Below are 41,122 nucleotides of genomic sequence, written 5' to 3' on the forward strand. Positions count from 1 at the left end.
GTGGGGGGGGCCCCCCCGCCGCGCCTCCCGAGGGTCGAGGCCGATGCGCTCGTAGACCCTCGCGTGGATCAGCCGGGTGGTCGCGTAGTAGGAGACCAGACCCAGTACGAGCCGAGAGTAGGCCCGGTCCACGGGGCCGCGCCGCACCCAGTCGCGGTGGAACTCCTCGCGGGCGTAGCGGATGTGGCGTGCCTCCTCGATCACGTGGATGCGGGAGGTGGCGCGCACGACCGGCTCGATCCTCTCGTCGTCGATCATCTCCCGCTGGAGCTGGTCGAGGATCTCCTCCACGAAGAGCGCACCGGCGAAGATCAGCGGCCCGTGCGCGATCGCCTTGAAGAGGTTGCCCAGCACGTGCGCGACCGGGTCCAGTCGGTACGCGTGGGACCCCAGTCTCTCGATGGCCTTCGCGAACATGACCGTGTGGCGGCACTCGTCGGCGATCTCGGTGTAGGCGTACTGGACGTGGAGGCTCGTGGGGTCGTTGTGGTAGGCGTGCCGGACCAGCATCTGCATGAGGATCGTCTCGAACCAGATGCCCGTGGCCATGGTGCTGGCCATCTCCAGTCGGGAGAGCTCCCGGCGCTCGTCCTCGCTGAGGCGGTCCCACAGGTGGGTGCCGTAGAGGGAGACCCGCTCGGGGCGCATCCCCCACAGGTCCTCCAGGGGAGCCGCCCAGTCGATCTCCACGAGGGGGTCGAAGGAGGCCTTGGCGGAGCCGCGCAGGAGGCGCTTGGCGATGTCCTCGCGGTCGGTGAGTCTCGGTGTCGGCGCGTTTCCCACGGACATGGGTCCCTCCAAGGGGTTCCGTGCCGGAGGCGCGCCGAACGGGCGGTTCGAGTGGTGTGACCCCGTTCACTCCGATCACCTAGAACGTTACAATCTCCGTTGTCATCGTTCAACGGCGCCGGGGAGCGGATTTACTGATGAGTACGGCACTCCAGGGTCTCTAGGCTGGGTTCCATGGCCGAATACCGTATTGACGAACTCGCCCGGCTCGCCGACACGACGGTGCGCAACGTCCGGGTGTACCAGGACCGAGGTCTCCTCGCCCCGCCCCGGCGCCAGGGCCGCGTGGGCATCTACTCCGAGGCGCACCTCGCGCGTCTGCGGCTGATCGGCCAGCTCCTCCGCCGCGGTTACACCTTCGCCAACATCGGTGAGATGTTCCAGGTGTGGGAGCGCGGCGGCGACCTGTCCGAGATCCTCGGCTTCGAGTCCGCCGTCGGTGACGCCTGGAGCGACGAGATCGCCGACTACATCGGCATGGGCGACCTCAAGGACCTGTTCGGCAAGGGGGTGACGCCCAAGACCATAAAGCGCGCCCTCGACCTCGGTGTGCTGGAGCGCGACGGTCTGCGCTTCCGGGTCCCGAGCCCGCGCCTGCTGCACGCCGGCGTCGAGCTGGTCAAGCTGGGGATGAGCGTGGGGGCGGTGCTGGACATCGCGGAGAACCTGCGGGACAGGATCGGTGACGTCTCCGAACACATGGTCCGCCAGGTCTCCGACCACATCCTCGCTGAGCACGCCCCGGGCACCGTGATCCAGAGCGAGGACGTCGCGAAGATCGCCGAGCTCATCCGCCAGGTGCGCCCCCTCGCACAGCAGGCGGTGGACGCGGTCCTGGCCCAGGAGATGGCCCACCACCTCACCAACGTCATGGGCGACCACTTCGCCGTCGCCATGGAGCACCTCCGGAGCGAGGACCAGGCGACCCAGGACACCGACGGTCCCCACGGCCCCTGACCGGCACAGGGCCGACCCACTCCCGCCGGACCCGCTCTCCGGCCCCCTCGGACCCCGGACCCCCGTCGCCCCGACAGCCGAGGCCCCCACCCCCACCCCAGCGTCCTCCCGCACCTCGTGCGCACCGGGCCCCCACCCTCCCGGACCCCACCCTCCCGGACCCCACTATCCCCCTCCACACGGACCACGGGCCCGGACACCGGAGCAGGTGTCCGGGCCCGTTCGTGCACGGGGCCGGTCCGTCAGTCGTTGACCTTCGCGGTTTCGGGGGCCGGGGCGGTCGTGCCGTCGACCACGGTCAGGGGAAGCGAGGTCGTGAAGCGCAGTTCGGCGAAGGCGCCGCTCGGGACCGCCGGCTCCTTCGGGAAGACCGGACGAACGCTCCGGTACCCCTCGCCCGACGCCGGACGGGCGTCCTCCTCGCCCTTGTTCGGCCACATCGACATCGCCCGCTCGGCCTGGGCGGTGATGGTCAGGGACGGGTTCACACCCAGGTTCGCGGTGACCGCGGAACCGTCCACCACGTGCAGGCCGGGGTGCCCGTAGAGCCGGTGGTAGGGGTCGATCACCCCGGTCTCGGGGCTGTCGCCGATCGGACAGCCGCCCAGGAAGTGGGCGGTCATCGGGATGTTGAAGATGTCGCCGACCGTGCCGCCCGGGTGGCCGTCGATCCGGTCGGCCAGCCGGGTGGCCACCTCCTGGCCCGCGGGGATCCAGGTCGGGTTGGGCTCGCCGTGGCCCTGCCGGGAGGTGAGCTTCTTCCTGCCCAGCAACCCCCGCCGGACCGAGGTGGTCAGCGAGTTGTCGAGGGACTGCATGACCAGGCCGATGATGATCCGCTCGGACCAGCGCCGGTTGGAGAAACTGCGCAGGAACACGGTCGGGTGGCGCGCGGCCAGGCCGAGGAAGCGCAGCCAGCGCGGGATGGAGCCGCCGCCCGGAACCTGGATCGCGGTGAGCAGGCCCATCGCGTTGGAGCCCTTGCCGTAGCGGACGGGCTCGATGTGGGTGTTCGCGTCGGGGTGGATCGAGGAGGTGATCGCCACGCCGTGGGTGAGGTCCTCCGGCGGCGGCACCCGCTTGCTCATGGCGCCCACCAGCGCTTCGGAGTTGGTCCGGGTCAGGGTGCCCAGCTTCTCGGACAGCCGGGGGAGGAGTCCGTCGGAGCGCATCCGGTGCAGGAGGGACTGGGTGTTGTAGGTCCCGGCCGCGACCACGACCTGGCGGGCGGTGAAGGTGCGGGCGTTGGAGCGGCGCCGGGGCGCGTCGGTCCGCAGGGTGTCCACCGCGTAGCCGCCGCCCTGGGACTCGGGGCGCTCGCGCAGCCGTTCGACGGTGGTCAGCGGGTGGATCTCGGCGCCGCCGCGCTCCGCGAAGTGGAGGTAGTTCTCGGTGAGGGTGTTCTTGGCGCCGTGGCGGCAGCCGGTCATGCACTCACCGCACTCCGTGCAGGCCCGGCGGTCGGGGCCCGCACCACCGAAGTAGGGGTCGCCGACGGACGCGCCGGGGGCCGCCTTGGCGCCGTCACCGTCCTTCCCGTCGCCGAAGCACACGCCGACCGGGGTGAGGCGGAAGGTGTCACCGACTCCCATCTCGTCGGCGACCGCCTTGAGGTGCACGTCAGACGGGGTGACGGTGGGGTTGGTGCGGACGCCGAGCATGCGGCGGGCCTGGTCGTAGAAGGGCGCCAGCTCCGACTTCCAGTCGGTGATGTGGCGCCACTGCGGGTCCTCGAAGAAGGCGTCCATCGGGTGGTACAGCGTGTTCGCGTAGTTGAGCGAACCGCCGCCGACTCCCGCTCCGGCCAGGATCATCACGTCCCGCAGGAGGTGGATGCGCTGGATTCCGTACAGGCCGGCTCCCGGGGCCCAGAGGAAGTTCCGTACATCCCAGGATGATGACGGCAGGGTCTCGGGTGTGAATCGTCGGCCCGCTTCCAGGACGCCGACGCGGTAACCCTTCTCGGTGAGGCGTAGGGCGCTGACCGATCCTCCGAAACCGGAGCCGATCACCACCACGTCGTAGTCGAAGGGGCCCTGGGTGCGGTGCGGTGCTTCGGCGGGGTCTTCCGTGCGCTGAGGGGACATGTCTCGGGTCTCTCTCCAGGTCGGATGCGGGGCCCGTAGTGCGCCGGATACGAGTCCGCAACGATGAATGCGCCAACTAGAAATGTGACATTCGATATTGTAATGTTCGTCACTACCGCCGAGTAAGGTGTGTTCCATATAACACACGAGGCGTGCTTCGGCGCAAGTATCGCTCCCCTCGCCGCTCCCCCCGGCGGCGGATCACTGGAGGTTCACATGCCCAAGGCCCCCGAAGAGGTGCCCGAGGCGCCACAGCAGCACGAAGGCAGTGGTGGAACGCGCTGGCGCAGGTTCGCCCTCGTTGCGGTGCCGGGGTTCCTGGCGGCCGGCGTCCTCGGCGCGATGACCACCCAGGGCCTCCTCGCCGCCTCCTTCGCGGTCTCCGGGGACAGCTTCAAGATGTCCGCGGACTCGCTCGCCGGAACCGGGTTCAGCCAGTACGGCGACGTCGCCAACTCGGTGGACGGCTCCGCCCGCGCCGTCGGCCTGTCCACCGTGAACAGCGCCGAGCTGGAGAACCTGTGCATGTCCTCCCTGTGGGACCTGCCCATCGGTGAGGCCACCCTCGTCATCAACGCCGGGGCCAGCAACCCGGTCGAGGGCACCAACCTCGTCATCGACATCGAACAGCTCCAGGGCAACGCCGAGTTCAGCGCCATCGAGATCGGCCGGGACGCCAGCACCCTGGACAAGGCGGAGGGCGGCCAGGGGCCCACCGGTGGATTCGGTCTCCAGGCCGACACCATCACCGTCTCGGAGATGGAGATGACCACGTGGGCCGTGAGCTCGGGCTCGCTGCGCCTCACCGGGCTGAACCTGGCGATCAAGCCCGGCAACCACGAGTGCTTCTGAGCCATGGCGTACGCACTGACGCCGATCCGCTCAGCGTGGGGATGGTTCCGTGACTGGCGACGGAGCCGCCCGTTCTGGGGCGGCTTCCTGCTTGTCGCCGCCGGGGTCGAGCTACTGGTCGCACCGGCCGCGCAGAGCCTGGTCCTGCCGATCGACCTGGTCATCTACGCGGGCATCGCCGGGGTCTACGGACCCCTCATCGCGTTCCTGCTGATCTCGCTCGGCGTGCTCAGCTGGCTCCAGCCCGCGCAGCACGTGTTCTTCGGCCTGGTCGGGCTCATGCTCGCGCTCGTGTCGTTCCCGACCTCCAACTTCGGCGGGTTCGTGATCGGCATGCTGCTCGGCATCGTCGGCGGATCCCTGGTGTTCGCGTGGTCGCCCGAGGTGCGACGCCGTCCCCGCCGACGCCGGGGTGCCCGGCCGCCCGCCTCCGAGGAGACCGGGGCCGACACCGGGAAGGCCGAGGAGGCCGGTCCCGAGGACACCGGGACGGGAACCGACACCGACACTGACAACGGGACCGCGGGCACCCGGGACCGCACCGAGGGGCCCGGCGGGGACGACACGCTGACCGAAACCGTCGACCGGGCCGAACCGCGCGATCACCCGCGCTACCTGGCCGCCGTCGCCCTGCCCCTCGCCGCCGCCGTCACGATCGCCTCGGCGCCCGCCCCCACCCTCGGCTGGCCCTGGGACTGGCTTCTCCCCGGCGACGACAAGGAGCAGACCGAGGAACAGCCGTCCGAGGAACCCTCGGACGAGCCCACCGAGCGGCCCGGCGGCACCGACCCCGAGGACGACCCCGCGGAGGACCCGGCCGACGAGGACACCGAGACCGACGAGCCCGAGGACGGCACCGACGAGGAGGAAGAGGAGACCGACCCGGAGGAGGGCGACGCCGAGGACTGCGAGCTGCGCGTCGGCGAGGCGGCCCTCATCGAGGACGAGGAGGACCTCCTCGCGGCGGTCCTGGCCTGCCAGGCCGCCCAGGACGAGGGACAGTACCCGGAGGTCCTGGTCGACTCCGACTACGACTGCTTCCGGGGCTCGGTCCGGGACTCCGGTCTCACCGCCGACAGCCTCGCCATGTACGGCGCCCGCTACCGGGGCGTCGTGGAGTGCCCCACCGAGGACGGGCCCCAGCGCTACATCCGCCTCACCATGAGCAGTGGCGACGTCCGGGGCGGTGAGCTGTGGTTCGACGACCTCGGCACCCGCCGGAGCCTCGGGCTGCCCACCATGAACATGACCGGGGACGTGGAGATGCACGTGACCCGCATGCACGTCCGGCTGCTCGGAATCCCGCTGACCTTCACACCGGACTTCCCGCCGCCGCTCCTGCTCCCGATCATGTACCTCACGGACGTGGACGTGGACAACCCGATCGCCTACACCGACACGATGACCATCCCCGACCTGAACGGCCAGTACGGCGGGTAGCCGTCCCCGGCCGGGACGCGGGGGGCCGGCAGCGCCCTGACGGGGACGCCGCGACCGCGGCGTCCCCGTTCCCGTGCGCCCCGAAGGGGCGGGCACCCGCTCGGGGTGCCCGCCCGCTCAGCGCCTCAGCGGCGACGGCTCAGCCGACCAGCCCCCGGTTCACCAGTTCTCCGAGATCAGACGGCTGGGCTGGCCCACGTGCGACACGTAGAGGGCGTCCCGGGCCCGGGTACAGGCCACGAACAACAGCGTGCGCTCCTGCTGGCGGGCGTGCTCCAGGGCCACCTGGTCGCCGTCGGCCGCCTCCAGCGCGGCCTTGGGCGGAAGCAGGTGGTCACTCACCCCGACCAGCGCGACACAGCGGAACTCCTGGCCCTTCATCCCGTGCATCGTGCCGACCCGGACCGCAGAGGTGTCGGCGGCTCCCTCCAACGGGGTGGTCCGCACGCCACGGGCCTCCAGTTCCTTGGTCACACCGCGCACGACCCACTGGTTGCGCCCGGCCACGGCGATCTCGGACGGGTTCACCCCGGCCTCCAGCCACACCCGCACCCACTCACCCAGGGCGTCGAGCTCCTCGGTGCGGTTCTCGCAGCCGCGCACCACCGGGGCGGGGCCGCGCAGCAGCGAACGGTAACCGGCCAGGGTGTCGGCGTCGTCGTCCATCCCCAGGGCCGACCGTCGGCCCAGGATCGGCATGCTCCAGTCCAGGATCTCCTGGGTCACCCGGTAGCTGACCCGCAGCCGGTGGCCCCGGCCGCGCACGTTGATCCCCAACGAGGCCAGCGACACCCGGTTGTCGGACACCCGCTGGTTCGGGTCGCCCACGATGAACAGGTCGTCGGGGCCCTCCGGGACCGCGGCCCGCAGCATCCGCCACTGCGCGGGGTGCAGGTCCTGGGACTCGTCGACCACCACGTGCCGGTACAGCGGACCGGAGCGGCCGACCAGACGGGCGGCCTCGCCGGCCAGCTGCGGGAAGGACCACAGGCCCTCCACGCGCATCGCGCCCACGTAGCGCCGGACCGTCTCCCACACCTGCCGCCGGTGCTCGGGCGCCAGGTGCTGGACCCGGCCGCTGCGCTCGCAGCGGATGTAGTCGGGGAGCAGCTCGAGGCCCTTGGCCAGGATCACCTGCTCCCACTCGTCCACGAGGAAGCGCCCGGAGAAGGGGAGGCCGTCGGCGAGCGCGACCGCGCGCCAGCGCTGGGCCAGCTCGTCCCGGCTCGCCATGCGCGGGGCCACGCTGGTGTGCGACTGGACGATCGACCGGGCCAGGCTGTCGATGGTGGCCACCCTGACCCGGGAACGTGTGCCCGGATCGGGCAGCAGCTGGTCGAGTCGCTCGGACAGGGACTGGGCCAGGGCTCGGTTGTGGGAGGTGAGCAGGACCGACTCGCGCTGGTCCTCGGGGTGGGCGGCGGCGTCCAGTTCGGCCAGGTACGCGGCTCGGTAGAGGGCCATGACGGTCTTGCCGGTCCCGGGGCCGCCGGTGACCTGCGCCGATCCCCTGAAGTGCGCCTCGGTGACCCGGTGCTGGTCCGGGTGCAGGGTGATCCGCCAATGGGAGAACGGTGAGCCGAGGGCCCCGGCGAGCTCGGGCGGGCCGACGGGAGTGGGGTCGACGCCCTCGGCCCCGACCTCGGTGAGGGTGGCGGTGGCGTGCGGGCGCAGGCTCCGGGCGTAGCGCAGGGCCTCGTCGCGCGGGCGCACGGTGAGCAGCCGGTAGGGGGTGTCGTCGGTGTCGACGCCGGCGCTGGCGTCCTCGGCCGGTTCGGTCCCGGCGTCGGGGTCGGGGACGATGACGCCGGACCAGTCGGGGGCGATGCTGACGACCCGGACCCGGGGGTCGGCGGCGCCCGGGACGGACTCCGTTCCCGGGTGGTCACCGGCCTGGTAGGCGCGCATCACGGCCAGGGTGTCGAGCTGGATCTCGGGCGTGAGGCGGCTGAAGTCGCTGAGAAACGTCGGGGCGATCGCAAGGGCGGACACGTGGTGGATTCCTCCGGTCTTCGACCTGGTGGTGGCTCTGCTGGACGGTCGGAGCGGATGGTGTCGTTCGAGGAAGCCGGCGGGCTTCGCTCTCACCTGAGACATGCTCGCGGCGGAATTTGGGCAAACGCCGCCTGAGGGCGGATTCACGGCCGTTTTCCGGGAAGCTTCCTTTGTCTCGTATGTGCAGGTCAGTTGCGTGTTTACGTAAGGGAGTTCGATGGGTTTCCAGGACCTCTGAGTGGCCGTCGAAGTGGTCTCGACTGACCTGCGGTTCCTCGGTGGTCCGTGATGTCCGAAAGTGGGGTTGTGTATTGGTCCGAAACCCGTGAATCGAGTGCGGGCTTCGCTGTTCCCCCTGGGGAGGGTTGGCGGGATGGGAGTGGTCGGATGCGCGAGAACAGGGTGACCGAAAACCGGAATGGGCCAGAGATGGGAAGGACCCGTCAAACATGAGAGGTCACCGGCTTCGGGCTCACACTCTGGCCGGTACCGGACACTCTCTGTGCGGGGGGCCGTGCGGTGCGAGATCGTGTACGGACCCGGGGCGCACAACGCGTGGTTCAGGACTCTGCCGGGGTCCGTCCTACCCCGGCAGAGTCCTCAACCACCCGGAGGGCGAGGTCGTCGGTCCGCGCAGCGTGTGCGGCCGCCGACCGCTCCGGTGAGCGGGGACCCCAACCACCCTAGAGAAGCGGTACCCCGTCCCCGGTCTCCCCAAAGCCCTGGCAGCGCCGAAAGCCGGACTCCCGCGAAGGGCTCGGGCTTCGCGGCGACCTCCTCGACGACGGGACTCCGTGTTCTCGCCGGTTCCACGCGGCACCTCCCTCCAAGGACGGCCCGGTCGACACTCCGGGACCTCGAACTCCGAGAAGCATCCTGCCGTCCGGGTGTGACATTCGGACTCCCGACGTGTGGCCACCAAGGCCCCCGAGCGCCGCGGTCACCACCGTCCACTGAGGCGCGGAGCCCGGCGCATGCTCTAACGTTGGTGGTGACAAACCGGGCGGAAGGAGCGGGACGAGCACGTGGCCCCCAACGACAAGAACCACCTGCGTATCTCGGACACCGAACGCGACCAGGTCGCCGAGATCCTGCGCGAGGCCGCGGGCGAGGGACGGCTGGGCCTCGACGAGCTGGACGAACGCCTCGACGCCGTCTACGCCGCCAAGACCTACGCCGACATCCAGCCGATCGTGGCGGACCTGCCCGCCGGGGCCGGCGGCTTCGGCGGGCCCCCGCCCCCCGNCCCCGGCGCGCTCGCACCCCAGGTCCCCAGCCCGCCCTCCTCGGGAGGTCAGACGCTGTACCTCACGGGCCAGGGCGACTCCGTCGTGCGCAAGAAGGAGTGGACCGTTCCGCAACGGGTCGAGGTGAACGTGCGGTTCGGCGAGGCCAAACTCGACTTCCGTGAGGCCCGCCTGACCGCCCCCGTCACGGAGATCTGGCTGGACGTCTCCTGGGGCTCCGGGGACCTGATCATCCCCGAGGGCGCCACGGCCGAGGTCAACCTCGAGACCTCGTGGTTCGGCAGCCAGCGTTCGGACGTCGACTCCATCGCCCGCCACGACGCCCCGCACTTCGTCATCACCGGTAAGAACCAGGGCGGCAGCCTCAAGGTGCGTCACAAGAGGTCAGGCGGCTGGACCGACATCTTCGGGTGACCCGGGAACCCGAGACCCGGGCCGCCCGCCCCCGTCGTGCGCCATGATGGTGTGGCCGCGCGGCAGGGGCCGTGCGGAGAGCGGGAGGACACGGGGCTGTGGGCATCTGGATCGCGGCGAGCCTGGCGGGCCTGTGCGCCCTCGCACTGGCACCCTTCGCCTGGACCTACCTGGCGAGCGCGCGCCGACGGCGCACCGTCGACTCCGTGCCGCACCGGCCCGTCGCGGTGGTGCTCGGCGCCGCGGCCTGGTCCGACGGACCCTCCCCGCTGCTCGCCCGCCGCCTGGACCTCGCCGTCCGACTGGTGGAGGCCGGGAAGGTCGACCGCGTCATCGTCTCCGGAGACAACCGCGAGGTCTCCCGCCGCGAGACCGACACCATGACCGACTACCTCGTGGCCCACGGGGTCCCCGCCGACCTGGTGACGGCCGACCCGTTCGGCTACCGCACCTGGGACACCTGCGTGCGGATGCGCGGGCTCTACGGCGTGGACGCCGCGACCATGGTCACGCAGTCCTTCCACCTCCCGCGCACCGTCTCCCTGGCACGCGCCGCCGGGATCGACGCCGTGGGGGTGGGCGACCCCAGCCTCGGGGCGCGCCGCCGGTCCACGCTCATCGGCTACGCGCGGGAGGTCGGCGCCGCCGGGAAGGCCCTGAAGGACGCCCTGCTGCGCCCCGACCCCCTCCGGGGCGAACTCACCGACTCCGACCCCCAGGCCCCCCGCACACCCGGCGAGGAGTTCCCCGGCAGCCGGTGAGAAGCACGACGCCGGGCGCCGATTCGCGCGCGGCCGTCAAGCCGGGATAATCGGCACATGAACGCGACCTCCGGAAACGAACCACACGACAACACGGCGGACACGGACTGGACCGCCCTGGTCCCCGAGGGCGGTGAGCGCGTCCCCGAGCTGCTCGAACAGGTCGCGGCCAGCGACAGCGCCCTGTCCGACCTCCACGACCTCATCCACTTCCCCGCCCCCGGCCACCGGGCCGCCCCCAAGGTCGTGGACCGTCTGGTCGACATCGCGACCGCGGAGGAGACCCCGCCCACCGACCGGTGGCGCCCCCTGAGCCTCCTCCTCGAACTCGTCAGCGCCCACGCCGAGGACCGCTTCCCCCAGCACCGCGACCTCGACCAGTGGCGCGACGAGGTGGCCTGGGCCGTCTCCAACGACGCCGCGAAGGTCCGCGAGCAGTACCGCGCCTGGATGGAGGAGGCTCCGGACGAGCAGCACTTCCACCGGATGCGCAACCGCCTGGCCGTGATGGAGGCCGACGACGGCGCCGAGCTGCTCCAGGCCGAGCTGGACACCTACGACGCCGTCCTGGCCCGCGTCCCCGACCTGGTCACCCTCCTCCAGGGCGGTGCCAACCGCGGCGGCCTCGACCGCGCGGGGGAGTGGGTCAGCTACCTGCTGGGCTTCCTCCCCGCCGACGCCGAGCGGATCTCCTCCGAGATCACGGGCGCCTCCCAGGTGCTCCTCGCCAAGGACCTGCGCTCCGCCCCCAAGGCCCCCACGTCGATGCGCGAGATCATGACGCAGGGTATGGACAGCGGCGAGCCGCTGCCCGCCGAGCTGTTCGCCCTCGGTCAGGTCGCGGATCCGCAGGACGTGGACACCACCATCGGCCTCACCCACCAGATGGCCGGCGGCAACCTGTACAACTCCTTCGCCGCCTCGGTGGCACTGGTGCTGATCCACGGGGAGAACACCCCCAGGGAGGGGCTGCGCCGGGTCGGTCGCGGCGGCGGCACCACCGTGGGCTACGAGGGCCTGTTCAACGAGTCGTGGCCGCACTGCGGACAGCGTTCCCCTCAGGTCCTGGGCTTCCTGGCGCTGGGGCGCGCCGGTGACCGCGCCCGCCGCCTGCGCCTGGACATCCTGTCCGGGCTGCTCAAGAGCGAGGAGGAGTCCCGCGCCCTGGTCACCGGCGCCGGTCTCGAGCTGGTCCTGGGTCCGCGCTCCAAGGGGTACACCGTCGAGGAGCACGCCCAGGCCGACTACGACGAGGAGACCCTGAAGGTCCTGTGGGCCATCGCGGAGCTGCCCGCCTCCGCGTGGGAGGACGAGGAGTTCACGGAGACCCTGCGCGCCTGGGCGCTGCCCGACAACGCCGAGGAGTACTGCGCCCTGGTCGGTGTGGAGCCCGAGCCCGAGGCGGAGGAGCCGCAGGAGGCCGCGCCGCAGCAGCAGCCCCAGGAGGCGCCCACCGGCCTGTTCGGCCGCCTCTTCGGCGGGGGCCGCTGAGCCCGACCCCGCCGAGCCGCGGCCGTCGAACCCGCTCCCGGACGCCGGGAGCGGGTTCGCCTGTCAGGGGGTGGACTCCACTGCGAGGGCGTCGTCCACACCGGTCTCGTAGTCGCCGAGGAAGCGGGGGTCGGGCCGCAGGACCACGGTGCCCAGTGCCGCCACCGCCGCCGCGACCTCGCGGGCCCAGCCGTAGACCGTGGCGACGGCGCGCTGGTCCATGCTGGCCCCGCCCACACCGACCGTGTCGATGCCCGCCGCCCGGCACAGGCGCACGGCGCGAGGCAGGTGGAACTCCTGGGTGACGACCGTGGCCTCCTCCACGCCGAAGACCTCCCTGGCGCGGGCGCAGGAGTCCCAGGTGGAGAAACCGGCGTGGTCGCCCACCACCCGGTCCTCCGGGACGCCGGCCGCCACGAGGTAGTCGCGCATCGTGTCGGTCTCGTTGTAGTGCTCGACCCCGTTGTCGCCGGTCACCAGGACCGCGCGGACGCTCCCGGCCTCGTAGAGTTCCGCCGCCAGGTCCAGCCGCTGGGCCAGCAGGTAGCTCGGCAGGCCGTCGGGACGGACTCCGGCGCCCAGGACGATGGCCACCGGTCGGTCGGGCACGGAGCTCACGGAGTGCCGCTGATCGCCGGTGGAGGCCAGCACCCACACGAACGGGACACACCCCAGCAGCACCAGGGACACGGCCAGCAGGGCCAGGCGGCGCCGGAGCCGCCTCCCGCTGTCGGGCTCGCTGTTCTCGGCGGGGCTGGGTGTCGCGGAGGTCGTCACATCAGGGGAGACGCACGGCGAACGAGCGGAGTTCCGGGACCGTGCCCCCGGAAACCCGCCTGTGCGGGACCGAACGCCCGGGCTAGAGTCGGCGCATGTCCCCACAGCCGCACGAACCCCACGACGAACTCCCTCCGAGACTGCGGGCCATCGCCGACCTCATGCCCGGATCCCTGCGCGAGGGCGCGGGGATGCACGAGTACGACGGCAGGGCCGCGGACCTCTCCCCGGACGGGGTGCGCGCCGCCCTCGCCGGGCTCGGAGGAGAGCCCCTGGGGGACCCGTACGATGAGGCCCACCTGACCGCCTTCGAGAACGGTCTCCGCTACGAACTGGGCGAACTGGAGACACACCGCACCAACCCGCTCCACCACGTGGGCGAGATGGACCTGTCCAGCTACGAACGCGCGTACGCCCCCGAGGCCGAACGCGCCGCCGCGCGGATCGAGCACCTGCGCCTCTGGCCGACCCTCGCCGACAACGCCGTGGCCGCCCTGGACCGGCTCAGCGCTCCCGTCGCCCGGTCCCTGCTCGGACCGGTCCGGGGTCTGGCCGAACTCCCCGACGGCCTCCCCGAGGACGTGCGCCGCGACGCCCTGGCCGCGCACGCCCGCCTGCTCGCCCACGTCGAGTACGCCGCAGAACACGGCCCCGAGAGCGCGTCGCTGGGAGCTGAGGCGCTGAGCCGCCTGATGGGCGTCGGAGAGGCCATGGAGGTCGACCTCGACTCCCTGGCCTCCCGGGCCGACGCCGAACGCGACCGTCTGCGTGCCGGACTCGCCGAGGCCGCCGCGCGGCTGGCCCCCGGCCGCGACCCGATGGAGTTCAGCCGGGAACTCACCGGCCAGCACCCCGACGCCGAGGGCGTCCTGGACGCCGCCCGCACGTGGTCCCGGATCTGCCTCGACTTCACCGAGGAACGCCAGCTGGCCCCCTTCAACGACGGTGAGTGCCGGATCGACGTGCCGCCGCCCGCGCTCCGCTGGTCCACCGCGATGATGGCCTGGTCCGGCCCGTGGGAGGCGGACAACCCGTCCTTCTACTACGTCACCCCGCCCGACCCGGAACTGTCGGAGCAGGAGGCCGCCGAGTGGCTGGAGCAGTTCAGCCACACCACCCTGCCCGCCGTGAGCGTCCACGAGGTCGCGCCCGGCCACTTCTCCCACGGCCGCGCCCTGCGCCGCGCACCGAGCCAGGTCCGCCGGGCCCTGCACTCCATGACCTTCGCCGAGGGCTGGGCCCACTACGCAGAGGAGATGTGTCTGGAGGAGGGGTTCGGCGCGTACGCGGCCGAGCGGCTCGGTGACCCCGGCTGGACCGCCGACCACTACGAGATCGGTGTGTGGCTGGAGGCGCTCATCCGTGTCACCCGGCTCTCCGTGGCCATCGGCATGCACACCGGAACGATGACCGTGGAGCAGGCGGCCGCGCGCTTCTCCGAGGACACCCCGTTGCAGGGACCCGCGGCGCTCTCCGAGGCCAGACGGGCCACCTTCGATCCCACGTACGGCCGCTACACCTGGGGCAAGCTGGAGATCATGGCGCTGCGAGAGCGAGCCAGGGAGCAGTGGGGGAGCGGGTTCTCGCTGCCCCGCTTCCACCGCGCGCTTCTCCAGCTGGGCTCGCCGCCCCTGGGCCTGATCGGCGCCGCACTGGACGACTGAAGCGGGCCCCGGCCCGTGGAACACCGCACCCGGTGCCCACGGGCCCGGTCGACCGTCGTGAAACCGCCCGCGTCGACGCTCGGTCCTTTCCCGCAAGCGCGGAGCGTACGGGCCACCGGGCGCCCGCGCCCTAGGCTCCGGGGGTCTCCTGGCCGGGCAGGCCCAGGTTCGCCAGGGCGGTCCGCACCCGGCCGCGAGCCTTCTCCAGGGACCTCGCGGCCGTGGTGGCGTCCACCTCGGCCAGCAACGACACCAGGGCCACCCGGGTGTCCCCCTCGGCCTCGGAGAGGGCCTCGGCACACGTCTCCTCGGCCAGACCGGTGGCCTCCACCAGGATGGTCACCACGCGTCCGCGCAGCTTGCCGTTGGTGGCGTCCACGCCCACCATCAGGTTCGAGTAGGTCCGCCCGATCCGCACCATCACGGCGGTCGAGAAGGCGTTCAGGAGCAGCTTCTGCGCGGTTCCCGCCTTCATCCGGGTCGAACCGGCGATCACCTCGGCACCGGTGGACACCCCCACGTGCACGTCGGCACCGGACGCCAGGGGGGCGTCCGGGTTCGCGCTGATCAGCACCGTGGCGGCCGACCTCTCACGGGCCGCCTCCAGGGCACCGCCCACGTACGGGGTGCGGCCGCTGGCGGCCAGACCCACCACGAGGGAACCCGGCGTCACGGCGGCGGCGTCGATCCGGCCGGACTCCCAGTCGTCCTCGATCCCCTCCACGGCGCGCACAAGGGCCTCGCCGCCGCCCGCGTGGTGGGCCACCACCCACTCCGGGGGGACACCATAGGTCGGCGGCAGCTCGGCGGCGTCCAGCGCCGCGATCCGCCCCGAGGTGCCCGCCCCGAAGTAGTGGATGCCCGCGCCGCGCTCCAGCGCCGCCACACCCAGCTCCACGGCCCGGGCCAGCTCCGGCAGCACCGCGGCCACCGCGGCGGCGACAGTGGTGTCCTCCGCGTTGATCTGCCGAAGCACGTCCAATGCGGGAAGCAGGTCGATGTCGTAGGTTCCCGAGTTGCGGGCCTCGGTGGGCGCCCGCACGATCACGGCCTCACCGTTGGGTGTCCGCCCGTCTGATCCCCCGGATTTCCCGGGGTCCTGCTCCGTGCCACCGTGCACTGCGCTCTCCTGTTCGGCCCGCACCCTCTGCGGGTCAGTCGTCGTTTCCAGCGGGGGTGTTCCTCGCGGCGGACGCGTCGTTGCGCCGTCGTCTGCGGTCATCACTCAGGCGAAGACCGCGGACCGCCTCGTAGGTGGTCTCCAGCGCCGACCTGCTGTCCGTGTAGCGGATCTGGGCCAACCCGACGAACAGGCAGTCCACCACCGTCAGCTGGGCCAGCCGGGAGGCCGTGGCCCCCGAACGGAACATGGTCTCCCGCGCCGCCGTGGTCAGAACGTGGTCGGCGAAACCGATCGGAGACCGGGGGAAGTTGGTGATCGCGACCGTTCGGGCGCCGCGCCTGCCCGCCTCGGTCAACGCCTGCACGGTGTCGATGGTGGTTCCGCTGTGCGAGATGCCGATCGCGACGTCGCTCGCCTCGAGGAGGGCGGCGCTGGTCAGCATCACGTGCGCGTCCGACCACGCGAACGAGGTCAGCCCGATCCGGTGCAGCTTCTGCTGGAGGTCCGCGCCGACGAACGCGCTCGCACCCACTCCGTAGACGTCGATCCGGCGCGCGTTCGACATGGCGTCGATGACCGCGCGCAGCACCTCCACGTCCATGGCGGCGCCGGTCTCCTCGACGGCGCGCGCGTCGGTGTAGGCGATCTTCTGCACGACGGTGACGAGGGTGTCGTCGGGGTTGATGTCACTGGCCAGCTCGGCGGTGTTGCCGCGCGCGCCCCTGGCCTGCCCGGCCTCGGTGGCCAGCGCCAGGCGCAGCTCGCGGTAGCCGCTGAAGTCGATCGTGCGGCAGAACCGGATGACCGTGGCCTCGGAGGTCGCGCAGTCCTTGGCCAACTGGGTGATGGAGGACGCGGCGGCGCGTTCGGGGTCGTCGACGACTCGCTGGGCCACTCGTTGCTCGGCCGGGGCCAACGAGGGGAGCAACGACCTGATCCGCAGGACCGTCGTGGGGACCGGCGGTGCTGGGACGTCGCCACGGCCGCCAGACGGCTTCGGGATTTGCGCCATGGAGGAAAGTTTCTTTCGGTCGTGGTGCAGAGTCAACGCACTGACGGGAAAAACCGGGAGATTCAAGGATTTCAAGGGACGGCCCGTGCGGCAAGTGCACCCGTTCTGATTGCGGTATCCCAGCTCAGACGGCACCCTTGGAGGCGAGGCGGCACGTTCCCACCCAACACACCCGTGTCCGCCTCACAGGGGGGATGAAGCCGTGCCGCTGTACGACCCGCCAGAGGTACGCGGCGCGGCGACCGTCGATCCCCGGGACCCGCCCGAGCCGGCCTCCCACGGACTCCACGTCAGCCTCCTCGGCCGCTTCGGCGTTCAGATCGACGGCGCTCCGCTGAGACTGCGCGGCGACCGCCGCCGCGCCCTCCTGGCCACCCTGATGCTCAACGCGGGCCGGACCGTGTCCACCGACGAACTCATCGAACGCGTCTGGGACACCCCCGGCCAGGCGGCCAAGGGCGCGCTCCAGGTCCACGTGGCCCGCGCACGCGCCCTCCTCGAACCCCTCCTGGGCACGCCGCTCATCCGGGGCGCGGACGGCGGGTACCGGATCGACCTCGACGAGCACCGTTCGGACCTCCTGCTCTTCCGCGCCCTGGCCCGGCAGGCCGAGCTCGCCGCCGCGCGGGGCGAGGCCGACACGCACGCGGACCTCCTGCGCCGTGCCCTGGCGCTGTGGCGCGGCCCGGTCCTGAGCGACGTCACCGCGCCCCTCCTGCACGCCCGGGACGTGCCCGGACTGAACGAGGAACTCCTGCGCGTGGCCGAGCGGGGGTTCGACGCCGCCCTGGCCAGGGGCGAGCACGAACACGTCGCCGCCCGCATCGGCTCCCTCGTGGCCGACCACCCCGAACGCGAACCCCTCATCCGGGCCCAGATGATCGCCCTCTACCGCTCCGGCCGCCAGAGCGAGGCGCTGCGCGTCTACGACAGGGCTCGGAGCGTGCTGTCCGAGCGTCTGGGGGCCGACCCCGGACGTGAACTCCAGGAGACCTTCCACGGCATCCTGCGCGGAGACCTCGACTCCCGGCTCGGCACCCGCCCGGTGACCGGTGGTCCGGTGGCCGGCGCCGCCACGGGCACCCTCGTGCCGCGCCCGCGCACCCACAACGAGACCCGGCCCTGCGCCGCACGCCGCACCGCCCGGCCCGGCGCTGGTCTCGTGCCCGCCGAACTCCCCTCCGCCCCCCGCACCCTGGTGGGCCGGTCCGGCGCCCTGGCCGAGCTCGACCGCCTCGTCGACCCCTGCTCGCCGGTGCCCGGCAGCGTCCTGGTCCGGGGACCGGCCGGTTCGGGGAGCAGTGCCCTGGCCGTGCGATGGGCGCACTCGGTGGCCGCGCACTTCCCGGACGGGCAGCTGTACGTGAACCTGCGCGCCCCCGACGGCAGTCCGCGCCAGCCGGGGGAGGTCCTGCGCCGCCTGGTCCGTTCGCTGTCCGCCGGGACGGTGGACGCCGGAAGCCCGGACGATCCCGCACCCGAACCCGACGAGGTGGCGGCCCGGGCCCGATCCCTGATGGCGGGGCGCCGGGTGCTGATCCTGTTGGACAACGCCGCCACCGCGCATCAGGTGCGCCCCCTGCTGCCGGGCGGCCAGGGGAGCTGCGCCGTCGTGGCCAGTCGCGGCTGGCTGACCGACCTCCTGGTCCGTGACGGCCTGCGTGCCCTGCCGGTGGACGCCCTGCCGGAAGAGCACGCGGTCACCCTGCTGCGGTCGCTGGTGGGCCCCGACCGTTGCACGCCGCAGGCGCTGCGGCGCGTGGCCGAGCTGGCGGGCTGTCTTCCGCTGTCCCTGCGGATGGCGGTGGCCTGGTTGGACGCCCACCCCGATCAGTCCGCGGCGGAACTGGTGCGCCTGGTGGAGAGGGAGGACCCGGCGCACGGGGTCTCGCCCACGGCCCGGATGGCCGCGGTCCTGCGCGCCGGGCCCCTGGGGGCGGGCGCGGTCGCAGGGAAGTACCGACCGGGTCCGGAACCCCGCGCCTGAGTCTGGGCGATCCGTCTTACGGTCGGCTTTCATCCGGGCGAAGTCTTCGGACACGGATCGACGACGGAGACGGCCGTGGGTGACCTGGGACTTTCGAAAAGTGCGGGTTTCGGTCATCCCAAGAGAGGGTTGTGAGATCGACCGGATCTTGCCCAAGGGGTGCTCAGCGGTCAGATGAGTCGCTAGTGTCAAGGCCATGACGCAGAACAACGATCCCAACCTGGACCCGGCGGGAACCACCCAGCACTTCCGCCGTTTCGTCGACGACAACCCCGAGCCCGAGGAGGCTCCGCGCCGCCCGATCCTGCCGCTGGTACTCGCCGGCGTCGGTGTCGCCCTGACCGTCGGCATCATCGTCGCCCTGTTCGTGGCCTTCCTCTAGTCGGAGCGGCACGAACCGTGCCCGGTGGGTTCGTCCTTCCGGGCCAGGGCCGCGATGTGACGGGGCCGACCAGGGGTCGGTCCGGAACCGGTTCGCGGCCACCCCGTGGTCCTGCTAGAGTTAACTCGTTGCCGCAAGGAGCCGCGAGGCCCGAAGCGGAGACCGGCGTCATTAGCTCAGTTGGTTAGAGCAGCTGACTCTTAATCAGCGGGTCCGGGGTTCGAGTCCCTGATGACGCACAGCGAAGGGCCCTGGTGGGCGGAGTTCGTCTCCTCCAACCAGGGCCCTTTTCCGTGTGCCCGGTGAGGCTGGGGGGGGGGTGATCGCGGGTCTCCTTCGTGTTCTGGGGCACATCGGACCGTTTCCGGCCCCGTGTGCTCCAAAGTTCCGGTAGAGTTAACTCGTTGCCGCAAGGAGCCGCAAGGTTCGGAGCGGAGACCGGCGTCATTAGCTCAGTTGGTTAGAGCAGCTGACTCTTAATCAGCGGGTCCGGGGTTCGAGTCCCTGATGACGCACAGCGAAGGGCCCTGGTGGGCGGAGTTCGTCTCCTCCGACCAGGGCCCTTTTCCGTGTGCCCGGTGAGCCGCTCCCGCCCTGGTCAGGGCGGACTCCGCGGAAACGAACTCCCGAATCGTCAGAACCTGCTCACTTCGGGACGCGTCTGGATAGATACCGCCGATACCCCTCCCGAGTCGGTGAGCAACCAGATACCCCGTGGAGTCGTCATGTTGTCCGAAGCGCGCCGCCCCCTGCTTGGCCGAGTCGCCCTCGCGGCCCTGGCCACCGGTGCCGCCCTGTCGCTGTCCGGCTGTGGCCTGCCGCTCCTGCCGCCCGCCCTCACCGGGGGCAGTGACGAACCCACCGAGTCGTACGACGCCGAGGCGGCGGAGGAAGCCGAGTACGACGAGGAGACCGAGACCGAGGAGCCCGTCGGGGCCGAGGACCAGGACGTCAACGCGCTGGCCGTGGGTGACTGCCTGAACGAGATGGAGGTCGAGTACGACGACTCCGTCAGCACGGCACCGATCGTCGACTGCTCCGAGTCCCACGACCTGGAGGTCTACCACGGCGGCTTTCTGGACAGCGGTCTCGACTACCCGGGCCGTGACGAGGTCATCGAGATGGTCGACGAGAACTGCTACGGGGCCTTCCAGACCTTCGTCGGTACCGCCTACGAGGAGTCGGTCCTGGACATCCAGACCCTCTTCCCGATGGAGGAGGGCTGGGAGCTGGGCAACCGCGAGTACCTCTGCCTCATCGGGCAGATGGACGGTTCCCAGACCACCGGGACCCTCGCGCAGACCAACCTGTAGGCGGAGCCCGACCGGGCCCCACCCGCAACGCGGACGAAGGCCCGCGCCGCCGGCGGCGCGGGCCTTCGTCATGCCGGTCGGGTCAGCGGCGTCGGCGGGGTTCCATTGAGGGGGAGGGGCCCCTCCGTTGCGGCGCCGTGACGCCCGGCCCGGACGTCGTGGGGCCGCGAGATGACCCATGCCCGGGCCCGCCTCCTTTCCGTCGCGGGAGAACACGCGATTCGGCGGGTCCCGATGGGTCCCTTTCGATTCCCCGACCTCCTCCCTCCGCCCGGACTTCCGTGCGTCCCACGCGGCGGGAGGGAAACACCCCGGCCCTGGCGTCCGATGCCCGACATCTGGCAGGTCAGAGATGCCGGAACGCCCTCGCTTGGTCACGTGGAGTACTCGCACGCCACACGTTCGTGTTCGTCGGAATACCAGATTGACATCGCCATCACCTGGTGAAATCTTTCGTTCTCGCCACCTTTGTCCCCCGCGAAATCCCCGCACGTAAGAAAGCCCGGAGCTCCCTCATGTCTTCCTCCTCCCCCGCCCTTCGCAGAGCCGCCCTCGCGGTCGTCGTCGCCGGTGCCGTCGTCAGCCTGTCCGCCTGTGGCGTGCTCAACTCCTTCCTCGGGGAGGGCAACGTGATGGAGATCGGGGTGGGGGACTGCTTCACCGACAGCGAGATGCGGACCGCCATGGGCGGCGGGGAGGTCGACAGTGTCCCCGTCGTCGACTGCTCCGAGCCGCACGACGCCGAGGTCTTCCACGCCGAGGACCTCCCGGACGGTGACTACCCGGGCAACGGGTCCGTGTCGGATTCCGTGGACGAGGTCTGCACCGGCAGCGCCTTCGGGGACTTCGTCGGCGTCGACTTCGAGGAGTCGGAGTTCTACGTCGGCGGGTTCAGCCCGACGGTCGAGAGCTGGGACCTGATCGACGACCGCGAGATCCTCTGCTACGTGATGTCCGACGGTGGTCCCGTCACCGAGAGCCTGGAGGGCGCCAACCGCTGACCCGGAGGCGCCCGCCTCGGCGGACCACCCGGCCGCGGTGTCTCCGTGACACGAAGGGCCCGCGCCGTCAGACGGCGCGGACCCTCGTCATACCGAGCGGACGGCCCCTACCTCGGGGCGGTCGGCAGCAGCCACTCGTTCGGGCGCTCGACGTCCGTCAGGAGAAGCCCCGGGTCTCCGTCGAAGGTCGACACCTCGGGGCTCCCCGGACGGGGGATGCCGCCGCACTCGGTGTCCTCCGGAACCACGCCGTCGATCAGGTAGGAGTCCACGACCGCGTTCACGCAGGGGTGGCCCAGTTCCCCGGTGTACGGGTCGCGCATGAGGTAGAATCCGTGGCCGCCCTCGTCCGTGACGGTGAGCAGGGGGCTCTCCAGGCGCTCGGCCATGACCGGTCCACCCTCGTAGAAGGTGTTGGCGTCGTGGTCGGCGGCGATCACCAGGGTCTCGGGGTAGCCGTCCCGCACGAGTTCGACGGGTTTCTCGGTCGGCGCGTTGCGGGTGAAGGTGCACGCCTGCGGGGCGGTCCACAGGGCACCCGTGCCGTACGGGTGCGCGTCCCGGTACTCACGCGACTGCTGGTGGTACAGGCCGAGCCGGTCGGGCCACTCGGCCTCGCAGACCACGGCGGAGAACAGGTCCATGCTCATGTCGAACACCGGGTCCATCTCCGGCTGCTCGAACTCCTCACCCGGGACCGGTTCGCCGTCGACCAGCAGCCGGAGGAACCAGGAGTTGACGTCCCAGTAGCCCTGGTCGCGCGAAGCGCTGAAGGCCAGGAGGTCGAAGGTGGCGCCGTCGACCAGTTCGACGTTCGGCACGTCGTCACGGGGCTCCTCGTCGAGCCGCGCCGAGGTCTCGTCGAAGAGGGCGACGATCCCCTCGGGGTCGGTGCCGAACCCGTACACGTCGTCGTGCTCGGCGAGCCACTCCGTGTAGCGCTCCATGTTGGCCGTGCCAGCGGGGGCCTGGCCCAGGAAGACGTCGCGCCACACCCCGTCCGGGTGGATGGACGAGTCCAGGACGCTGCGGTCGAGCCGCTCCGGGAACAGGGAGCCGTACACCGGGCCCAGGTAGGTGCCGTAGGAGTAGCCGAGGTAGTTGATCCGCTCCTCACCCGAGGCTGCGCGCAGCACGTCCATGTCGCGGGCGGTGTTGGCGGTGGTCATGTGGGGGAACCGGTCGCCCTCGGCGGCGTCGCAGGCCCGGGCGTACCGGATCTTCTCGCGCGTGTCGGTCGAGATCTCGGCGTCGCTGGCACGGGGGCGGATCATCGGGAACTCGACACCGCAGTCGAGAGGTGAGGAGGCCCCGGTGCCGCGGGGGTCCATGCCGATGAGGTCGTACACACCGTGCGCGGACGTCCCGGACAGGGCGGCCGGCATGTGGCGGGCCGGTCCGCCGGGGCCGCCGGGGTTGATCAGGAGCAGGCCGAGGCGTTCCTCGGGGTCGGTGGCGGCGGCGCGGCTGGCGGCGATGGTGAGCCGGGCGCCGTCGGGGTCGCCGTAGTCGAGGGGGACCTCGAACTCGGTGCACTCCAGGTCGGCCGCCACGAGTTCGGGCTCGGGGCACTCGGCCCAGACGATCTCCTGGCCGAGGAAGGGGGTCAGGGCTGACTCCTCCACCGGATAGCCGGGGGAGGGGACGGTGTCGGCGGCGGCTGGGAGCGCTGCCGCCAGGGACAGGGCGAGGCCGGTGGCGGTGGCCACCGCGGCCGCGCGGATGGTGGTGCGTGCTCGGGGCACGGGGGGTTCCCTCCGAAGTCCTGCCGCCGGTGGGGGAGCGGGCCCGTTCCGGCAGGCGCTGGTGATGACTCCGTGACAGTACGAAGCGCCCAGAGAGCAGCAAAACCATCAAAAGTAGCGTCTTTGGAGGAGTGGCCGAATACGGCCACAAGTCATTCGGATATTTGTGTAGTTATGTCATTGTTTGTTCTTTTTGTGATGCCGATCCTGTCGCGCAAAAGACGCCGTTTGGTCACGAGGGTGGCGTGAGCCACAGCGGTGGCGTTACCGTGATGTTCTATTAGGAAAGTTTCCTAATAGATCCGTGCCTGCCCCCACCACCGCCGTGCCCCCCTGCTCGAAGGAGCCTCGTGGCCACCGAAATCGCGGCCTCCCCACCACCCCCGGACACAGGTGAACCCGCGCCCGCCGCCCCAGGGACGATCCAACGCCTCCTGACCCGGATCTGGCGCAACTACGTCTTCGTGAAGGTACGCAAGGCCCTCGTCGTGGTCTTCGTGGTGGCCAACGTGACGTTCTTCCTCGGCCGGGCCATGCCGGGCGATCCCATCGACGTCATGGCGGGCCGCCTCACCCAGGGCGGCATGTCGATGAACGAGGCCCGGGCCATCGCGATCCACTCGCTGGCCTACGACCCGGACGCGCCCCTCTTCCGGCAGTGGTGGGAGTTCATCGTCGGGCTGTTCACGCTCGACCTCGGCGGGACCATCAACCGCCCCGGCTTCAGCGTCACCGACGCCATCGGCGCCTACCTCCCCTGGACCCTCTTCAGCATCGGCGTCGGCACCCTCATCGCGATCGCCCTCGGCCTCGCCCTGGGCATGATCATGGCCTACCGCCGCAACCAGATCCTGGACCACGTGCTCAGCGTCGTGGCCTCGGTCCTCGGCGCCGTCCCGAACTATCTCATCGCCATGGTGCTGGTCGTCGGCGGCGGCATGTACCTGGGCTGGTTCAACCCCATCGAACTGCGCGGCACCCTCAGTCCCGGTGTCCAGCCGGAGTTCACGCTGAGGTTCGTCGGGGACGCCTTCTTCCACGCCGCCCTGCCGATCGGCACCTACGTGCTGGCCATCATCGGCACGTGGATGCTCGTCATGAAGGCCTCCACCACCGAGGTGCTCGGCGAGGACTACGTGACCGTGGCCCGCGCGCGGGGACTGCGGGACGGACGCATCGCCACCGCCTACGTCGGCCGCAACGCCGTTCTGCCGCTCGTCGCCCAGATCGCGATCTCCTTCGGAACCCTGGTCGGCGGCGCGATCTTCGTCGAACAGGTCCTCGTCTACAAGGGCGTGGGCGGGCTGCTTCTCGACGCGGTCAACTACCGCGACTACCCGCTCCTCCAAGGGCTGCTCATCATCATCACCTCGTGCGTGGTGATCGCCAACCTCGTCTCCGACCTGCTCTACAGCAGGCTCGACCCGCGCATTCGGAACTAGGGCGTGACCGGCGGACACGAGCCCTGCCGCGCGTCGCCCCAGCGGCACCGGCACGGCGTTCTGATCAGTCGAGAGCCCGACCCGGGCGGGCCCCCGCGATGCGACGACCGCGGAGCGGGGCGCAGCAGGCGTAGGCCTTCTTCGGCCAGTGCCAGCACCGCCCACCCGTCACCCGCCACCGCCCCCGACGGAGGCCTTCGGTGCGGGACACCCGTCTGCCCCGCTCGCAACGGGCGGCATCCAACGAACACGCACTAAAGGGACGACCCCATGGCAGTCACCACCGCACCAGAGTCAACGGGCGTCTGGGGCACCATCTGGCAGGGCATCACCCGCAGCACCAGCGGGTTCGTCGGGCTCTGCCTGGTCCTCAGCGTCCTCCTCTTCGCCTTCGTGGGCCCGCTGCTCATCGACCACCACAACCCCACGGACGTCAGCAAGATCTGGGGACCGATGAGCTCCGAGCACTGGCTCGGAACCAACCACGAGGGCAAGGACACCCTCACCCAGCTCATCCTGGGCGGACGCGAACCCATCCTGGTCGGCTTCGTCGCCGCCCTCATCACCGTCGCCATCGCCGTGGTCCTGGGAGCGGTGGCCGGGTACGTCCGAGGCCGCCTGGACCACCTGCTGCTCCAGCTGACCGACATCACGATGACCATCCCCTTCATCGTCCTGATGCTGGTCATCGCCTCCTTCTACCGCACCTCCTCCCCGATGGTGGTCTCCCTCATCATCGGGCTGGTCACCTGGCCCTTCCTGATGAGGTCCATCCGGGCACAGGTCCTCTCACTGAAGGAACGCGAGTTCATCGAGGCGGCCCGGCTCCAGGACCTCGGCACCGCGCGCATCCTCTTCGTCGAGGTGCTGCCCAACATGCTGGGCTACATCTTCATCAACTTCATCATCGCCATCACCAACGCCATCTACGCGGTCGTCGGCATGTACCTGCTGGGCCTGCTGCCCAGCACCGCCGACAACTGGGGACTGATGATCCAGCAGGCCTGGGACAACAACGCCTTCCTCCTGCCCCAGGCGGCGCCCTTCCTCATCGCCCCGATGGTGATGATCATGCTCTTCCAGATCGGGCTCGTGACCATGACCCGCTCCCTGGAACAGGCCCTCAACCCACGACTCCGGGACAGGTGAGCCCCGTGAACGACCTCCCCGCCACCCCGGGCGACCCCGGCCCCCTGTTGTCCGTCCGCGGCGTCGACGTCGGCTACCGGACCGGGCGCAGGACCCAGGTCACCGCCGTCCACGACGTCTCCTTCGACCTCCACCCCGGCCAGTCGATGGCCCTGGTCGGTGAGTCCGGCTGCGGCAAGACCACCCTCGGCCTGGGACTGCTGCGCCTGCTCCCGCGCACCGGCGTCGTCTCCAAGGGCGAGATCCTCTTCCGCCGCAAGGACGGCACCCGGGTGGACGTGCGCACCCTGGAGAAGGAGAAGCTGCGCCGCTTCCGCTGGAACGAGGCGGCCATGGTCTTCCAGGGCGCCATGAACGCCTTCAACCCGGTGCTGAGGATCGAGGAGCACTTCCTCGACACCTTCCGCGCGCACGAACCCGCCGGCCGCCGCCGCTCCCGCAAGGAGATCATCGAGCGCTCCGCCGAACTGCTGGAGATGGTGCGCCTCGACCCGGCCCGCGTCCTCGACAGCTTCCCGCACGAGCTCTCCGGCGGCATGCGCCAGCGCAGCCTCATCGCCCTGGCCCTCGCGCTCAACCCCCAGCTCATCATCCTCGACGAGCCCACCACGGCCCTGGACATCCTCACCCAGCGGTCCATCGTGGAGCGTCTGGCCGAGCTGCGCGAGGAACTGCGGTTCTCGATGGTCTTCATCACCCACGACCTCGGCCTGGCCGCCGAACTCGCCGACCGCGTCGGCACGATGTACGCCGGTCGGCTCATCGAGACCGGGACCACCCGGGACATCTTCTACCGCTCCCGGCACCCCTACACCTCGGCGCTGATCAATTCCGTGCCCCCCGTCGTGGGCGACCTCCACGTCCCCGAGTCCCTGCCCGGCGGCCCGCCCAGCCTGCGCTCCCTACCCCCGGGCTGCGCGTTCGCGCCGCGCTGCGCCCACGCCCTGGACGCCTGCACCGCCACGCGCCCCATGCTCGACGTTCTCCAGTACCGCGACGCGGGCCTGAGCCACACGGCCGCCTGCCTGCGCTCCACCGACGCCGCACTCCACGCCGAGGGGGTCTCCCGTGATTGACCGGACCGTCAACCCCGCCCACGCCGAACCGCGCCCCGACGACACCGCGCCGCGTGCCGCCAGCGCGGTCGGGCACGGCGGAGCCCCCGCCCTCAGCGACCCGGCTCCCGGCACCGTCGTCGACGCCGCCAGCACCACGGAGGCCATCGAGGCCGACGAGCGCCGCGGCCAGCCCCCCGTGCTGACTCTCAAGGGGGCACAACAGGTCTTCCGGACGTCCCGGGGCGAGGTCCCCGCCGTCGCCGGGGTCGACCTCGACGTCCGACCCGGTCAGGTCCTCTGCCTGGTGGGGGAGTCCGGCTGCGGCAAGACCACGACGGCCCGCATGGCCGCCGCCCTGTCCAGCCCCACGGCCGGTTCGGTCCTGTTCCGCGGCAAGGACGTCGCCGCGATGGACCGCAAGGAGCGGGCGGCCTTCCGGCGCTCGGTCCAGTACATCCACCAGGACCCCTACGCCTCCCTGAACCCGGTCCGCACCGTCTACTCCACGGTCTCCGCCGGGCTGCGCCGCCACAAGCTGGTGAAGAACCGCCACGAGGCCCGCAGGGTCGCCGCCGACCTGCTGGAACGCGTCGACCTCACCCCGGCCGAGGACTACCTGGACAAGTACCCCCACCAGATGTCCGGGGGCCAGCGCCAGCGCGTCGCCGTGGCCCGGGCCCTGGCGATGGAACCCGAGGTCATCATCGCCGACGAGTCCACGTCGATGCTGGACGTGTCCATCCGCGTGAGCCTCCTCAACACCCTGGGCAGACTCCGCGACGAACTCGGCGTGAGCTTCCTGTTCATCACCCACGACCTCGCCGTGGCCAAGTACTTCGCCTGGCGGGGCGAGATCGCGGTCATGTACCTCGGCAAGGTCGTGGAACACGGGCCCACCCCGCAGGTGGTGAACGACCCCCGGCACCCCTACACCCAGGCGCTCATCTCCGCGGTCTGCGAACCGGACCCGGACCTGGCGAAGAACAAGGAGCGGGTCCGGCTGCGCAGCTCTGACATCCCCGACCTCACGGACCTGCCACCGGGTTGCGACTTCCACCCGCGCTGCCCGATCTACGCCCAGGGCAGCTGCGACACCGTGCGGCCGCCGCTGGTCCGCAGCCACGACCGGCTGCTGGCCTGCCACGTCGTGACCCGGGGGTGAGGTGAGTTGCTGCTCCTCGTCGGACGCTTCGGCCTGTTCGTCGGAGCCTTCCTCACCCTCGCCTGCACCCTCATGGCCGTGATCACATCCCCCGGCACAGCCGAGTTCGTCATCAGTGTCGTCACCGTCGGTGTCGGCCTGGCCGTACTCGCCCTCGGTCTGCTCGCCGTCCTTCTGGAAAGGAAGCGTCAAGAATGACCTCCACCCCCTCGCGCAACGCGATCCTGAACGATCTGAGCAGGAGGCGGCTCCTCAAGGCCGTCGGTCTCGGCTCGGTCGGGGTGGCGGGCGCCGGTCTGCTGTCCTCCTGCTCCGCCGACAGCGGCGGCAGCTCCGACGCCACACAGTTCACCGGGGTCTTCGACTACGACCTGGACTCCATGACGCGCAACGTCCACCGTGAGGACGGCGCGCTGCTGCTCGGCTCCGTCTACAAGGACCTGTTCCTGTGTCCGGGCGGCGTCTTCAACTGGGCCGAGCACGACTGGGACCACCTCCTGCTGGAGGGCCACGAGTGGGATGGCAACGACCTCCTCCTGACCCTGCGCTCCGGGCTGAAGTGGAGCGACGGCAACGACCTCAACGCGGACGACATGATCCGCAGCTACGCCATGCGCGTCCTGGAGGCTCCGCCGTGGGGCTTCGGCTTCCCCCAGGTCCAGAACCTGGAGAAGCTGGACGACCTCAGCGTCCGCCTCGGTTTCGAGAACCCGTTCCCCAACATCGAGCGCAGCATCATCAAGCACCGCATCGTCTCGAAGGCCACCTACGAGAACTTCGGCGAGCGGGCGGTCGAGATGGTCAACGACGGCGTCCGCCAGGGCGACGACGAGCACTCCGAGTGGAACGCAGAGTTCATCGAGTTCAACCCGGACGAGATCGTGTGCAGCGGCCCGTACATGTTCGACGAGGCGCAGATGTCGGACGCGCGCATCACGCTGGTGCGCAACGAGGACGGATACCAGGGCGCCGAGGTGAAGTTCGACGAGGTCGTCATCCACAAGGGCGACAACCGGCAGTCGGCACTGCTGGTCCAGCAGGGCGAGGTGGACTACTCCACCCTGGCCCCCTCCGCCGCCGACCAGCAGGCCTTCCAGAACGTGGAGGGCTTCCGCTGGATCGAGCACGCGGGCTACGACGGCTGCGGCATCATGTTCAACCACAGGGCCAAGCCCGAGGTCCAGGACGTGCGTGTGCGCAAGGCGCTCGCCTACGTCCTCGACGGCGACCAGATCGGTCAGGTGGCCCGCGGCGAGGGCTACAGCCGCGTCACGCACTACGCGGGTCTGGCCGACATCCAGGCCGAGGAGATCCTCACGGCCGAGGAGCTGGAGGACTTCGAGAACTTCGACCAGGACCTGGACAAGGCCACGGAGCTGTTGGAGGACGCCGGCTGGACCAAGGAGGGCGGCAAGTGGCTCCTCCCGGACGGCGAGGAGGCCAGCTTCGAGGTCATCGGTGTCGCGGGCTGGGGTGACTTCGAGCTGACCGCCACCCAGGTCGAGGAGGCCTGGAACGCCTTCGGTATCAAGACCGAGGCGCGCAACGTCCCCGAGGACAACCCGTGGGGTATCTGGGGCGCCGGCGACTTCGAGGTGGCCGTGCGCCACTGGGGCAACCCGGAGCAGCCCGACTACTGGGGTGCCTTCCAGATGAACTTCCTCACCGAGAACGCCGGAACGGAGGACTCCCCGGGCCAGGGGTTCGACCTCCAGGTCGAGAGCCCCTCCCAGGGAGAGGTGGACATCGCGGAGCTGGTGGACACCGCCCAGCGGGCCGAGAACGAGGAGGAGCAGAAGGAGGCCCTGAAGACGCTGGCCGTCGTCTTCAACGAGCTCCTTCCCCGCATTCCGATCTGGACCTACAAGTACCTCTCTCCGGCGGTCGAGGGGGTTCGCGTCAAGGAGTTCCCGACGGACACTCCCACCTCCCAGAACGAGCAGTACCAGGACAACCACGTCATCCTGGCGCTGATCCAGGGCGATCTGGAGCCGGTCGAGGGCTGAGAGACGGGCCCCCGGCCGTGAGCCGGGGGTGAACCGAGCCGGTCCCGGGCGGGGGCGGGTGCCTTCGGGCCCCGCCCCCGCCGGTGTGCCCGGACGCCGTCGCGTGAATTACGGGCATGCGTGAGTTTGTCCCATGAGGGACCGTTTGTGCGCGTTCGAGGCGAAGCGGGGTGCGGGTGGCCCGGGGCCCTCCGGGGCCTTCGCCATCCGACTCGCGCGCCAGACCAATCGCCGTGGTCTCGACTCGAGAAGGTCGAGGGTGCCGCGATCTCGGCGGCCTCGTGATGGGCCCACCTCGTTCCGAGCTTCCTCTGAACGCGACTGAATCGCGCCCGGGGGGTCGCACGCTCACCCGTGCGGGTGCCGCCCGGTGTTCGACCGTGTGAGTGGGCGGATTCGACCCCTGTGTGACCAAGACCGTACCCTTCGACGAGACCGGAACGGAACCCGGTCGCCGCGGGACGACGGGGAGTCTCCTGGAAACGCGTCGGTGCTGGTCAACGCAGTTCCGGTCAGGTCGGGGCCGACCGTGGGCCGACTGGTGGCGGGCGGCCGTCGCGTATCCTCGCGAGAAGGTGACACCCGGCAAGAATCAGACAAACCAGGACAAATGCACCGATTTCAAAGTGGTCCCAGTGGTCACTTTTCCAGTGTTTCCCCACGTCACCCCGGTGGCGGCCGGGGTCCTTTCGGCGGATCTTCGATTCTTCTGTCAAGCTGGGCGTCCTTTGTTAGTCTGACGAACCGAACGACGGTTCCCGGTGGAAGTACGGGAATTGTGTGGAGCGGGGACACTTGTCCGCCGGATCGGGCGCTCTCCTCCGGCCCCGGTCACGCGCCACGATCCCCTCCCGCCATAACCGTCGAGGCGTCCCCCCGGCGTTAGGGGCGTCTGGTCGTCTCACGGGCCGAGAGGACCCGAGGAACGATTTCCTCCCTGGTCAGGGCGGTGGTGCGGGGCCACCGCCATCCGCCCACCTGATGCGAGGAGACGAGATTGTGGCACAGGCGCAGTCACCGCAGGAACGCGATGACCACTCCCTGGCCAAGATGATGTCGACGGAGGATGGGCGTGGAACCAGGCGTGAAGGAAGGTTCCGCCGGGCCATCTCCCGGATGGTCAAGTCCCAGGAACCCCCGTCACCGGAGACCGAGCAAGGAAATCCCGTGCATCAGCCCGTGCATCCGCACTCGCAGAACCCCGACCGAACGTCGGACGGCGAGGAGACAGCCGCGACGGAGCCCCCCACCGGACCCTTCTCCGCGTCCGCCGAGAACGGTTACCGTCCCACCTCCCGGGTGAGCGTCCCCAACCCCTACACGACCCGGAACCTGGAGATCGACGACGTCGACACCGGCGCCAACCAGGTCGGCCAGTGGCGCGGCGTCGGACTCAACGAGCCCGAACCGCGCAGCCCACACATCCCCGCCACCACGGACACCATGACCGACAGCCCCAGACCATCAGAGCACACAGAGCGGCCCGAGGCCCCTGTGTCACCCACGGCACCGGCGACACCGGAACCGGCGGCAGCCGCACGGCACACGCCGGGTCAGCGCGCCAGCCACGAGCCCCCGAGGGTCGAGGCGCCCAGGGTCGACCCGGGCGCGCATGAGGCCGCCCAGGGCGGCGCCCAGCGTTCCGCGGCGCCGGTCGAGTCACGGTGGCCTGCCACCGACCCCGCCGCGCCGCAGGCGCAGTGGACGCCCCCTCAGGGTGACTCGCCCTACGAGCAGCCGCGCCCCGCGCCCGCCCCCTCCCATGTGCCGGAACCGGGCCGGGACCACCGGGCGACCGGTCAGGGCCCCCACGCCCCGTACGGCTACCAGGGCCAGCCCGAGCACAACGGCTACCGGAACCCCCAGGGCTACCCGGACGCGCGCAACCACCAGCCCCAGGGCTACCCGGAGGCGAACGGATACCAGGAGCCCCGGTACCTCCCCGGCCACCCGGAACAGGGCACCCACGCCCCCGGGTACCAGGGGCACGGCTACGGCCGTCCCGAGGCCGCGCCGCACGGCTACCAGCGGCCGCCGCACGAGGCCCAGGGCCACCCGTACGCCGGGTACCCCAGGGCCGACTACGCCCCGCACCCGCCCGCGCCGCACTACCCGTCCTACCCGCCGCCGCTGCCGTACCAGAGCGCCTACCCCCTGCCCTACCAGCCGCCCGGCTACGTCCTCCCGGGCCAGCCGGTCGTCTACCCGGGCCAGTTCGCGCCCTACGGGCAGATGAGTCCCTACGGCCAGCCGGTCCAGCACGTCATCGTGCTCGCCGCCGGGCAGCAGCCACAGGTGATCACCGCCGACTCCGCCGCCACGTTCTTCGCCGAGCGCGCCGAATCGTCGGACTCGCCGGAGATCGGCCAGGACCGGGCGCTCACCCGCTCCGAGAACGGGACGGACACACCCACCGCCGACGAACCGGCCCAGAAGGAGACCGAGCCCGAGTCCGGGACGGCTCCGACCGAGTCGGCCACTCAGGCGCGGGATGCCCAGGCCGTCACCGAAGCACCCGCCCCGGAGCCGGAGACCGCCGCGTCGGCTGCGGTCACCTCCGAGCGGCAGGACGACCCCCAGAGCGACCTGCTCAACGAGGCGCTCGCGGGTCTGGCCATGCGGGACCTCTCCCTGGTCGATGCGCTCCTGGAGATGGTCGAGGCCCTGGAGACCGGTGCCCAGGACCCGGACCTGCTCGACAAGCTCTTCCAGATCGACAACTTCGCGACCCGTATGCGACGTAACGGTGAGAACTTCCTGGTGCTGACCGGGCACGACGGCGGCGAGTCCGATGCGCACGACGAGATCGTGCCGCTGCTCGACGTCGCCCGCGCCGCGACCTCGGAGATCAAGGACTACCCCAGGGTCAGCCTGGGCAAGATCCCACAGACCTCCATCACCGGTCTGGCAGCCGACGACATCAGCCACCTCCTGGCCGAGCTGCTGGACAACGCCACCGCGAACTCGCCCGAGCACTCCCAGGTGGTGATCAGCGCCCGCGAGCTGGACGACGGCCGCCTCATGATCGTCGTCGAGGACGAGGGCGTGGGCATCCCCGAGGCCCAGCTGAGGGAGCTCAACGGCCGTCTGGACGGCGAGCCCGTCCTGGACGACGAGGTGCCCAAGCACATGGGCCTCTACGTGGCCAGCCGGATCGCGCGGAAGCACAACCTGGAGACCAGGCTGGAGTCGCGCTCCTTCCGGGGGGTCAGCGCCTACACCATCGTTCCCAAGGAACTCCTGCGAGTGGCCACGCCCCGGACGCCCGGGCAGCCCCGCACCGCCACGATTCCCAGCACGAGCGCGCCCGTGACCTCGACCGGCCCGATCCCGCAGCAGTCCTCCGACGACCGTGCGCTCAAGGGCACCAGCGCGCCCAAGGCCCCGCCGAAGCCCGCTCCCGGAGGGAACTCGACGGTCACCTCGGCGGGTCTGCCCCGGCGCAGCGCCACCCCGCACGGTTCGCCGCTGCGGATGATGCCGCACCCCGACGCACTGTCCGAGAACCCGCCGCCCCCGCCGAAGGGCCGGGACGACACGCCGCCCCGACTCACCGGTGAGGCCCGAGCGGAGCAGATTCGTGACGAGCTCGGCGACTTCCTCGACGGGGAACGCGCCGCACTCGACGGCGAGGACCTTGAGGACGACAAGGAATGAACCTCCCAGCGGGGGCCCAGGAGTCCGTCCGGGTCCTCACAGCCCAGACCCCCAGCGAACACGACCTTCGGCCGAGGCAGGTAGAGCACAACCATGACTGAATCCACGAACGACAGCGTTGAGAACTTCTCGTGGCTCATCGACCGGTTCGTCCGGGACGTGCGCGGTGTCGAGCACGCCGTGGTGGTCTCCTCCGACGGCCTGGTCCTGACTCACTCCAGTGACTTCCCCGAGGTGCACGCCGAACAGCTCGCGGCCATCGCGAGCGGGCTGCACAGCCTGGCGGTCGGCGGTGCGAGTCTGTTCCAGAGGGGTGAGTGCGAGCAGCTTCTGGTTCGCTTCAACCACGGCCACCTGTTCATCATGGCCATCAGTGACGGTTCCTGCATGGCGGTGCTGACCGCACCCGGTACCGAGCTGAAGATCGTCGGTTTCCAGATGGCCAAGCTCGTGGACAACGTCGCCCACGTGCTCACTCCGCAGTTGCGTTCGCAGCTGCGCGAGGTCATCCAGAACTGACGACGGTGACCCGTAACGGTTCGGCAGGAATGAGGTTGCCGCGGCTATGAGCTTCCGCAGGCGAAGGAGTAACCGTGTTCGCCCGTTCACCTTCACAGGTGGGCGGACGCGGTCACGGCATCCGCTGATGGTGCAGACCCTGGTCTCGACGTCCGAGCCCGGGCAGGAACCTCCTGGCACCCTCATGCCGGAGTCGATCAGTATCTACAAACTGTGCCGGGAGACGCGGTCTCTCGCTGAGGTGTCGGCCGAGTTGAACATCCCCCTGGGTGTGACCCAGGTTCTGGTCAGTGACCTGGCCGAGCAGGACCTGGTGTACATCCACCCGACCATCACCGGCAGCAGTCCGTCCGAAAACCAGGTTCTGGAGAGGGCTCTTCGTGGTCTCGAACGACTTTTCCAGTGACAACAGGTCGAATCGCAAGAAGATGTCGAGCAAGATCGTCATCGCCGGTGGCTTCGGTGCCGGCAAGACGACCTTGGTGCGCTCGGTGTCGGAGATTCCGCCGGTCACGACTGAAGCGATCATGACCGAGGCCAGCGTCGGACACGACGACACCTCGGTCACACCCGACAAGACGACGACCACCGTCGCGATGGACTTCGGCCGCATCACCATCGACGACGAACTGGTTATGTACATGTTCGGCACGCCGGGGCAGGCCCGGTTCTGGTTCATGTGGGACGATCTGGTCCGCGGTGCCGTGGGCGCCGTCGTCGTGGTCGACTACTTCGAGACCAACAAGCGGATCCCCTACATCGTGGCGCTGAACAAGTTCGAGGGGCACCTGGACTACACCGCCGAGCAGGTCCGTGAGGCTCTGGAGGTCAGTCCGGAGGTGCCCATCATCGACTTCGACGCGCGACACAGGATGTCCGGCGGCGACGTGCTCAAGACCCTGTTGCGGTACGCGCTGGAGCACAACCGAGCGAGTGAGCCCGTCGCCTGACAGGCGGGGGCGTTCGGTCTCCCCCTGACCGATCCTCCCCGCGGCCCCGTAGATTCCCAGGAAAGTTAGCGACACAATGCGCAAGATCCTTATCGTCGGCGCTGGCCACGCCGGCCTGCACCTGGCCCACGGTCTCCTGACCCATGGCTACGACGTCACGGTGATCACGGGGCAGTCCTCCACGGAGATCCGGACGGGGCGGCCGTCAGTCACTCAGTTCACCTTCCCGACCGCCCTGGACTACGAGCGCGAGTACGAACTGGATCTCTGGAGCGCCCTCAGCCCCCAGATCCGGCAACAGCGCATCCACCTGTATCCCGGGGCGGACCGATCGACGCTCTCCCTCAAGGGGCGGACCGGCAAGGCCAACGACTACATGGTGGCCGTGGACCGCAGGGTCAAGATGGCCGACTGGCTGGAGTTCTTCGAGGACCGGGGCGGCAAGGTGGTCATCCACGGTGTCACCGTGACGGATCTCGACTACTTCTCCCGCATGTTCGACCTCATCGTCGTCGCGGTCGGCCACGGGGAACTCGGCCAGCTCTTCGACTACGACGAGAGCCGGTTCACCGGAGCCCGCCCGCGCTCCATCGCGCAGGCCCAGATCTACGACGTCTGGCCGAGTTCCGAGGACGACGACAACGTCGGTTGGGCGTGCTCCGCCCGCGAGGCCGGGAACACCATCTTCATCCCCATGCTGAGCCAGGACGGCCCGTGCCACAACCTGCTCATGGTGGACAAGCGCGGTGGCCCCATGGACGCCTGGCCGGACCGGCCGGGCCCCGAGGAGCAGCTGCGCCGCATGAAGGACCTGCTTCGCCAGTACTCCCCGGAGTACTACGAGCGGGTCAAGGACGCCCAGCTGGTGGAGGGTGGCCGCAGCACCCTGATCGAGGACCTGACCCCGCAGGTGCGCAACCCCGTGGGCACGCTGCCGTCCGGTGGAAAGGTCCTCGGGATGGCGGACGTCGTCGTCACCATGGACCCCTACGTGGGTCAGAGCTGGAACAATTCCACTCGGTGCGCGAAGGCCTACCTGGAGTCCATCATCGAACACGGCGAGCGCCAGTTCGACGAGGATTTCCTGGTGAGGACCTTCGACAGGTTCTGGGAATTCGGTCTGCACAACCAGATGTGGTCCGAGATGAATTCCACGATGTGGGACCAGGGTGACCTGCCCGCCCACTTCTACGAGCTGGTCGAGACGGCCTCGACGCACACGGAGGTCGCCGACCGCTGGATCCAGGGTTGGGACTATCCTCCTGACTTCGCGTCTTGGCTGCTCGACCCGGAGGAGTCCATGAAGTACATAGCCGAGGTCCGAGCGCGCAACGGGGAGTGACCCGTTCCGAGCTCGCCTCGCGGTGCCCGATGTCCACGGACATCGGGCACTTTCTTTTGGTAACAAAATTACGAAGATCTCATTTTTGTCATGTTCTTAATTCGGTCCAATAAATGACCGAAAATAAGTGTTCCGTTGTCATCTGTCCTGAATCGTCGATACGATCCCCTCTGCGTATGGCTCAAAAGCGCATGTGGGGCGTCTGCTCCAGGCGTTCACGAAGCCGTGTGCGGCCTGCCCGTCCCTTCGGTCGGCCATCCGGGTTCCCGAACGCGGAGCCCGATCGGGGAACTCGTGCCGGTGGCCACCGATCCGACCTTCGCGGACACGGCGGTGCGACTCCACCCACGCGAGACCGCGGGTCGACCCCGTAACATGCCCCGGGCCAGGACCCGTTCGGGGTGAGGACGTCGAGTTCGACCGGAGGAACGCGATGACCAGGGATGCTGACGGCGGCGACGTTTCCCGCGCGCCCATAGCCGTGGTGGGGCTGGCCTGTCGCCTCCCCGGAGCCTCGAACCCCGACTCCTTCTGGCGGTTGCTCTGCGAGGGGCGGGAGGCCATCACCCCGCCGCCCGAGCGCCTCGGCTGGACCTCCTCCCAGCGGGACCACCACTGGGGCGGCTACCTGGACCGCGCGGAGGACTTCGACGCCGCGTTCTTCGGGGTCTCCCCGCGCGAGGCCGTGGCCATGGACCCCCAGCAACGGCTCATGCTCGAACTGAGCTGGGAGGCGATCGAGAACGCACGCACCGCCCCCGACAGCCTCCACGGGTCCCGGACCGGCGTGTTCACCGGAGCGATCTCCTCGGACTACGCGCATCTCCTGCGCGACGTGCCCGCCTCGCACCACAGCCTCACCGGCGGCCAGCGCGGCATGATCGCGAACCGCGTCTCCTACACACTCGGCCTGCGCGGGCCGAGCATGACCGTGGACAGCGGGCAGTCCTCGTCCCTGGTGAGCGTGCACGCGGCGATGGAGAGCCTCCGCAACGGTGAGTGCGACCTCGCGCTGGCCGGGGGTGTCAACCTCATCCTCCTGCCCCAGAGCACCGAGTACGTGGAGCAGTTCGGCGGGCTCTCGCCCGACGGACACTGCTACACCTTCGACTCCCGCGCCAACGGCTACGTCCGGGGCGAGGGCGGCGTCGTCATCGCGCTCAAACCCTTCGACCGGGCGCTGGCGGACGGCGACCACGTGCACGCGGTGCTCTCCGGTGGTGCCGTCAACAACTCCGGCTCCACCGCCTTCCTCGCACGACCGGAAGCAGAGGGACAGGCGGAGGTGGTGCGCGCGGCGCACCGCCGGGCCGGGATCGACCCCGCCCACGTGGGCTACGTGGAGCTGCACGGCACGGGCACACCGGCCGGTGACCCGGTCGAGGCCGCCGCTCTCGGCTCCGGCTTCCNNNNGGCGCCCCGCACCCGTGCGGGTGGGCTCGGCCAAGACGAACGTCGGGCACCTGGAGGGGGCGGCCGGAATCGTGGGCCTGCTCAAGGTGGTGCTCAGCCTCTCCCACGGACTCCTGCCCCCCACCCGGAACTTCTCCGCACCCAACCCCGCGATCGACCTGGAGGGCCTGGGGCTGCTGCCGCAGACCGCGCGGGAGCCCTGGCCGACCGACACCCCGTTGGCCGGGGTGTCCTCCTTCGGCATGGGCGGCACCAACTGCCACCTCGTCCTGGCGCCGCCTCCGCCTCGGCGCTCCCCCGACACCCCGCGGCAGTCGCCGGGGGAGGGGGCTCTGGACCCCGTGCCGTGGGTCCTGTCCGCGAGCTCGGAGAGTGCCCTGCGCGCCCAGGCGTCGGTCCTGCACTCCTTCGTGTCGAAGCGTCCCGGTCTACGCCCGGAGGACGTCGGCTACTCCCTCGTCAGCACCCGCACCGTGATGGACCACAGGGCGGTCATCCTGGCCGCTGGCGGCAGCGGCACCCGTGAACTGGAGTCGATCCGTCCCTCCGGCGCTCCGACGGCGGCACGGGACGGACGCGGACCGGTCATGGTCTTCCCGGGGCAGGGCGGACAGTGGGAGGGTATGGCGCGCTCGCTCCTTGACGGCGACGGCCGTCTGGCGAGGATCTTCGGTCGGCGGCTGCGTGAGTGCGAGCGTGCGCTGGACCCCCATGTGGAGTGGTCACTCAGCCGCGTGCTGCGGGGCGAGCCCGGGGCGCCGCGCTACGTCGGCCCCGGGGCGCGCGTGGACGTGGTGCAGCCGGTCCTGTGGGCGGTCATGGTGGCCCTGGCCCGGGTGTGGGAGGCCATGGGGGTGCGCCCCGCCGCGCTGATCGGCCACTCCCAGGGGGAGATCGCGGCGGCCCATGTGGCCGGGGTCCTGACCCTGGACGACGCCGCCAAGGTCGTGGCCCTGCGCAGCCAGGCGCTCGTCACCCTCGGCGGCAGCGGTGCCATGGCCTCGCTCGGCGTCTCGCCGGAGCGGGCCGGGGAACTCCTGGAGGACCTGCCCGACCTCCACCTGGCCGCCGTGAACGGGCCCGAGTCCGTGGTGGTCTCGGGCTCCCCGACGTCCGTCCGTGCCGCCGTGGACCACTGTGTGGACGCGGGTGTGCACGCGGCCCTGGTGGACGTCGACTACGCCTCGCACTCGGAGCACGTCGAGAGGATTCGCGAGACCCTCCTGGAACAGTTGGAGGGGATCTCACCGCGCGAGGCCCGGATACCGGTGCTGTCGACCCTCACCGGCGGGGAGCTCGGCACTGACGGCCCGACCATGGACGGACAGTACTGGTACGAGGGTCTGCGTCACCCGGTCCGCTTCGCCGAGACCGTCTCGGCGGCCGTCGCCGACGGCCACACGACGTTCATCGAGGTCGGTCCGCACCCCGTGCTGGCTCACGGGATCGAGGGTGTGCTCGCCGCGCACGAGTCACCGGGTTCGGTCCTGGCGACCCTGCGCCGTGCCCACGGGGACACGGCCCAACTGCTCACCGCCGCCGCTCAGGCCTTCACCTCGGGCCTGGACGTGGACTGGGGAAGCCTGTTCCGGGGGGCGGGAGCCCACCGGATCGACCTGCCCACCTATCCCTTCCAACGGACCAGGTACTGGCCGGAGTCGGTCCCCGCCGTCGAGCCCCGGGAAGCCGCGGTGACCGCCGTGGGCAGGGGAGAGGCCCCGGAGAGCGGTGGGACCGTCGGTCTGGTGACCTCCCTGTGCGCCAGGGTCCTGGAGCTGGACACGCTCACGCCCGCTGACGAACGACGGGCCTTCCGCGACCTCGGCTTCGACTCGATCATGCTGCTGGAACTGGCTGATCTGGTGGAGGACGAGACCGGTGTCCGGTTGGAGGACTCCGTCCTCTTCGAGCTCCCCACCGCGGTGGCCCTGGCCGAGCACGTCGCGAAGGAACTGGGCGAGGAACCCGTGGTCGCCGCGCGCCCCGAAGCCACGACGCGTCCGGCCGCGACCGTCTCCGCGTTCGTGCCCGGGACGGTCGACGACGATCCGATCGCCATCACCGCGATGGCCTGCCGCCTTCCCGGCGGCGTTCGCTCCCCGGAACAGCTGTGGCGACTGGTGGAGGAGGGCACCGACGCCATCGGTCCCTTCCCGGACAACCGGGGCTGGGACCTGGACGCCCTCTACGACCCCGAACCCGGAACCCCGGGACGCACCTACACGCGCAACGGTGGGTTCCTCCACGACGCCGACCTCTTCGACCCCGGCTTCTTCGGGATCAGCCCCCGTGAGGCCGACGCCATGGACCCGCAGCAGCGGTTGCTGCTGGAGACCTCGTGGGAGGCCATCCAACGGGCCGGAATGGATCCCGCCAGCCTGCGCGGAGAACAGGTGGGCGTGTTCGTGGGCGCGATGCCCACCGAGTACGGCGCCCGTCTGGCCGATCCCGCCAACAACGCGGACGGTGGGTATCGACTGACAGGGAGCACCCTGAGCGTGGCGTCCGGCCGCATCGCCTACGTGCTCGGTCTCCACGGTCCCGCCCTGACCATCGACACCGCCTGCTCGGGCTCGCTGGTGGCCCTCCACCAGGCGGCCTCCGCCCTGAGGCGGGGGGAGTGCTCCATGGCCCTGGCCGGGGGCGCCACCGTCATGGCCACCCCCGGCATGTTCCTGGAGTTCTCCGCCCAGCGCGGGCTCTCCCCGGACGGTCGCTGCCGTGCGTTCGGCGCCGGGGCCGAGGGGACCGCCTGGGCCGAGGGGGCCGGTGTCCTCCTGCTGGAACGGGCCTCCCAGGCGCGTCGCAACGGTCGGCCGGTGCTGGCGCTGCTGCGCGGCAGCGCGGTCAACTCCGACGGCGCCTCCAACGGACTGACCGCGCCCAACCCGGAGGCCCAGGAACGGGTGATCCGCCAGGCCCTCGCAGCCGCGGAACTCGACCCCCGGGAAGTGGACGCGGTCGAGGCACACGGCACGGGAACACGCCTCGGAGACCCCATCGAGGCCACCGCCCTGATGTCGGTTTACGGCGGGGAACGTGAACACGACCTCCTGCTGGGTTCCCTCAAGTCCAACATCGGCCACGCCCAGGCGGCGGCGGGCGTGGCCGGGGTGATCAAGACCGTGGAGGCGCTCCGCCACGGCCGTCTGCCCCGGACCCTGCACGCCGAGGAGCCCACGGACCGCGTGGTGTGGCGTGACAGCGGCGTTCGCCTGCTGTCCGAGGAGGCCGCGTGGCCGGACACCGGGCGGCCCCGCCGGGCCGCGGTGTCCTCCTTCGGGATCAGCGGGACCAACGCGCACGTGGTGCTGGAGGGGGCGGCCGACGAGGGTGCCCCGGTCACGGTGCCGGACGACCCCTTCCGACGCTCCCGCCACTGGCTGC

At 70.5% G+C, this 41,122-nt stretch carries 30 protein-coding genes, 2 tRNA genes and 1 pseudogene; 26 read left to right on the forward strand and 7 right to left on the reverse strand.

The genetic code is table 11. The features are described from left to right. The coding region (locus D452_RS0108215; protein ID WP_017543675.1) for an AurF N-oxygenase family protein at window positions 1-789 on the reverse strand (789 nt) is incomplete at its 3' end. Window positions 790-963: 174 nt separating this feature from the next. On the opposite strand from D452_RS0108215, the gene D452_RS0108220 reads away from it, so the two are divergent. Continuing rightward, on the forward strand, window positions 964-1,746 hold the full coding sequence (locus D452_RS0108220; protein WP_017543676.1) for a MerR family transcriptional regulator: 783 nt from the start codon (window positions 964-966) through the stop codon (window positions 1,744-1,746). A 242-nt stretch (window positions 1,747-1,988) separates the two neighbouring features. Here D452_RS0108220 and D452_RS0108225 read toward each other — a convergent pair whose 3' ends face one another. After that, complete coding sequence (locus D452_RS0108225) at window positions 1,989-3,833, reverse strand: GMC oxidoreductase (RefSeq protein WP_017543677.1); 1,845 nt, start codon at window positions 3,831-3,833, stop codon at window positions 1,989-1,991. A gap of 216 nt (window positions 3,834-4,049) precedes the next feature. On the opposite strand from D452_RS0108225, the gene D452_RS0108230 reads away from it, so the two are divergent. Together D452_RS0108230 and D452_RS0108235 are read left to right on the forward strand one after the other, a co-directional pair. Then, complete coding sequence (locus tag D452_RS0108230) at window positions 4,050-4,685, forward strand: DUF6230 family protein (RefSeq protein WP_026129085.1); 636 nt, start codon at window positions 4,050-4,052, stop codon at window positions 4,683-4,685. A 3-nt stretch (window positions 4,686-4,688) separates the two neighbouring features. Next, window positions 4,689-6,125, forward strand: a complete 1,437-nt coding sequence (locus tag D452_RS0108235; RefSeq protein ID WP_017543679.1) for a DUF6114 domain-containing protein — start codon at window positions 4,689-4,691, stop codon at window positions 6,123-6,125. 159 nt (window positions 6,126-6,284) lie between these two features. Here D452_RS0108235 and D452_RS0108240 read toward each other — a convergent pair whose 3' ends face one another. Further along, window positions 6,285-8,117 carry a UvrD-helicase domain-containing protein gene (locus tag D452_RS0108240; RefSeq protein ID WP_017543680.1) on the reverse strand — a complete coding sequence of 611 codons (1,833 nt, stop codon included), beginning with the start codon at window positions 8,115-8,117 and terminating at the stop codon, window positions 6,285-6,287. Window positions 8,118-9,145: 1,028 nt separating this feature from the next. Between D452_RS0108240 and D452_RS0108245 the strand changes: the two genes are divergently transcribed. The 3 genes from D452_RS0108245 to D452_RS0108255 all read left to right on the forward strand — a co-directional run bounded on the left by D452_RS0108245 (window position 9,146) and on the right by D452_RS0108255 (window position 12,033). Beyond that, on the forward strand, window positions 9,146-9,781 hold the full coding sequence (locus D452_RS0108245; protein WP_017543681.1) for a DUF1707 SHOCT-like domain-containing protein: 636 nt from the start codon (window positions 9,146-9,148) through the stop codon (window positions 9,779-9,781). Between the two features lie 98 nt (window positions 9,782-9,879). Then, window positions 9,880-10,542: a SanA/YdcF family protein gene (locus D452_RS0108250; protein ID WP_017543682.1), complete on the forward strand. Its 663-nt coding sequence runs from the start codon at window positions 9,880-9,882 to the stop codon at window positions 10,540-10,542. 57 nt (window positions 10,543-10,599) lie between these two features. Next, the gene (locus tag D452_RS0108255) at window positions 10,600-12,033 is read left to right on the forward strand and encodes a hypothetical protein (RefSeq protein WP_017543683.1); all 1,434 of its coding nucleotides are present in this window, start codon (window positions 10,600-10,602) and stop codon (window positions 12,031-12,033) included. A 63-nt stretch (window positions 12,034-12,096) separates the two neighbouring features. Here D452_RS0108255 and D452_RS0108260 read toward each other — a convergent pair whose 3' ends face one another. Next, complete coding sequence (locus D452_RS0108260; RefSeq protein WP_017543684.1) at window positions 12,097-12,810, reverse strand: SanA/YdcF family protein; 714 nt, start codon at window positions 12,808-12,810, stop codon at window positions 12,097-12,099. A gap of 95 nt (window positions 12,811-12,905) precedes the next feature. On the opposite strand from D452_RS0108260, the gene D452_RS0108265 reads away from it, so the two are divergent. Further along, window positions 12,906-14,474, forward strand: a complete 1,569-nt coding sequence (locus tag D452_RS0108265; RefSeq protein ID WP_017543685.1) for a DUF885 family protein — start codon at window positions 12,906-12,908, stop codon at window positions 14,472-14,474. A 130-nt stretch (window positions 14,475-14,604) separates the two neighbouring features. On the opposite strand, the gene D452_RS0108270 is transcribed toward D452_RS0108265, so the two are convergent. Both D452_RS0108270 and D452_RS0108275 read right to left on the reverse strand, forming a co-directional pair. Next, the gene (locus D452_RS0108270; RefSeq protein WP_026129086.1) at window positions 14,605-15,618 is read right to left on the reverse strand and encodes an N-acetylmuramic acid 6-phosphate etherase; all 1,014 of its coding nucleotides are present in this window, start codon (window positions 15,616-15,618) and stop codon (window positions 14,605-14,607) included. A 10-nt stretch (window positions 15,619-15,628) separates the two neighbouring features. Beyond that, entirely contained in the window at window positions 15,629-16,609 is a 981-nt protein-coding gene (locus D452_RS0108275; protein ID WP_026129087.1) for a MurR/RpiR family transcriptional regulator, read from the reverse strand. A 202-nt stretch (window positions 16,610-16,811) separates the two neighbouring features. Here D452_RS0108275 and D452_RS0108280 point away from each other — a divergent pair, with 202 nt between their 5' ends. The 6 genes from D452_RS0108280 (at window position 16,812) to D452_RS0108305 (ending at window position 21,292) form a co-directional block, all read left to right on the forward strand. Next, the gene (locus D452_RS0108280) at window positions 16,812-18,596 is read left to right on the forward strand and encodes a BTAD domain-containing putative transcriptional regulator (RefSeq protein WP_017543688.1); all 1,785 of its coding nucleotides are present in this window, start codon (window positions 16,812-16,814) and stop codon (window positions 18,594-18,596) included. Window positions 18,597-18,792: 196 nt separating this feature from the next. After that, window positions 18,793-18,978, forward strand: a complete 186-nt coding sequence (locus tag D452_RS0108285; protein WP_017543689.1) for a hypothetical protein — start codon at window positions 18,793-18,795, stop codon at window positions 18,976-18,978. 165 nt (window positions 18,979-19,143) lie between these two features. Then, window positions 19,144-19,217 (forward strand) — tRNA-Lys (locus tag D452_RS0108290). 202 nt (window positions 19,218-19,419) lie between these two features. Then, window positions 19,420-19,493: transfer RNA gene (locus D452_RS0108295), tRNA-Lys, on the forward strand. A 210-nt stretch (window positions 19,494-19,703) separates the two neighbouring features. Continuing rightward, window positions 19,704-20,291, forward strand: coding sequence for a septum formation family protein (locus tag D452_RS0108300; RefSeq protein ID WP_017543690.1), 588 nt, complete (start codon window positions 19,704-19,706; stop codon window positions 20,289-20,291). 515 nt (window positions 20,292-20,806) lie between these two features. Continuing rightward, on the forward strand, window positions 20,807-21,292 hold the full coding sequence (locus D452_RS0108305) for a septum formation family protein (RefSeq protein ID WP_017543691.1): 486 nt from the start codon (window positions 20,807-20,809) through the stop codon (window positions 21,290-21,292). A gap of 107 nt (window positions 21,293-21,399) precedes the next feature. Here D452_RS0108305 and D452_RS0108310 read toward each other — a convergent pair whose 3' ends face one another. Further along, window positions 21,400-23,037 carry an alpha/beta fold hydrolase gene (locus D452_RS0108310; RefSeq protein ID WP_017543692.1) on the reverse strand — a complete coding sequence of 546 codons (1,638 nt, stop codon included), beginning with the start codon at window positions 23,035-23,037 and terminating at the stop codon, window positions 21,400-21,402. Between the two features lie 350 nt (window positions 23,038-23,387). On the opposite strand from D452_RS0108310, the gene D452_RS0108315 reads away from it, so the two are divergent. From D452_RS0108315 to D452_RS27930, 13 genes and pseudogenes are all read left to right on the forward strand, one after another. After that, entirely contained in the window at window positions 23,388-24,479 is a 1,092-nt protein-coding gene (locus tag D452_RS0108315) for an ABC transporter permease (RefSeq protein ID WP_017543693.1), read from the forward strand. A 270-nt stretch (window positions 24,480-24,749) separates the two neighbouring features. Then, window positions 24,750-25,628 (forward strand): ABC transporter permease, encoded by an 879-nt coding sequence (locus tag D452_RS0108320; RefSeq protein WP_017543694.1) that lies wholly within the window; start codon window positions 24,750-24,752, stop codon window positions 25,626-25,628. A gap of 5 nt (window positions 25,629-25,633) precedes the next feature. Further along, window positions 25,634-26,704, forward strand: a complete 1,071-nt coding sequence (locus D452_RS0108325) for an ABC transporter ATP-binding protein (RefSeq protein ID WP_026129088.1) — start codon at window positions 25,634-25,636, stop codon at window positions 26,702-26,704. Next, window positions 26,697-27,848, forward strand: coding sequence for an ABC transporter ATP-binding protein (locus D452_RS0108330; RefSeq protein WP_017543696.1), 1,152 nt, complete (start codon window positions 26,697-26,699; stop codon window positions 27,846-27,848). The genes D452_RS0108325 and D452_RS0108330 overlap by 8 nt, the downstream gene beginning before the upstream one ends. A gap of 6 nt (window positions 27,849-27,854) precedes the next feature. After that, window positions 27,855-28,046 carry a membrane protein gene (locus D452_RS0108335; RefSeq protein WP_017543697.1) on the forward strand — a complete coding sequence of 64 codons (192 nt, stop codon included), beginning with the start codon at window positions 27,855-27,857 and terminating at the stop codon, window positions 28,044-28,046. Next, complete coding sequence (locus tag D452_RS0108340; RefSeq protein WP_017543698.1) at window positions 28,043-29,854, forward strand: ABC transporter substrate-binding protein; 1,812 nt, start codon at window positions 28,043-28,045, stop codon at window positions 29,852-29,854. The genes D452_RS0108335 and D452_RS0108340 overlap by 4 nt, the downstream gene beginning before the upstream one ends. Before the next feature lie 1,167 nt (window positions 29,855-31,021). Then, entirely contained in the window at window positions 31,022-33,511 is a 2,490-nt protein-coding gene (locus D452_RS0108345; RefSeq protein WP_239646341.1) for a sensor histidine kinase, read from the forward strand. 93 nt (window positions 33,512-33,604) lie between these two features. Further along, window positions 33,605-34,030, forward strand: coding sequence for a roadblock/LC7 domain-containing protein (locus tag D452_RS0108350; protein ID WP_017543700.1), 426 nt, complete (start codon window positions 33,605-33,607; stop codon window positions 34,028-34,030). Window positions 34,031-34,076: 46 nt separating this feature from the next. Beyond that, window positions 34,077-34,436 carry a DUF742 domain-containing protein gene (locus D452_RS0108355; RefSeq protein ID WP_013151545.1) on the forward strand — a complete coding sequence of 120 codons (360 nt, stop codon included), beginning with the start codon at window positions 34,077-34,079 and terminating at the stop codon, window positions 34,434-34,436. Between the two features lie 22 nt (window positions 34,437-34,458). Then, window positions 34,459-34,980, forward strand: a complete 522-nt coding sequence (locus D452_RS0108360; RefSeq protein ID WP_017543702.1) for a GTP-binding protein — start codon at window positions 34,459-34,461, stop codon at window positions 34,978-34,980. A gap of 76 nt (window positions 34,981-35,056) precedes the next feature. Then, window positions 35,057-36,322: a styrene monooxygenase/indole monooxygenase family protein gene (locus tag D452_RS0108365; RefSeq protein ID WP_017543703.1), complete on the forward strand. Its 1,266-nt coding sequence runs from the start codon at window positions 35,057-35,059 to the stop codon at window positions 36,320-36,322. A 433-nt stretch (window positions 36,323-36,755) separates the two neighbouring features. After that, a pseudogene (locus D452_RS31945) lies at window positions 36,756-37,809 on the forward strand (beta-ketoacyl [acyl carrier protein] synthase domain-containing protein); the annotation flags it as partial. Between the two features lie 15 nt (window positions 37,810-37,824). Further along, window positions 37,825-41,122 (forward strand): type I polyketide synthase (locus D452_RS27930; protein WP_239646342.1); only part of this gene is annotated, 3,298 nt, incomplete at its 3' end.

This window comes from Nocardiopsis prasina DSM 43845, assembly GCF_000341265.1.
Taxonomy (GTDB): Bacteria; Actinomycetota; Actinomycetes; order Streptosporangiales; family Streptosporangiaceae; genus Nocardiopsis; species Nocardiopsis prasina.

Excerpts from the sequence above, each read along its gene's own strand:
- D452_RS0108255 (WP_017543683.1), top strand. The coding sequence starts at position 10,600 with ATGAACGCGACCTCCGGAAACGAACCACACGACAACACGGCGGACACG.
- D452_RS0108340 (WP_017543698.1), top strand. The coding sequence starts at position 28,043 with ATGACCTCCACCCCCTCGCGCAACGCGATCCTGAACGATCTGAGCAGG.
- D452_RS0108305 (WP_017543691.1), top strand. The coding sequence starts at position 20,807 with ATGTCTTCCTCCTCCCCCGCCCTTCGCAGAGCCGCCCTCGCGGTCGTC.
- D452_RS0108300 (WP_017543690.1), top strand. The coding sequence starts at position 19,704 with ATGTTGTCCGAAGCGCGCCGCCCCCTGCTTGGCCGAGTCGCCCTCGCG.
- D452_RS0108285 (WP_017543689.1), top strand. The coding sequence starts at position 18,793 with ATGACGCAGAACAACGATCCCAACCTGGACCCGGCGGGAACCACCCAG.
- D452_RS0108350 (WP_017543700.1), top strand. The coding sequence starts at position 33,605 with ATGACTGAATCCACGAACGACAGCGTTGAGAACTTCTCGTGGCTCATC.
- D452_RS0108355 (WP_013151545.1), top strand. The coding sequence starts at position 34,077 with ATGAGCTTCCGCAGGCGAAGGAGTAACCGTGTTCGCCCGTTCACCTTC.
- D452_RS0108230 (WP_026129085.1), top strand. The coding sequence starts at position 4,050 with ATGCCCAAGGCCCCCGAAGAGGTGCCCGAGGCGCCACAGCAGCACGAA.
- D452_RS0108235 (WP_017543679.1), top strand. The coding sequence starts at position 4,689 with ATGGCGTACGCACTGACGCCGATCCGCTCAGCGTGGGGATGGTTCCGT.
- D452_RS0108275 (WP_026129087.1), bottom strand. The coding sequence starts at position 16,609 with ATGGCGCAAATCCCGAAGCCGTCTGGCGGCCGTGGCGACGTCCCAGCA.
- D452_RS0108320 (WP_017543694.1), top strand. The coding sequence starts at position 24,750 with ATGGCAGTCACCACCGCACCAGAGTCAACGGGCGTCTGGGGCACCATC.
- D452_RS0108225 (WP_017543677.1), bottom strand. The coding sequence starts at position 3,833 with ATGTCCCCTCAGCGCACGGAAGACCCCGCCGAAGCACCGCACCGCACC.
- D452_RS0108265 (WP_017543685.1), top strand. The coding sequence starts at position 12,906 with ATGTCCCCACAGCCGCACGAACCCCACGACGAACTCCCTCCGAGACTG.
- D452_RS0108360 (WP_017543702.1), top strand. The coding sequence starts at position 34,459 with ATGTCGAGCAAGATCGTCATCGCCGGTGGCTTCGGTGCCGGCAAGACG.
- D452_RS0108220 (WP_017543676.1), top strand. The coding sequence starts at position 964 with ATGGCCGAATACCGTATTGACGAACTCGCCCGGCTCGCCGACACGACG.
- D452_RS0108365 (WP_017543703.1), top strand. The coding sequence starts at position 35,057 with ATGCGCAAGATCCTTATCGTCGGCGCTGGCCACGCCGGCCTGCACCTG.